This is a genomic window from Luteibacter anthropi, from assembly GCF_023699965.1.
Lineage (GTDB): Bacteria > Pseudomonadota > Gammaproteobacteria > Xanthomonadales > Rhodanobacteraceae > Luteibacter > Luteibacter anthropi.
Map to the genome: position 1 here is coordinate 287,903 of NZ_CP077072.1, position 56,941 is coordinate 344,843.

Consider the following 56,941-nt stretch of genomic DNA (forward strand, 5'->3'; position numbering starts at 1 on the left):
GGGCGATTCCTTGGGCACGGCCTCGATGCCGAGCACGGCGCGATAGGCCTGCCACAGGAAACGACCGGGCAACTGCACATCCACGGCGGCCGCGATACCCAGGCCGCCTTCGTTCACGCCACGCGCCAGAGCCAGTCGGAACCACTGGGCGATGCCGTTGGACTGCACCAGCACGTGCTCGTCTTCCAGCGGCCCCAGGGGCGCACGACGCAGCCACGCCGCCAGCACGTCACGTAGTTCTTCCAGGCGATTGCCGTGCAGGACCATCAGGCCCGGCGCGATGTCGTTGCGCTCAGTCAAAAAGATGCCCCACGGCAGGTCCGGCGCCCATCCTGGCCCCTGTGCGTCTCAAGCCGTGAGACCTCAGAACGGCTTGGCCACGACAAGGAAGATGATCGCCAGCAGGACCAGCACGGGCAGCTCGTTGAAGATGCGCAGCGTCTTGCCGCTGGGCAGCGCGCCACCGGCCATGCTGCGCTTGAGCAGGCGCCCGTTCCAGATGAAATAGGCCAGCATCACGGCCACCAGGGTCAGCTTGGCATGCAGCCAGCCGCCCGTGATGCCGAAATAGAGCCAGAGCACCAGGCCGAACAGGAAGGCCATGCCGAACATGCTGTGGCCGAACTTGTAGAGACGACGCGCCATCAGCTCCAGCCGGGCTCTCACGGCCGGCTCGTCGCCCGCCTCGACCACGTTGACCAGGATGCGCGGCAGGTAGAACACCGTCGCCATCCAGGCGATGACGAACAGGATATGCAGGGACTTGGTCAGCAAATAGGCCACCGTCTGGCGCTCCCTCGTGAAAGGTCGCCAGTGTAGCCGCTGGCACGGCCAACCCGGTGCGGCACAGCGCCCCGGGGGCGGCACGTATCCCGGGCCCCGGCTCTTCTATATAATGCAAATCATTCTTATTAACATTCGTTATTTCTTTCGTTCTCGCCAGCCCAGGATCCACCATGTCCCGCCCCCGCTTCTCCCCCGCCCGCCTTGCGGCTTCGGTCCGTCTCGCCCTCGCGAGCACCCTCATCCTCGCCACCGCCGCCCATGCCGCGGATGCCGACGTCCCCGACAGCCAGCGGAAGGCCAACGAGAACTCCACCACCCTGTCGGGTGTGCAGGTGCAGGCCAACGTCGCCCCGCCCACCGCCGCCTACGCTGGCGGCCAGGTCGCCAGGGGCGGTCGTTTCGGCGTGCTGGGCAACCAGGACACGATCAACGTGCCCTTCAGCATGACCAGCTATACGGATACGCTGATCCGGGCTCAGCAGGCGCGCACCCTGGGTGATGTCGTGGACAACGACCCTGCCGTGCGCACCGGCTTCGGCTATGGCAACTACTCGCAGGTGTTCACCATCCGCGGCTTCCAGTTGGACAGTGACGACATTGGCTTCGACGGTCTCTACGGCCTGCTGCCGCGCCAGCTGCTCGCCCCCGAACTGATCAGCCGCGTGGAAGTGTTCAAGGGTTCCAACGCCTTCCTCAACGGCATGAGCGTCGGCGGCTCAGGCATCGGCGGCGCCATCAACATCGCGCCCAAGCGTGCTGAAAAAGACCCCATCACCCGCGTCGGTGTCGATTACGGCAGCGACAGCCAGATCGGCGAAACGGTAGACATCGGCCGTCGCTTCGGCGCCAATAATGAATTCGGCCTGCGCGTGAATGCCGTGCACCGCGAAGGCGGCACCGCCATCGATGGCGAGAAGCGTCGTGTCACCGCGGCTTCGGTGGCGTTCGACTACCAGGGCGAGCGCCTGCGCATCACCACCGATGTCGGCTACCAGAAGCAGGTGATCGACGGTGGCCGTTCGGTCGTCTTCATCGGCAGCGCCACCAGCGTGCCGCGTGCGCCGTCGGCCAAGACCAACTACTCGCAGGCGTGGTCCGGCTCATCGCTGGAAGACACCTTCGGCGTTGTCCGTGCCGAATACGACTTCACGCCGTGGCTTGCAGGTTACGTCGCTGCCGGTGCGCATCACGGAAACGAGTTCGGCGATTACGTAAGCCCCACGCTGAAGAACAACGTCGGCGATGCGACCGAAGGCCGTTTCACCGTGCCTTACATTGCCGACACCGGCACGGGTGAAGCGGGCTTCAATGCCAACTTCAACACCGGCGATGTGACCCACCGCGTTACCCTTGGTTTCTCGGCGCTCAGCACGAACAAGAAGGCTGCCTACGCGGGCTCCAGCTCGTTTACCACCAACATCTACGACCCCGTGCAGGTCGCATTGCCGAACTACTCTTATAACGTTGGCCCGATCAGCAGCCCGGGTTATACCGGTCGCACGCAGCTGCGCAGCCTCGTGCTGTCCGATACGCTCGGCTTTCTCGACGATCGCCTCCAGGTTACCGTGGGTGCGCGTCGCCAAAAGCTGCACGTGGTCGGTTACGCCTACGCCGTCAACGGCGTGAGCGGTGCGAAGAATTCGGAGTACGAGCAGTACTCCACGAGCCCGGTCGTCGGCGTCAATTTCCGCCTCAGCGACCAGTGGGCGATCTACGCCAACCACATCGAAGCGCTTACGCAGGGCGGCCAGGCGCCGGTCAATTTCAACGGCAAGCCGGTCACCAACAGCGGCCAGGTGTTCGCCCCGTACAAGGCCAAGCAGAACGAAGTCGGCGTGAAGTGGGATGCAGGCAACATCGGCAGCAGCCTCGGCCTGTACCAGATCAAGCAGCCGAGCGCCTATGTCGATGCGAGCAACACCTATGTGGTGGATGGCGAGCAGCGTAACCGTGGCGTCGAATGGAGCTTCTTCGGCGAACCGGTGAAGGGCCTGCGCATCCTGGGTGGTGCCAACTACGTGCAGCCGGAACTGATGAAGACGCAGGGCGACCTCAACAACGGCCACGACGCCATCGGCGTACCGCGCTTCCAGGCCAACGCTGGCGTGGAGTGGACCATTCCGAACACACCGGATCTCACCTTCAGTGCGCGTGCGGTGCGTACGGGCAAGCAGTATCTCGACGCGGCCAATGCACTGCGTGTTCCGGCGTGGACCACCTACGACATCGGCGCTCGCATCACGCCGACGCTGGAAGGCAAGCCGGTCACGTTCAACGTGAGCGTCGAGAACCTGACCAACAAGGGTTACTGGGCATCCGCCACCGGCGGCTACCTGACGCAGGGCATGCCGCGCACGGTGATGGTGTCGGCGATGTTCGATCTTTGATGGGTGATGCGGGGGGGGGGAGCGGCTTTTTCGCTCTCCCGCTTGCACTTCGGGGGCGCGGTTTGTTGCGCTTGGCTTCGTAGGGTGGGCTCGCCTTTCGGCCTCGCGCCCGGCGCTGGAACGTGGCGTGTTGTAGGAGCGCGCCTGCGCGCGACCGGTCATCGCGAACATCATCATCGTTTCGATATCACCAGTCGCGCGCAAGCACGCTCCTACAACGTCACTACCAAAGGGGTGGAAGCCGATCGCATCGGCGATTCGGAGAAGCAGCAACGCCGCGTTTCATCGATGCATCCACCGGATGACACCCTGAACCTTCCACCGCGACAACACCCAGAACGCCACCGCACCCGACCTCGCCAATCCCATCCCAGTCATCGCCAGGCGAAACAACACGAACGTGGTTTCGTCCTTCGGATGTATCCACACCATCGCGACCACGCCTCTCTGTAGGAGCGCGCCTTGCGCGCGACCGGTTGTCGCGAACATCATCAACACCTCGTATTGACCGGTCGCGCGCGAGGCGCGCTCCTACAGGGGTATCGAATCGGTGGGAGGCAGTTGGCCGCGATGGGGCCTGAGGATAGCGGCAAAGAAAAAGGAGCCTCGCGGGCTCCTTATGTCTTTGTCTTCATTCCACTGACCCGATGGAGGGAAAGTGGTGGGCGGTACAAGGATCGAACTTGTGACCCCTACCATGTCAAGGTAGTGCTCTACCGCTGAGCTAACCGCCCGGAAGAGCTGCGCAGTTTACCGGCACCCGACCCCTCGTGCAAGGGGTTCGGTGAAAATTCACCGCAGGGCCCGTTCCCGCAGGCGGTGGATCTCGTCGCGCAGCTTGCCGGCCTCCTCGAATTCGAGGTTCTGGGCGTGTTTGTACATGCGGGCCTCCAGCTTCTTGATCGTGGAGCCCACCTGCTCCGGGCTGAGCGAGGCGTAGTCGGCGGCCTGCTCGGTCACCTTCTTCGCATCCTTGCCCTTCTTGCCCTTGCCGCGCGAGCCCACGTCGGCGCGGGCGCCTTCCATGATGTCGGCGATGCGGCGGACTACGGTCTTCGGGGTGATGCCGTGGGCCGTGTTGTATTCGATCTGCTTCTCGCGGCGACGGGCGGTCTCGTCCATCGCATCCTTCATCGAACGCGTGATCTCGTCCGCATAGAGGATCGCCTTGCCGCGCACGTTTCGCGCCGCACGGCCGATGGTCTGGATCAGCGAGCGGGTGGAACGCAGGAAGCCTTCCTTGTCGGCATCGAGCACCGCCACCAGCGACACCTCGGGCATGTCCAGGCCTTCGCGCAACAGGTTGATGCCCACCAACACGTCGAACTCGCCCAGGCGCAGGTCGCGGATGATTTCCGTGCGTTCCACCGTCTCGATATCCGAGTGCAGGTAGCGCACCTTTACGTCGTGTTCCGCAAGGTAATCGGTGAGGTTTTCCGACATGCGCTTGGTCAGCGTGGTGACCAGCACGCGGTCTCCCATGGCGATACGCAGGCGGATCTCGCCCAGCAGGTCGTCCACCTGAGTGCGTACCGGGCGCACCTCCACTTCCGGATCGATCAGGCCTGTGGGGCGCACCACCAGTTCGACGATATTGTCTTCGGCTTGTTCAAGCTCGTACTTCGCCGGCGTAGCCGAAACATAGATCGCGCGCGGCTTGCGGCGCTCCCATTCCTCGAAGCGCAGCGGTCGGTTGTCCATCGCCGACGGCAGGCGGAAACCGAACTCCACCAGGGTCTCCTTGCGCGAACGGTCGCCCTTGTACATGGCGCCCAGCTGCGGCACGGTGACGTGCGATTCGTCCACCACCATCAGTGCATCGGGCGGCAGGTAATCGAACAGGGTCGGCGGCGGCTCGCCCGGACCGCGGCGGGTCATGTGGCGCGAATAGTTCTCGATGCCCTGGCAGAAACCCACCTCGGCCATCATTTCCAGGTCGAAACGCGTGCGTTGTTCAAGGCGCTGCGCCTCCACGAGCTTATTGTCCCGATACAGCTGCTCCAGGCGCTCCGACAGCTCGACCTTGATCGTCTCCATAGCGTTCAGCACGCTCTGCCGCGTGGTGGCGTAATGGGTCTTCGGATACACGGTGTAGCGCGGTACGCGGCGCAGCGTTTCACCGGTGAGCGGATCGAACAGCGAGAGGTTTTCGACATCGCCGTCGAACAACTCGATGCGCAGGGCCTCGCTCTCGGATTCGGCCGGGAACACGTCGATCACCTCGCCGCGCACGCGATATGTACCGCGGCGCAGTTCCATCTCGTTGCGGATGTACTGCAACTCCGTGAGCTGGCGGATCAGCGCGCGCTGGTCGATATGCTCGCCACGCGAGAGGATCAGGCGGAGGCTCATGTAGTCCTCCGGATCGCCCAGGCCGTAGATGGCGGAGACGGTCGCCACGATCAGTGCATCCTTGCGCGACAGTAATGCCTTCGTGGCCGCCAGGCGCATCTGCTCGATGTGATCGTTGATGCTCGAATCCTTCTCGATGAAGGTATCCGAGGCCACCACGTACGCTTCGGGCTGGTAGTAGTCGTAGTAGCTGACGAAGTACTCCACCGCGTTGTTCGGGAAGAACTCCTTGAACTCGCCGTACAGCTGCGCCGCCAGCGTCTTGTTCGGTGCCAGCACGATGGTCGGCTTCTGCACCTGCTCGATCACGTTGGCGATCGTGAAGGTCTTGCCCGAGCCGGTCACGCCAAGCAGGGTCTGCGCCGCCAGGCCGGCCTCGAAGCCGTCGACGAGCTTGCGGATGGCCTCCGGCTGGTCGCCGGACGGCTTGTAGGGGGAAACGAGCTGGAAGCGATCAGTCATAGATGACGAAATGCGGGTGCGGACCCCGAGTTTAAAGCGCGGGCGCCCACGCGGCGTGACGTAGCCGGCTGGCGGCGAATGACTGCTGACAAACCCAGTATCAGGTGCTCCGCCTGGATATCCGATGCCACACCACCCTTCCCCGGGCTTTACCCTCGCCGAACTGGTCGTGGTGCTTGCCATCGTGGGCCTGCTGGCCGCCCTCGCCGTGCCGGCCTATCGGGAGACCACCATGCGCCGGCAATTGCGTATCGCCGCCGAGGAACTACGGGCCGACCTGGATCGAGCCCGGCTACTCGCCATCACCACTGGCGAGCCGGTGCACGTCATCGCCCACGACGGCACACGGAGCTGGGCCGGGGGCTGGAGTGCCCGGCAACGCGGCGGCATCGTGACTTCCATCGGGCATCCGCCGCTGGATGCCCATTTCCGCACAGGGCGTCGCCAGCCATCCATGATTCAGTTCAAACCCGATGGCACCGTCATCCAGGGCCACACCCTTACATTGTGCGCAAGGAAGCAGCCAGCGACCGCCATGTCCATCGTCATTGCGCTCGCGGGGCGCATACGTACCGACGCCTCCGACCCGGCCGATGCCCGCGATTGCGCGCGATGATACCCAACGAAAAAGCCACGCATTCCTGCGTGGCTTTCGATACGGCGGGACACCTGCGACAAGTGGCGTAAGCACCTTCAGGCGATGGCTCGCCTTGAGCGCACAGCCTCAACCGTGAGCAAGCTTTCGCGCGATGGCCGCACGCACGTGCTGCATGGCCTGCATAGCTACGGCATCCGCCTCGGCCGACGCATCGACGACCGCCGTATGCGCCAGATCGAGCGAGCGGAAAATCTCCCGGCAACGCGACAGATTGTCGTTTGTCTCGAAAAGATTCGGTGCATCGCCACGTGCGCGAATGCGGCTCAGGCCGACGGCCGGAGGCAGGTCGAGAAGGAGCAGGAGGTCGGGGCGCGGTGCGAAGGCATTCGCTTCCATGACCTTGTCGACTGGCAGCCCTGCGGCACCCTGATAAGCCACGTTGGAAGGGAAATACCGGTCGAGGATGACGACTTCACCCCTGGCGAGCGCGGGGCCGATGAGTTCCTCGACGTGCTGCTTGCGGTCCTTGATCAGGAGGTCCAGTTCTTCATCGGGTGTCAGACGGCCTTCCGCAGCGGAATTGCGCATCTTCATGCCCCACGGCCCCGTGGTCGGCTCCTTGCTGAGCGACACGGTGGCGCCGTTACGCGTCAGCTCGTCGCTGAGGGTGCGTGCGAGGGTCGTCTTGCCGGCACCGTCGATGCCTTCGATGGCGATGAGCAGACCGCCGGGAATGGGATGAAGTGCCATAGGGCCGGACTTTACCTGATTTAGCTCGCCAGACTAGCGTCGCTAATTTTTGGACCAATGCTACGAAACGTCCGCGCGGCGTACCCTGCTTAGAGAGCTAGTGACCTGCGTGATCGGCAGCAGCTTCGAAAAAGAAAAGGGCCAGCATTTCTGCTGGCCCTTCTCGAATATGGCGCCCGAAGTTGGACTCGAACCAACGACCCCCTGATTAACAGTCAAGTGCTCTAACCGGCTGAGCTATTCGGGCGGGGAGCTACGTATTTTGTGGATATCGGGGTGGGCTGTCAAGCGTTGTCTTCACATTCCGTTTCATCCGCTCAACTGTCGATCTGGGTGATCGACTGGATGCGCCCGTTGACCACCTCGAACTGCACGGATTTGCCGTCGCGGAAGTATTCCAGGCGATAGCCCCGGAGGCCACCGCGCGAGGTTTCGATGGGCGTTTCGCGATCCGGCTTGCCCATGACTTCGCGCAGGCGGCCTTCGCTGTCCCCACTGCCCAGCACCTTCGAACCGGAGCGATAGGTGTCCGCGGCGGCGCTGCCGATGACGAGCAGCGTGGCGAGACCGATGACGAACATGCGCTTCATGCGACATTCCTTTGGCTGGGTGGACGTAAGCCTAACGGTGGGGGCCATCACGAGGCCAGCCCCGTACTAGGCACGGGAAACGTGGGTATTGCCCGCCACATACCAGCGCCACAGCAGGTCCGTGCCTTCGCGGATGCCGATACGTGCCGAGCCGGGCACGTTTTCCGGCGCAGGCGTGCCGTCGTCGACCACCGTATAGCCGTCCCGCGCGCGCACCAGGTCGATACCGTTCTGTGCGCCGGTGATGCCCAGTGCCTGGGTCAGGCGGGCCGGGCCGCTGCAAAGCTCGCGATCTTTCTTCGCCTTCGGGCGGGCCTCGCGCATGTGCTCGATACCGGCGATCGGTTCCAGTGCCCGGATGAGCACGCCGGAGCCTTCCCCATCCTCACCGCAGACGGTGTTGCAGCACCAGTGCATGCCATAGGTGAAGTACACATACATGTGTCCCGGCGGCCCGAACATCACCGCGTTGCGTGCCGTCTTGCCGCGATAGGTATGGGCGGCCGGATCGATGGCCCCGCAGTACGCCTCGACCTCGACGATGCGCCCTGCCCGGCCATCGGCGCAGGCGAGCACCTTGTTGAGCAGCAGGGGCCCTACGATCCGCGGATCGCGCTGGAAGAACTCACGCGGCAGGATGCGACCCGGCCAGCGCGTGGAAGAACGAGGCATCAATACTCCAGCGGCTCGCCATCGGTGTCGGGATCGGGACCCGGACGCTCCACGGGTTCATGGTCCAGCGGCGGCGGCGATGTGCCGGATGGCAACGGCTCCGCATCAGGAACCGGGCGGAAGGGGCGCGGCATGGCAGGTCCTCCGGCGAATCAGGCGTATTCGTCACCGGCGTGGGCATAGGCCGTGATCGGCGACCGGTACGGTGAAGGATAGTAGCGGAGCTCGACATGCGCCTGCCCGGCCAGGGCGTAACGCGCTTCTTCCTCACTCCCCGACAGCCACGCAGACCATGCATCCGGCGCGATGAATACGGGGTCACGGCGGTCGTTCAGCCCCCTGGCCAGCAGGGAGTACGAGAGCACCCCGTCCCCCGAGCGGTTCCAGAGCCCTGCCATGCACAGCAGGCGGCCCCGGACGGGGCGCGCCAGCAAGGCGTCGTCGTGGTCTTGCGCCACCAGCAGTCCGGTCGCCGGAACGAGGCAGCGGCGACTTCCGAAGGCCTCACGGTAGGCCGGTCGCTCATGGGCGCCATCCGCCTCGACGAAGGCCGTACGGGCCGCCAGCGCCAGCCGGTCGGACCAGCCGGGCAGCATGCCCCAGCGCTTGCCGTGCAGGGAAGGATGCCCATCCACGCAGCAGACCACGGGGGCATAGCTGCCGGGCTCGATACGGGGAAAGACGCCATAGGCACCCAGCGCGGCCCTGGGATCGATGCCCAGGGCGCGCAGCGCGCTCCTTGCGCCACCAGTCACCGCCCAGGGCGGCATGAGTTCGTAGCAGGCGTCCATGGCCTCATGATCGCGCGTTCAACCGGCCCGGACCGTGCGTCCGTCGCATTCCGGCCACGAACGCCGGCATGGTCAGAAGACGCCGAGCAACCAGCAGACGAGGATGATCGCGAGGATCACGCCGATGCCGCCGCTGGGACCGTAACCCCAGCTACGCGAGTAGCCCCAGGTAGGCAGGCCGCCGACCAGGGCAAGAAGCAGGATGACGAGAAGGATGGTAACGAGCATGGGCAACTCCGGCCGTAGGCGCTTGTCAGGTCGCGCATCCTCGCTCGGAGTGCCGTCTAGGCATCGTGATGCCGGGGCCGTGCCCCGGCATCACGTTCAGCGGGCGGAAAGCCGGCTCAGGTGCGAACCACGTAGCAGGGCTCGTACGCGGTGCCGCCGGGGAGCTTCATGCGGTGCTGTTCGACGAAGGCCTTCAGCAGGTCGTCGAGCGCACGCATGATTTCCGGCTCACCGTCGATCACGAACGGGCCGTGATCGGCGATGGCGCGCACGCCCTCTTCCTTCACGTTGCCGGCCACGATGCCCGAGAAGGCACGACGCAGGTCGGCCGCCAGTTCGTGGCGCGGACGGTCGCGGTGCAGCGCGAGACCGGCCATCGCCTCGTGGTTGGGACGGAACGGCTGCTGGAACGGCAGCGGGATGTCGAGCGCCCAGTTGAAGAAGAAGGCGTCCTTGTTGTCCAGGCGGTGGTTACGCACCTTGTCGATGCCCGCCACCATGGCGTGCGCCACGGCCGCCGGGTCGTCGATGATGATGCGGTAGTGCTCCGCCACGCTGTCGCCCAGGCACAGGCGCAGGAAGCGATCGATCTGCTCGAAATACGGCGCCGACGCCTGCGGACCGGAGAAGATCAGCGGGAACGGAATGCCCTTGTTCTGCGGCAGCAACAGGATGCCGAGCATGTAGAGGATTTCTTCCGCCGTGCCCACGCCGCCCGGAAACACGATGATGCCGTGGCCGAGGCGCACGAAGGCTTCGAGACGCTTCTCGATGTCCGGCATGATCACGAGGTTGTTCACGATCGGATTCGGCGACTCGGCCGCGATGATGCCCGGCTCGGTCACGCCGATATAGCGGTTGCCCTTGCGACGCTGCTTGGCATGGGCAATGGTGGCGCCCTTCATGGGGCCCTTCATCGCGCCCGGGCCGCAGCCCGTGCAGATGTCCATGCCACGCAGGCCAAGCTGGTAGCCCACCCGCTTGGTGTATTCGTATTCGTCGCGCGAGATCGAGTGACCGCCCCAGCAGACGACGAGGTTCGGGTCCACCTGCGGGCGCAGGATGCGCGAGTTGCGGAGGATCTCGAACACGGCATGGGTGATGCCCACGGTTTCGTCGAGGTCGAAGCCGCCTGTCTCCAGCTGCGTGGAGATGTAGACGATGTCGCGCACGACGGCGACCAGCAGTTCGTTGATGCCGCGGATGATGCGGCCGTCGACGAAGGCCTGCTCCGGGGCGTTCTTCAGTTCGATCTTGATGCCGCGGTCTTCCTGCAGCACCTGGATGTCGAAATCGGGGTACTGCTCGAAGATGGAGCCCGGCTCGTCGGACAGGTTGCCCGAGGTGAGCACGGCCAGCGCGCAGCGGCGCAGCAGCTGGTGGAGGCCGGACCCGCTGGCGTCGCGCAGGCGGGCGACTTCGTTGCGGGAGAGGATATCGAGACCGCCGGCCGGCGAAACGCGGGCGCTGACCGTCTTGCCGGAGACCGGTTCTCCGAACTGGTTGGCATTCATGGAGTTACATGTCCTTCTGACCGCGAATTAGCGGCGAACTCCGCTCCGGGGTCTGGAGCGGACCTCTTAGGATCACGCGGGGCGCCCACGGGGGTCAAGTCCGCCCAAAGAAAAAGCCAGCCCCTCGCGGGGCTGGCTTTCGTCCTTTGCGACCGGAGCCGGCTTAGAACGTGTAACGCAGGGTCAGCTGGGCCGACCAACGCGAGACCGGGTTGACCTTGGTCGCGCTGTTGTCCGAAGGCGAGTCGTAGATCGTCTTCTGGCCCGGCTGGTAGTTGCCGTTGGCATCGGTCGGCAGGTTGTAGATGTACTTGCCCGACGCATCCACACCACCGAAGGCGGCGAAGTTGCGGGTGTACGGGAAGCCCACGTACGACTGCTGGCCCCACTTCTTGTCGATCAGGTTCAGCACGTTGTAGATGTCGAGACGGATTTCGCCCTTGTTGCCGGCGAAGATGCCCGGGACTTCCTGGCTGAGGCTGAGGTCGATCTGGTTCACCCAGGCCGAACGGGTACCGTTGCGGCGGGCGACTTCACCCTTGTGCTTGCGCAGGTAGTCGTCGCTCTGGATGTACGAGTAGAACTGGTCCTGCAGCTGCTGCGAGGCAGGCGCGGTACCACCGGCGTTACGCAGGATCACGTCGCCCGGGCCCTTCGGGATGTAGACGAGGTCGCGGGCGTAGCTGTCGCCGTTGGCATCGTTCGAGAACACCCAGCTGTACGGCACGCCATCGTGGCCATCGTAGAACGCGCTGACGGTGGTGTTGTAGTCGCCGAAGAACTTGTGCTGCCAGGTGAGCGAGGCGTTGAGGCGACGACCGATGTTGGTGTTCGAGGTCGAGGCGATGTTCTCGTTCGGGTTGACCCAGGCGTTGTTCGAGTAGTTCGAGCTGGCCTGGCTGGACGTGCCCGGGTTGACTTCGGTGGCGTGACCGGCCGTTGCAGCGACGCTCCAGCCCCAGCCGTTCTGCAGGGCCTTGGTGAACGACAGCGTGACGGTATCGGCCGTGCCCTTCTTGGTGTTCGTCAGGTAGGTGACGGCCTGGGCGAAGCGGTTGTCCGAGCGATAACGGTTGGTGTTGTTACCCGTGCCCGAAGCCGCCTGGCCATTCGGCAGGCCGGCACACTTGGCGCCCGTGGCGCCGCCGAGCGCGGTCGCACCACCGATGCAGCCGTAGTACGTGAAGCGACCGTCCGGCAGCTTGCCCGTCGGATCACCGATGTTCAGGTTTTCGTAGAAGATGCCGTTGTTGGTCTCGAGGTGCTGCCACTCGATGCTGCCGATGATGCCGTCCCACGGCAGCTCACGATCGAACGCGATCGACGACTTCCACACGCTCGGCAGCTTGAAGTTCTTGTCGACGGTATCGACGGCCATCTGCGGAATCGTGCCGGCACCGCTGGTGTTCTGCTTGAACGGGTTCGGGCTGAAAGCCGGGCACGGAATCGTCGTCGGACTGTTGCCGAACTTGCAGCTACCGTCCTGCTGGCGGTTGTACGAGTACGTGGCGATGTTGATACCGTTGTTCTGGTACGGGTTAGCCAGCCACACGGTCGGCGGATCCGACTGGAACAGGCCAACGCCACCGCGCAGCTGGGTCTTGTACTCGCTGTCGAAGGTGTAGTTGAACGACAGGCGCGGCTCGACCAGCTTGCTGCCATTGATGGTGTTGGCATTGCTGAAGCCGAACTTCTGCTGGAAGGTCGGGTTGTAGGTCGGCTTGTCGTCGGTCAGGTACTTGTTGACGCGGATGCCGTACTGGACCGAGAGGTTATCCGATGCCTGCCAGGTGTCCTGCAGGAACCAGGTCTGGCGACGCAGTTCCACCTTCGCGGCGATATCGCTGAGCGAATAGCCCGGTGCCGGCTGGTAGAGCGTGTAGTTGCTGTAGGTGCCCGTCGAAAGGTTCTGGTAACCGTCGAACGTGTAGGCACCGAACTCCGTGCGGCCGAACAGGTTGTAGACGCGGCTGCGCTCCCACTCGACGCCACCCTTGATGGTGTGGTCGCCCAGGTACAGGGTGCCGGTCCACAGGCCGTTGAGGGTCTTCACCGATGCCACGTTGTAGTGGCTGTACTGGTCTTCACCCAGGTTGATGGTGGGTGCGGTGGCGTTGCCATTGCCGCCGTTCACGCGCACGCCGACCTGCGGCTGCTGCGTGGACACCGAGCGGTTCAGGCCGTAGTCGCTGTAGCCGATCTTGGTTTCCGACGAGAAGATATCGCTCCAGTCGTCGAAAGACTGCAGGGTGTAGTTCTTGATGTCGGAGTTGACGGTGTACCAGTAGCTCGACAGACCGATGCTGTTGGTGCTGTTGCCCTGCGGGTTGGGCTTGACTTCCTTGGTACGCGAGTACGCAAGGTTCATGCGGTGACCGTCAGTGATGTTCCAGTCGATCTTGGCGATGTAACGCTTGTCGGTCAGCGTGCCAGCGTTGGCGCCGAGCGTACCCGGGTTCAGGCCGACCTTGCCGGCAGCCGCGATCGTCTTGTCGAGATCACCCTGCGAGACCTTGTTCGAGGTGGAGTTGGCGATCGACGGATCGAGGCCGTTGACGGCACCCGAGCTCAGGCCGGTCACTTCTTCCTTTTCGAAGCCGGCGAAGAAGAACAGCTTGTCCTTGATGATCGGGCCACCGATGGTGACACCGCTCTTCCAGTTGCGGTCGAACTCGGTGTAGCCGCGGTTCTGGTTGAGCCAGCCCGCGTCGCCGACCATGCTGCTGGCGTTCTTGAAGCCGTAGTAGACCGAACCGTGGAAGTCGTTGGTACCGGACTTCGTCACCGCGTTGATTTCAGCACCGATCGTGTCGGAGTTGACGTCGTAGTTGGCGGTGGAGATGTTGAACGAATCGATGGTGTCCATCGACACCGGCGAACCGACGGTCGGCATGCCGGTGGAGTTCAGGCCGAACGGGTCGCCCACGCCAAGGCCATCGACCTTGATGCTGTTCATGCGGGTGTTCTGGCCGTTCGCCGAGATGGCGCCCGTGCCGTGATCGACCGTGACGCGCGGATCGAGACGCGCGATGTCGGCGATGTTGCCGCTGGGAGCCGGGGTGTTCTTCAGCTGTTCCTGCGAGATCGAGGTGGACAGGCCCTTGTTTTCCGAAGAGAACTGGCCCGACACGGCGGACACGGTCACGGCGGAGAGCGCCGTCGCGTCGGCGCTGCTGGCGGCGCCGGCACCCACGGTGAGGTTCACGGCCGTGTCGTTACCGACGGCCAGGAAGATGTTGTCCTGACGGGCGGACGGCGCGCCGTCCTTCTTCACCGTCACGTCGAACGGACCGCCCGTGCGCAGGCCCAGGGCGTTGTAGCGACCGGCAGCGTCCGTGGTGACCGTCTTGGTGGTACCCGACGGCTCGTGCACGATGACGACGGTGGCGTTGGCCACCGGCTGGCCGGCGGCATCGAGGATGCGGCCGCTGATCGTGGCGGAGGTTTCCTGCGCGAATGCAGGTGCCGCAAACAGCGATGCGATCGCCAGCGGCAAGAGTTTGGCGCGGATTCGGCTATTCATTTAATGGTCGACCCTGTGGCTTGCAACGAAAAAATGGCCAGACGAAGGGACGCCCGGCAACGTGCCGGGTTGTGCGATTCGTCCTGGTTTGTCCCCAAAGTGCTACGTAGGCTCTACGTGACCGGCGTCACATCCTGCGAACCGGTGGTGACAGTTGTTAAGCCCACTTTAACGGCATTGTATGACAGATTTGTAACTCTTTCACGTAACTTTGATAAATACCACTTTTTCTTAGAGGTAGACCCTTCCCGCCTATCTCATTGAAAAATCAGGCATTCTTTGTCAGGTAGCGTGAACGCTTCGCAGGTTTCAGTGAGGCCAGGTCGAGCATTACGAGGCCGTCGACGCATCCCGAGAAGTCGGGATCCTCACCGAACGCAAGGAACTGCACGCCCGCAGGCTCCACCAGATCGACATACTGGCGATAAAGTACGGGCAAGGTGACACCAAGAGCGTCCAGGCGATGCTTGAGCCGGCCCAGACCTGCTGCCGGATCAAGGCCTTCCAGCTCGGCGCGCACCGAATCGATAGTGGCTTCAGGAATCACGAACGGCTGGCGGGCCGCCGCAAGACCCTGCACGCCGAAGAAGTGCTGGTGCGCGGCCGCGATCCATTCCCGCGCCTCACGCGGCATGCTTACGGACATGCTTACCGGGCCGAACAGGTAGCGCAGGTCGCCGTGGCGCTGCAGATACAGGCCGATGCCCTGCCAGAGCTGGTCGAGGGCGCGCGAGCGCCAGTAGGCGGGCGCAATGAAGCTGCGGCCCAGCTCAAGTCCTTGCGCCAGGCGTGATTCGAGCGCCGGCGAGTAGTCGAACAAACTTGAGGTGTAAAGCGAGTTCATGCCGCGCTCGCCGATGATGCGACCGCCGTGACCGAAGCGATACGCGCCCACGATGCGCAGGGCTTTGGCGTCCCACAGCACCAGGTGCTCGTAGTAGGGATCGTAGGCGTCGAGATCGCGGCGCTTGCCGGTGCCCTCGCCCACGCGGCGGAAGGTCAGTTCGCGCAGGCGGCCGATCTCGCGCAGGGCGGCGCTGTCCGACGAACCCTGCATGAGGATGATCTTCTTGCCATCGGGCAGCTCGGCGAGCAGCTCGGCCTTGTCCAGCTCGGCGGCCACGCGCTCCACCGGCTCGGGATGCGCCAGCGGCGTCTGTCCACCGAAGATCAGGCCACGCTGCGCGCCCACACGGTAGATGTGGCGACGCATGAGCTTCGCCGCCTGCTCCGTGGACCCGCCACTGACCTGCTTGAGTTCGTCGGCATCCACCAGCTTGCCGATGCGGAAGCTCACGCGCTGCTTGCCCGAGGTCGCCTCGCGCGGAAGCATCGCGGTGCTGAGCGGCTTGGCCAGCATGGACAGGCCATAGAAGGCCACGGAATTACGGGCGTTGATGTGCACGGGCAACACGGGCACGCCTGTGCGCATGGCGATGCGGGCGAAGCCGTCCGACCACTTGCCGTCGCGGACGCCACCGGGGCTCATGCGGGACACTTCACCGGCCGGGAAGAGGATCAGCACCTCGCCCGCCTCGATGGAGCGGAAGATGGCGCGCATGCGCGAGCCGGCGCCCTTGCCGAAGACATCCACCGGCAGCAGCAGGTTGCCCAGTTGGGGCACGGCGTTGAGCACGTCGTTACCGAGGATGCGGACGTCGCGGCGCACCGACCCGAGCAACTGGATCAGGGCGATGGCATCGACCATGCCCAGCGGGTGGTTGGCAACGACGAGCAGCGGCCCCTCGACGGGGATGTTTTCGCGCTCGCGCTCGGTGACGCTGCAGCTCACGCGCAGGTAATCGAGCGTTTTCTCGCAGAATTCGAAACCCTTTGCCGTACCCGCGACTTCGAGGGTGCGGTTGAAGCGATCCTCGTGGGCCAGCGTTTCCAGCATGCCCACCAGGGGCTTGCGCAGGCGCGGATGCTGGGCCAGCCAGGGCATGCGCTCAAGCAGGGTCTGATCGATGCTCAGCATGATTTAGGCTCCCTTTGACGTCGAACGGTCGTTGCCGAACGTGGCCGGTGCGGAGTCGTGTTTTCTCATAGTGCCTTCGAACGTCCTATGTGCCCCCACCTCGGGGGCCTCGACCCATGCCCGAGGACGGATACGCTCCGCCCCCGCCCATGCTCGCGGGCAATTATGACAGCTACCCTACCGTCACGTATGTTCCTACGGCAATGTGCCGCTGTAATCAGACGGCGATGTGCAGGTAGGAGGAGATGCCGCCCAGGAACATCTGCACCGACAGGGCGATGAGGAGCATGCCCATCAGGCGCTCCAGCGCCGTCAGGACGCTCTCGCCGAGCCATTTGAACAGGAAGGTGGAGCTCAGCAGGATCACCGCGGTGGCGAACCAGGCCAGGAACAGGGCGATGCCCCATTCGGCCGTGCGACCGGGCTGGGAATTGGTGAGCAGCAGCAGGGCCGCCATCGCCGAGGGGCCGGCCACGCCGGGAATGGCCATGGGCACGATGAACGGCTCGCCCTCCCCCGGCTTGCCGAACACGCCACCCTCCACGGGCGGAAAGACCATGCGGATGCCGATGAGGAACAGCACGATGCCGCCACCGATGCTCACCGACTCCTGGCGCAGCTGCAGCACCTTCAGGATGTACTGGCCGCCCAGCAGGAAGGCCACCAGCACGCCCAGGGCGATCAGCAGCTCACGGATCAGCACCTTGCGGCGCCGCTGCGGGGGCACGTCCTTCAGCAATGCCAGGAACAACGGGATGTTGCCCAGCGGGTCCATGATGAGGAACAGCAGGATGCCCGCCGACAACGTCGTCATCTGCGTTTCCATGGAACGACTCCTTACTCGCCCTGGCCATCAGCGGCCATGCGAACGATCAGTGGGTGTGGCGAATATCGAGCACGGTGCCGCGCGCGTCGGCGCCGGCACCTGAAAGCAGATAGACGATGGCCTCGGCCGATGCGGTGGGCAGCGGACGGTCGAGGGTGTTTTCACCGTAATAGGCGGCGCGACGAAGTGCCGTGCGCATCGGGGCGGGAAGCAGGGCATGCACGCGCATGGCACCCTGGCGGTTTTCCGCGTGGAGCACGGCGGTCATGCGTTCGACCGCCGCCTTGGAGACGCCATAACCGCCCCAGTGCGCACGCGAGAGCAGCTCCGGATCGTCGAGCACGAAGATCACGGCGCTGTCGTCGGCGCGGGTCAGCAACGGCATGCAGGCCTGGGTAAGCGCGAACGGCGCGGACACGTTGACCTGCATCGCACGCAGCCAGTCGTCCGGCTTGTGCATGGCCATGGGAGTCAGCTCATTGAAGTGAGCCGCCGCATGCACGATGCCATCGAGACGACCGAATTCGTTCTCGATGCCTTCGGCCAGCGCGGCGTAATCGGCCGGCGTGGCGCTTTCGAGGTCCAGCGGATGGATCACCGGCTGCTGGCCACCATCGGCCACCAGCTGGTCGTAGAGTTTTTCCAGCGCCCGCACCTTGCGGCCGGTGATGACCACCGTGGCGCCTGCCCGCATGACGGCTCGTGCCGTCTCACCACCCAGCCCACCGGTGGCGCCGGTGACGATGATGACCCGGCCGGCCAGCGAGCCCGGCGTGAAGGACCAGCCTTCGGGAAGTCGTGCGGACGGCAGGGCGCTCATGTCTCGGCCCCGCTCACTTCAACGGCCATGCGCTTGAGTTCACCTGCCGCATGCAGGTCTTCCACGACGTCGCAACCGCCGATGAATTCTCCTAGGACGAACAGCTGCGGAAACGTAGGCCAGTTGGAGTAATGCGGCAGGCCCGCACGTATGCGCGAATCGGCCAGGACATTGATGACGTGGAACGTGGCATCGGCCGCCGAGAGCGCCTTGGCGGCCCGGTCGGAGAACCCGCAGGTGGGATATTCGGGCGTGCCCTTCATGAAGAGCACGATCGGATGAGTCGCCACGGTGGCCTTGATCTCGTCTACGACGTCCATAGCTCGGGTTTCATCATTAGAATGCTGACAGTTGCGTAGTGTAGCAGTGTGGCGCCCGCGCCCCCTGCTCCCCTTTTCCCATCCCCCAGCCACCGCTAAGGAGTCCGCCCATGGCGTTCGAACTTCCCCCGCTCCCCTATGAGAAGAATGCACTTGAGCCGCACATCTCGGCCGAGACGCTCGAGTTCCACTACGGCAAGCACCACCAGGCGTACGTGACGAACCTCAACAACCTCGTCAAGGGCACCGAATTCGAGGGCAAGAGCCTGGAAGACATCGTCAAGTCCTCCTCGGGCGGCATCTTCAACAATGCAGCCCAGATCTGGAACCACACCTTCTACTGGCACTCGATGCGCCCGACCGCGCAGGCCTCGGAGCCGAAGGGCGCCCTGAAGGATGCCATCGACAAGGCCTTCGGCTCGGTCGACAAGTTCAAGGAAGAGTTCAACAAGCAGGCCGCCGGCAACTTCGGTTCGGGCTGGACCTGGTTGGTGCAGCGTCCGGATGGCTCGCTGGCCATCGTGAACACCTCCAACGCCGCCACGCCGATCACCGGCAGCGACAAGCCGCTGTTCACCGCCGACGTGTGGGAACACGCTTACTACATCGACTACCGCAACGCCCGCCCGAAGTACCTCGAGAACTTCTGGCACCTGGTCAACTGGGACTTCGCGGCCAAGAACCTGGCCTGATCCTTCCCAGGGCCCGATAAACGAAGAGGCCGGGTCGCAAGACCTGGCCTCTTCTGTTTGGCGCCGCCTTCTTTTTGTAGGAGCGCGCCTTGCGCGCGACCGGTTTTGGCGATGAGTTGATGAATATCGCCAAACCGGTCGCGCGCAAGGCGCGCTCCTACAGGCATGGTCAGCCCGGGAAAGGGTTCAGGCCAGGGTTTCGATGGCCGGGGCTACCTGCGCCTCACGGCCCAGGCCCTGCCCTGCCTCGGCCAGACGCGTACGCAATGTGCCGGCATCCGGCGCGCATATCGTGGCATGGCCCACCTTGCGGCCCGGACGGGCCTCCTTGCCGTAGTCGTGCCAGTGGCCGTCCACCACCGAAAGCACCGGCGCCGGATCAGGCATGTCGCCGATCCAGTTGAGCATGGCGCTGCAACCGCGCACGCCCGTGTCGCCCAGCGGCATGCCCAGCACGGCACGCACGTGGTTCTCGAACTGGCTGGTGTGGGCGCCTTCGATGGTCCAGTGCCCCGAATTGTGGACACGGGGGGCCATCTCGTTGCCCAGCAGCTCGCCGTCGCGGACGAAGAGCTCCAGGGCGAAGACACCGACGTAGTCCATCTTTTCCGCAATGGTGCGGGCGTGGGCATTGGCCGTACGTTCCAGCTCGTCCGTGGAACCCGGCGCAGGCGCCAGGCTGAGCGACAGCACGCCATCGACGTGCCAGTTGCGAGTAAGCGGCCAGCTGCGGAACGAGCCGTCGCGGCCGCGCACCGCCACCACCGAGACCTCGCGATCGAACGGCACGAAGGCTTCCAGGATCAGGCCGACGCGGGCGGCGGCCTCACCCAGGGCGGCCCAGGCAGCGTCGATATCGGCCGGCTCCTTGAGGCGGAACTGGCCCTTGCCGTCGTAGCCCAGGCGGCGGGTCTTGAGCACGGCCGGCAGGCCGATGCGCTCCACGGCGCGAATCAGGTCATCGCGGGTGTCCACCGGCTCGAACTCGGGCGTATTGAGGCCCGACTCGCGGAACAGGGTCTTCTCGGCCAGGCGGTCCTGGGCGATGGCCAGTGCGCGTGGATTGGGGAAGACATCGACCAGCGCGGCCAGTTTCTCTGCCGTGGCGGCGGGGACATTCTCGAAATCGAAGGTGACCACGTCGACCCGGCGGGCAAACTCCGCCAGGGCCGCCTCGTCGTTCCAGTCGGCCACGACCAGCTCGGCCACCTGGCCGGCACAGGCATCATCGGCGCCATCGACCACGAGCGTGCGCACGCCGAGCGGCGCGGCCGCGATGGCCAGCATGCGGGCCAGCTGGCCGCCTCCAAGGACGCCAAGACAGGGCAGCTTGCGATTCACGCGCGGGGATCCGGGTTATCGAGGACGGTCTGGGTCTGTTCGGCGCGGAAGGCATCGAGCGCCGCGGCCACGGCCGGGTCGTGCAGGGCCAGCACCGAGGCAGCCATGAGGGCGGCATTGGTGGCACCGGCCTTGCCGATCGCCAGGGTGCCCACCGGGATACCGGCCGGCATCTGCGCGATGGACAGCAGGGAATCCATGCCATTCAGGGCCTTGGACTGCACCGGCACACCGAATACGGGCAGCGGGGTCTTGGCGGCGATCATGCCCGGCAGGTGGGCGGCGCCACCGGCACCGGCCACGATGACCTGGATGCCGCGCTCGCGGGCCGTGTTCGCGTAGTCGAACAGCAGGTCGGGCGTGCGGTGGGCGGAAACGACCCGGACCTCGTGCACCACACCCAGGCGCGAGAGCATCGCCGAGGCGTGCTCCATCGTTTCCCAGTCCGAACGAGAGCCCATCACCACGCCGACGCGCGGAGCGGTTGCTTCGTTGCCTACAGTCATGGCCGGAGCTTCCAAAAGCGGCTATTGTACGAGCATTCCCGTTTCTCAGGTTGGCCGCCCGGCCACGTCCCATGGACAAGCGACTCATCGATATCCTCTGCTGCCCCGTCAGCAAGCGCCCCGTGCGCCCGCTCACCTCCAGCGAACGCGACAGCCTCAATGGCGCCATCCGCGCTGGCTCCGTCGACACGGTGGCAGGCGAAAAAGTCAGCGCAACGCTCACCGAGGGCCTGATCACCACCGACGGCAAGCTGGTCTACCGTGTGGAAGACGGCATCCCCGTCATGCTCCCTGAGGCTGGCATCGGCACCACCCAGTTGACCGGTTTCACCCCTGATGCGGGATTCGCGCAAAATCCGTGACAACAGTCACGCTATAAGAACCTGCATCCCGCACAATGCCTTCACGGGCGGGGGCCAGCGGTAATCCAGGAAGCGCGATGAGCAACGCGAGCGAGCCATCCAACGTGATCGATCTGAGCCAGCGGCTCGACCCGCGCAGCGACCGGGTGGGTGCCCTGCTGGTCAGCGTTCGCGGCCTCGCCACGAAGCGCCTGCACGCGCTCGCCAGCAACATGTTCGAGAACATCGACGACGCCCTGTTCGATCTCGCTGAAAAAGCCGAGAACAACGCGGCGCAGACGCAGTTCTTCGATGGCATGCGCGAGGTGCGCAAGAAGCGGGCGATCGTCGAGCGCACCTTCCTGGGCCAGGTGGCCCGCGACCTCGCCGATTTCGCCTCAGGCCGCGGTCGCGCACCCGAAGCCGATGTCAGTGCCCGCCCCCTCGCCAACATCGAGCTCAGCCTCGTGGGCGAGAACGAGCTGGAAGAATCCCTCGCCGTCACCGGCATGGTGAGCAAGAACGAACAACGCCTCGCCCGTGCCCTGTTTGCGGTGAACCAGCGCCTGTCGGTGATCTGTGGCGGCGCCCGCATGGACGACGCCACCAATCCCGTCGGCCCCACCTCGCTGACGGCGGCATTCCGCCAGGCCATGCGCGAGCTGCTGGTCGAGGTGAAGGTCAAGCTGATCATCTACAAGCTCTTCGATCGCTACGTGCTGGCTGGCATCGACGACCTTTACGACGACATCAACAACGAACTGGCTGCCGCCGGCGTACTGCCGCAGCTGCGCCACGAGATTTCCACGAGGCGCAGCGATGCGCCGGTATCGACCGCCACGACGGCCCCGCAGGCTGCCGCCCCACAGGCTGCCGTGGCCAACCCCGCCGTGGTGTCCGATGCCGTCGCCGCCGAGTTCATGCAGACCCTGCATGCACTCTTCAGTGCACGCCGTGGCCCAGACATGGCCGCACCGGTAGCCGTAGGCCCGCTGCCCAGCGCCACGGAACTGCTGGGGGCGCTCACCCTGCTGCAAAGCCAGATATCGAGCCTGCCCATGGCCGGCTCGCCGCTGGCGACGCAGGCGGACGTCACACGTGACGTGGCGCAACTGAAGGCCCAGCTGCTGGCGCAGATCGGCCAGCTCCGCGGTCAGCAGACCACGCATGTGTCGGGCATCGACGAAGACACCATCGATCTGGTCGGCATGCTCTTCGAGTTCATCCTCGAAGACCACAACCTGCCCGCCGAGATGCAGGTGCTGCTCGCACGCCTGCAGATTCCCTATCTCAAGGCCGGCCTCATCGACCGGCGCATGTTCGCGCACAAGACGCATCCGGCGCGCCAGTTGCTGGATGCGCTCGCGGACGCCGCCAAGGGCTGGTCGGTGGAAGGCGACCGCGACGGGCGCCTGTACGACAAGGTCAAGTCCATCGTCGAGCGCCTGCTGCACGACTTCGACGATGACATCGCCATCTTCCAGCGTCTCGCGACCGAGCTTCAGGAATTCCTGGATATCAGCCGCAAGCGTGCCGAGCTGGCGGAACAGCGCGTGGCCGAATCCACGCGTGGTCGCGAAAAGCTCGAACATGCGCGCCGTCGCGCCGCCCAGGAAATCGTGGGCCGCATCGGCGGTGAATCGTTGCCGCCACTCATCTACGGCGTCCTGACCCGCGCATGGGCCAACTACATCGTGCTCACCCTGCTTCGCCAGGGTGAAGAATCGCCTGAGTTCCACGAGTCGCTTCGTTTCATCGACGACTTCGTTGCCAGCACGCATGCGGCACACGATGCCGAGAGTCGGCGCCGGCTGCGCTCACTGCTGCCTGGCATCGAGCGTTCGCTTCGTCGCGGACTGGCCTCGGTGGCTTTTCAGGAGGCCGACACCGAGCAGTTGCTGGTCCAGTTGCATGCCTTCTATCGCCAGCAGCTTGACGAGGCACCTGCTGCCTCGGAGCCGCCGGCCAGCGAGATGCCGCTGCCGCAGGCCATCCAGGCCATCGAGGAGCCCAGCGCACCCGAGCCGGAAGACGAGTCCGAAACCCTTTCCGACGATGCGTTCGACGAGCGCTACCTCTCGCAGGCTCGCGAGCTCAAGGTGGGACAGTGGCTTGAATTCGTCGCCGAGGATGGCACGTCGGATCGCGCGAAGCTGTCATGGATCAGCCCCATCAGCGGCCGCTACCTGTTCGTGAACCGTCGCGGCCTCAAGGTGGCCGACCACAGCCTCGGCGCCCTCGCCCAGGCCTTCGCCAGCGACTCGGCCCGCGTGCTCGACTCCACTCTGCTGTTCGACCGCGCGATGGACGCCATCGTCGAAAAACTCCGCAGCCCCCTGTAGGAGCGCGCCTGCGCGCGACCGCTTTTCGCCATCCCAGGCCTGCTTGCCATACCGGTCGCGCGCAAGGCGCGCTCCTACACGTGCACCTGCGCCTCTCCCTGTAGGAGCGTGCTTGCGCGCGACCGGTCGTACGAGTCAGGTAACGGGATCGCGAAAAGCGGTCGCGCGCAAGGCGCGCTCCTACAGTGGAGCGGGGGGCGCGGGGGGAGTAAGGTAGCGCCCTCTTCCCATGCCGCGCTCCATCGATGACCGCATCCGATTCGCGACACCTCGCCGATGCCCTGCCGTCGGACGACGAGATCCTCGCCGCCGTTGATCGCTCCTTCGCCGAAGACGTCGGCCCCGGCGATGCCACCGCCGACCTGATCGACCCCGCAAAGCGCATCACCGCAACACTCACCTGCCGCGAAGATGCCGTGCTCGCCGGCGCGCCGTGGTTCGAAGCCTGCTTCCGCACGCTCGATCTGGACGTAAGCATCGACTGGGCCTTCCACGATGGCGACCGCATACCTGCCGGCTCCGTGGTGTGCCGCATGGAAGGCCTTGCCCGGGCGCTGGTGACAGCAGAACGCTCGGCGCTCAACTTCCTGCAGATGCTCTCGTCCACCGCGACGGCCACCGCACATTTTGTGGACGCCATCGCCGGTACCCGCACGCGGGTGCTGGATACCCGCAAGACCCTCCCGGGCCTGCGTCGTGCCCAGAAATACGCCGTGCGCTGCGGCGGCGGCACCAACCATCGTATGGGCCTGTTCGATGCGATGATGCTGAAGGAAAACCACATCATCGCCGCGGGCGGCATTCCCCAGGCCATCGCCGCCGCCCGGCGCATCCACCCCGAGCTGCCGCTTATCGTCGAAGTCGAGAACCTCGACGAATTGCAGCAGGCCATCGACGGCGGTGCCGACCGTGCCCTCATCGACAATTTCACCCTGCCCATGATGCGCGATGCCGTCGCGCTTACCGCCGGACGCATCCCGCTGGAGGTTTCCGGCAACGTGGAGCTCGATACCCTGCGCGATATCGCCTCGACCGGGGTGGACTACGTGTCCAGCGGCGCGCTGACCAAGAACGTTCGCGCCATCGACCTGTCGCTGCGCCTGGACCTGTAATCACACGCAAGAACCTCCGGGGACTTGTCCTCGGAGGCTGCCGGCCACACACTCAAGCCATGGCATCGATCACCGACCTGTTCTGGCTTCTGGTCTTGGCCGCCGTTATCGGCGCCTGGTATCGCCTGACCCGTGCCCGCGAGGTCGCCGTGCAGGCGGCTTCGGCGCTGTGTCGGCGCTATGGCCTGCAACTGCTCGACCAGTCGGTGGGCCTGCGCGCCATTCGCCTGCAAGGCGTCAACGGCGCACGCCGGTTTGAACGCTGCTATGCGTTTGAAGTCAGCGAAGATGGCACATCCCGCCAGGCCGCCCGTCTTTGGATGGTCGGCAACGAGGTGGCAAGCTTTTCGCTACCGCTTTCCGGCAATCCGGAGCTGGAAACCGTGGTGGCTACCGACCCGGGCAGCTATGCCGGTAATGTGATTTCGCTGGCGGAACGTCGCAGGCTGCATTGAAAGATGCCCCCTGTAGGAGCGCGCCTTGCGCGCGACCCGTCCGTGTGGTCATCCCGGTCGCGCGCAAGGCGCGCTCCTACAGTATAGATAGGCACCGCTTGGATAAAAAAACCGCCTTCCGGCGGTTTTTTTATTTCACCACACGCAGATGCGGTGCGCCGCGCTTGGGGCGATCATCGTCGCCGCCGACCTCGGGGACCGGCGCCTCCGGCGCATCGTTATCGACCGCTTCCAGACTCGGCGATTCCGCTTCGCTCTCGTCGGCCGGGAACATCATGCCCTGACCGTTCTCTTGCGCGTAAAGCGCAAGGACGGCGCCCACCGGAATCACGATGGACTGGCTCACGCCCGAGAAGCGTGCCTGGAAGGAAATGCGATCGTTGCCAAGGTCGAGATTGGCCACGGCGCGCATCGCCAGGTTAAGAACGACCTGGCCGTTCTTCACCACATGCGACGGCACGCGGACACCCGGCTGGCCGGCGTCGACCAGCACGTAGGGCGTGAGGCCGTTGTCGCTGATCCAGTCGTAGATGGCGCGCAGCAGGTAGGGCCGATTGGAAGTCATGCCCGTGCTTTCGTTGGTATCCATGAAAAGCGTCCTCGTCGTTCCCGCCGGTTGGTCGGGGATCACCAGAGCCCCGGCAGGGCAAGGTCAGGGCACAGTTTACAAGGATACGGGGGACCGGGGACAGCCGGCCCCGCCGCCAGTCTCAGACCCGGCCGAAATCGAAGTCAGGGCGCATGGCCTTTTCTTCCGCCGTGAGGCTGCGCTCGAAGCCCTGGCTGTGAAACAGGCGCTCGCCGTAGTCGACGATGGGCTTACCGGCCGCGCCCAGATCCACGCCCAGCGAGGGCAGGCGCCAGACCACCGGGGCTACCAGGCAGTCGATGAGGCTCATTTCGGGGTTCAGGAAGAACCGGGACGCCTTGAACAGCTCCACCGAGACCAGCAGGTGCTCGCGCAGGCGTTTGCGGGCCGCCGTGGCTTCCTTGCCGCCTTCGCGGATCAGGTCGATCTCGGGCAGCCAGTCGTTCTCGATGCGCCAGGTGGCCAGCCGCAGCCGGGCCCGGGATAGAGGATCGATGGGCATCAACGGCGGATGCGGATAACGCTCGTCGAGGTATTCCACCACCACGAGGGTGTCGTAGACGGTGAGCTCGCGATCCACCAGCGTCGGCAGGGTGCCGTAAGGGTTCAGATCGAGCAGGTCGGCCGTGGGCTGGTCGGGTTTCAGGATGATCCGGTCGTAGGCGACGCCCTTGGCCGCCAGCACGAGTCGCGTGCGGTGGCAGTGGATGTCATCGACGCTGGTGTAGAGCGTGAGCGCCGTGCGCGCGCGTGCATGCTGGACCATCTTTGCTATCTCCCTCCCTGTGCGGCCGGTATACGAACGGGGCGACCAGGTGGCCGCCCCGCAGGGACGCCCTCAGTGACTTTCGTGGACGTCCTTCCAGTACTCATGTTTCAGAAGGTACAGCAGGAAGGTCAGGCCTACCAAGAACAGGATCACCCAGATGCCGATCGACTGGCGTTGAAGGGCGGCCGGCTCGGCGGTGTACTCCAGGAAGGTGGCGATGTCGCGGGCCGCGCCCTTGAATTCCTCGGGGCTCATGCGGCCAGGCTGGGCAATCTCCAGCTTCTCCACCACGGCCTCTTCGCCGGGCTTTGCCTCGCCATGTACCGCGACCTGCAGGCCCTGCAGCTCCCACAACGGGTTGGGCATGGAGGCATTGGGGAACACGGTGTTGTTCCAGCCGACCGGACGGCTCGGGTCGAGATAGAACGACAGCAGGTAGTTGTAGATGAAGTCGGTGCCCTTGGCGCGGGCTTCCAGCGAGAGGTCCGGAGGATCCTTGCCGAACCACTGCTTTGCCGAATCCGCAGGCATGTGCGAGATCACCGGCTCACCGAACTTGGCTCCCGTGAAGTTGAGGTTCTTCATCACCTCGTCTTCGGAGAGGCCCAGGTCGGTGGCCAGGCGCGAATAGCGCACGTACTTCAGCGAGTGGCAGCCGACGCAGTAGTTGAAGAAGAGCTTGGCGCCCCGCTGCAACGAGGCCTGGTCGGCCACGTTGGCGCCGGCGGAGGGCAGGCCCTCCCCTTCGGCGGCAAGGGCGGGAACGGTGGCGGCGGCAAGGCCCAGCGCCAGGGCGAGGGAGGAAAGATAGCGCTTAATCATGCATCGTCACCCGTTCCGGAACCGGCCTGGTCTTCTCGAAACCAAAGCGCGTGTAGATCCATACGAACACGAAGAAGCCAAAGTAGCCGAGCACCATCAGGCGGCCGAAGGCGTTTTCCCATGTGGTGACGTCGGCACCGGGGAACCATTCGGGGATGACCTCCGCCGTGACGCCCGCGCCGACCAGGCCCAGGGCCAGGAAGGAGACCACCAGCACGCCCAGGGCGATGCGGAAGCCGAGCCCGCGGAAGCGTACGGAGCGGACCTGGCCCTTGTCGATCCACGGCAGCAGGGCCAGCAGCAGGATGGCGCCGAACATGCCGATGACGCCCCAGATCGCCGTGCCGAAGAAGGACGGGATCATGCGCAGGATCGCGTAGAACGGAGTGAAGTACCACGACGGCTTGATGTGGCTGGGCGTGACGAGGTTGTTCGCCGGGGTGAAGTTGTCGTGTTCGAGGAACCAGCCACCGAAGGTGGGGGCGAAGAAGATGATGAAGGCGGCCACGGTGATGAAGAAACCGCTGCCGAAGAGATCCTTCACCGTGTAGTACGGATGGAACGGGATGGCGTCCTTCGGCTTGTCCGGGCTCCAGCGATTGCCCTTCGGGCCGTGCTTCACGTCCACGCCGTCGGGGTTGTTGGACCCTACTTCATGCAGTGCGGCCAGATGCAGCACCACCAGCAGCAGGAGCACCAGCGGCAGGGCGATGACATGCAGTGCGAAGAAGCGGTTGAGCGTGGCGTCGGCGGGCAGGAAGTCGCCCATGATCCACTGCACCAGGGTGTCGCCGATGAAGGGGATGGTGCCGAACAGCGAGATGATGACCTTCGCGCCCCAGAACGACATGTTGCCCCAGGGCAGTACGTAGCCCATGAAGGCCTCGGCCATGAGCACGAGGAAGATGAGCATGCCGAGAATCCACACCAGCTCACGTGGCTTCTTGAACGAGCCATACATGATGCCGCGGAACATGTGCAGGAACACCACGACGAAGAACAGCGACGCACCCGTGGAGTGCATGTAGCGGATGAGCCAGCCCCATTCCACGTCGCGCATGATGTACTCGACCGAGTTGAAGGCTTCCGCCGCACTCGTCTTGTAGTTCATGGTGAGGAAGATGCCGGTGACGATCTGGTTGACCAGCACCAGCAGGGCGAGCGAACCGAAGTAGTACCAGAGGTTGAAGTTCTTCGGCGCGTAGTACTCGGTCATGTGCTTCCGGTACGTCGGCGCCAGGTTCGGAGCGCGTTCGTTGACCCAGTCGCCGATGCGGGAGAATACGTTTGCCATCAGCCGGCCTCCTGCGGATCGACGCCAATCTGGATATGGGTGTCGTCGATGAAGTGGTACGGCGGTACGGGCAGGTTCTTCGGCGCGGGAACGCCGCTGAACACGCGCCCGGAAAGGTCGTAGCGCGACTTGTGGCAGGGGCAGTAGAAGCCGCCCTTCCAGTTCGCGTCGAAGGGCTCGGGCTTGATGTCGGGAACGAAGTCGGGAACGCAGCCCAGATGAGTGCACAGGCCGATGACGACCAGCCACTCGGGCTTGATGGAACGTGTTTCGTTGGTGGCGTACTTCGGCTGTTGCGCCGAATCGGACGATAGCGGGTCCAGCAGGCGGGGCTCCAGGCCCTTCAATTGCGCCAGCTGGTCCTTGGTGCGGTTGACCACGAAAACAGGGAGGCTACGCCAGGCGAAGGTGACTTTCTGCCCCGCCTCGATGGCACTTATGTCGACCGTGACTGGCGCCCCCGCCGCCTTGGCCCTCGCACTCGGCTCCCACGACTTGATGAAGGGGACTACTGCCGCTATCACCCCTGCGCCGCCGACAACTGCTGTCGTTACGGTCAGGAAGCGACGGCGACCGTGATCGACGACTTCTTCGTTCGCCATCAGGCTCTCCGGAACTTTGCCATTGAGAATGCGGGCCCCGTTCGCCGGTTTACTTCTGGAAATCGGCTTCCGCAATTTCTGGCAGTGTAACGGCACCATCCGCGACGTACAATAAACTGAACCGTACCCTGTCCAGACTGATGGAGAGGGCTGCCAAGTACCCGCCAGGATGCGGAAAATCGGCTCGGCTCCTTCGTTACGGCGAATGGACCCGCCACAGGCCACCTCGCCCATGGGCAAGGCGACGACGACAGGATCCCCCGTTCTTAGATGAAACATGCCGCCCGCACGCTCGCCTTCGTCGCCCGCTTCGTCGTGCTCGGTCTTGCCGTCGCGTTCGTCATCGGGCTGGTCTGGCCCCGGGCCGGTGCGTTGCTGCGCCAGCGCCTCAACAGCGCCGAGCCACAGGCTTCCATCGGCGAACCGGCCTCTGCGGCACCAGCCTCCTATGCCGATGCCGTCGCCAAGGCGGCGCCATCGGTGGTCAACATCTACGCCAACAAGCTCGTGACAGAGCAACCGCGCGAGCTGTACTCCGATCCGGTCCTGCAGCGCATCTTCAGCGTGCCGTCGGGGCCGGTGCGCACCCGCCGCCAGCAGAACCTGGGCTCCGGCGTGATCGTGAGCGACGATGGCTACGTGCTGACGAACAACCACGTCATCGCCAACGCCGACGACATCCAGCTGTTGCTCTACGACGGTCGCGTGGCCAAGGCGAGGGTGGTGGGCTCGGACGACGAGACCGACCTGGCCGTGCTGAAGGTCGATGCGGGCAACCTGCCCGCCATCCACATGACCGACACCAGCAGCAGGCCCCGTGTCGGCGACGTGGTGCTGGCCATCGGCAACCCGTTCGGCATCGGCCAGACGGTGACCATGGGCATCGTCAGTGCCCTGGGCCGCCAGCTCAACCTGTCGAGCCTGGAGAACTTCATCCAGACGGATGCGGCAATCAATTTCGGTAATTCGGGTGGTGCCCTGGTCAACGCGCACGGCGAGCTGGTGGGCATCAATACCTCGCTGATCGGCCAGGCGGTGGGTGCCGAAGGCATCGGCTTCGCCATTCCCGTGCAGAGCGCACGCGACGTGCTGGAGCAGATCGTGAAGACCGGCCATGTCGTTCGCGGCTGGATCGGTGCCGATTACGGTGCGGTGCCCGTGTCGGCCGATAGCGGCCTGCCATCGGCGGCACGCGGCGTCGTGGTGAACGAGATCTCACCCGGCGGCCCGGCGGCCATCGCGGGGCTGCAACAGCGCGACGTGTTGCTGAAGATCGGCGGCGAGGACATCCTCGATCCGTCGGACCTGCGTCGCCACGAGGCATCGCTGAAGCCCGGCCAGACGGTGACGGTCACCGGCCTTCGCTATGGCGCGCCATTCTCGGTAAGCCTCACCCCAACCCAGCGCCCCCCAAGCTCGACCCTGCAAGCCCTGAAGACCACTCCTTGAAAAACTCCTACAGGAGATTCGACTGACTCGGAGGCAACCCTGCCATGTAGGAGCGCGCCTGCGCGCGACCGTCCGAGGACATGAGCCACCCGCTACCGAACCGGTCGCGCGCAAGGCGCGCTCCTACAGGAGATTCGACTGACTCGGAGGCACCCTGCCATGTAGGAGCGCGCCTGCGCGCGACCATCCGAGGACATGAGCCACCCGCTACCGAACCGGTCGCGCGCAAGGCGCGCTCCTACAGGGCGCGTTCGGCCAGGGGGGTGTAGCGGGTGGCCTGGTGCCGCAGGCTTTCGCCGTAGCGCCTGCGCAGGATGCCCACGCGCTCCACGTAGACCTGGGTTTCGTCGTACGGCGGCACGCCGTTGTAGCGCTCCACGGCCTTCGGTCCGGCGTTGTAGGCCGCGGCGGCAAGCCGTTCGTTGCCGTTGAAGTTGCGCAGCAGCAGCGCGAGATACCTGGCGCCACCACGAATGTTCTGATTGACGTCGAAAGCATCGAGCACACCCATGTCACGGGCCGTGCCGGGGATCAGCTGCATCAGCCCCTGCGCACCAGCAACCGACAGGGCCCTCGGATTGAACGCGCTCTCGGCATGAATCACCGCGCGCAATAAGGCTTCATCCACACCGTACTCGATGCTGGCGGCACGGATCACATCGCCGTAAGCGGCCAGATTGAGCGCCACGTTGTTGAAATCGATCTTCGAATGGACATCGCAGGCCACGCAGGTGGCGATATAGGTAAAGAGCATCTTTACCGTCTGCCCCTTCGGCGCTCCACCCGGCGCGATGTTGGTGTATTCCACCCCACCATCCGCCCGCACGATGCGATAGACCGCACCACGCAACACCCGCGAACCCTTGGCCGCCTCCGGAGCCGGGGCTGCCGTAAGGTCGGTAGACGCCGATTCCTGATACGACCATCCCCGCTTTGTCGGCGCGACAACCGGCGCCTTCTCGCTCCCATCGCCGGGGTAGGCCACAACCGAGGCCGTGACACCGGCCAGCGAAGCGATGGCTGGAGCTGGCGGTTTACCTGGCGCGACGTTCTCAGGGGGCTGATCCGGGGCCCCCGCCAGGCGTTTACCGGGTGCCGGCGCCGAAGCCAGGGACGCGGCCGCGGGCAAGGATGCAAGCGCCGCACCGACCGCCGATGCCGGCGGCAGGGCCGGTGCTGCGGCCGCCGCGGATAGCGGTCGCGAGGCCTTCGCCGGCAAGGCATTGCCGATCTTCTTGCAATTACGGTATCCGGCCGCACTACCTGCAAAGACGGTCTCGCCCGTGGCCCCCGTGCAGCGATACATGGCGCCGGCCCAGGCAGGCCGGGCCACCGGCAGGGCCAGCAAGAGGACGCACGCCAGCGCGACCCTTTGCAGGATCGGGCGAAGGGCACGGAAACGCGGGCCGGCCCGGCCGGCGCATTCCCCTGGCGACACGTCCTCGGTCATGGGCGCCAGTGTGCCCAAAGCCCCCTGCCCCGCCAAGGGCCGGGAACGTGATGCCCTTCACGCAAGTCATTGATAGATGGCGGCCATCTGGCGATGGCCCTATTGGCGGCGTAAACTACGCGGTTCGGTATTCACCCACGAAACACGGTATCCAGCCCCATGAGCGGCAAGCTTTTCATCAAGACCCACGGTTGCCAGATGAACGAGTACGACTCGGCCAAGATGGCCGACGTGCTGCGTGCGTCGCACGGGCTGGAACTGACCCAGGACGAAAACGAGGCCGACGTCATCCTCGTGAACACCTGCTCCATCCGCGAAAAGGCGCAGGAGAAGGTCTTCAGCCAGCTCGGCAAGTGGCGCGAGCACAAGAAAAACGGCAAGCCGGTGCTGATCGGCGTAGGCGGCTGCGTGGCCTCGCAGGAAGGCGATGCCATCCTCAAGCGCGCTCCCTATGTCGACCTGGTGTTCGGCCCGCAGACCCTGCACCGCCTACCCGAGATGATCGAGGCCAAGCGCAGCAGCGGCAAGGCGCAGGTGGACATCAGCTTCCCCGAGATCGAGAAGTTCGACAGCCTGCCCGAGCCCCGCGCCGAAGGCCCCACCGCCTTCGTCTCGATCATGGAAGGCTGCTCGAAGTACTGCTCGTACTGCGTGGTGCCCTACACCCGTGGTGAGGAAATCAGCCGCCCGTTCGACGACGTCATCGTCGAGGTGGCCCAGCTTGCCGAACAAGGCGTGCGCGAGGTCAACCTGCTGGGCCAGAACGTCAACGCCTACCGCGGCCCCATGCACGACGGCGACATCGCCGACCTGGCCGTGCTGATCCACGCCATCGCGCAGATCGACGGCATCGGCCGCATCCGCTTCACCACCTCGCATCCGCTGGAGTTCTCCGACTCCCTGATCGAGGCCTACGCCAACGTACCGCAGCTGGCCAACTACCTGCACCTGCCGGTGCAGGCCGGCTCCGACCGCATCCTCTCGGCGATGAAGCGCGGCTACACGGCCATCGAGTTCAAGCAGAAGATTCGCAAGCTGCGCGCCGTGCGCCCGGATATCTGCATCTCGTCCGACTTCATCGTGGGCTTCCCCGGTGAAACGGACGACGACTTCGAGAAGACGATGAAACTCATTGCCGATGTCGGTTTCGACCAGAGCTTCTCGTTCATCTTCTCGTCGCGCCCCGGCACGCCGGCAGCCAACCTGCCCGACGAGACCACGGCCGAAGCCAAGCACGCGCGCCTGTCGCGTCTGCAGGCGGCCATCAACGAAAACGCCCGCAAGATCAACGAAGCCATGGTCGGCAGCGTGCAGCGCGTGCTGGTCGAGAAGCCCAGCCGCAAGAATCCCAACGAAATGACCGGACGCACCGAAAACATGCGCTACGTGAATTTCCCCGGCCATCCGCGGATGATCGGCCAGTTCGTCGATGTGGTGATCACCGAGGCGATGGCCAACTCCCTGCGCGGACGCGTCCGTCTCGACGAAGAGGTCGCGCTCGCCTCGTGAATGCCATGAGCCAGCTTTCCCAGCACGACTTCGCCCTCGACCCCGAGGACAACACCCGCCTCGCCAACCTCTGCGGACCGCTCGACGAGCATATCCGCCAGATCGAGCTGCGCCTGGGTATCGAGATCGACCATCGTGGCAGCCTGTTCCGCGTGATCGGCGACGAAGCCGCGGCCAAGGCCGGCGAGCGCGTCCTGAAGGCACTGTATGCCGCCACCGAGACGGAAATCCTCAACGGGCAGACCATCAACCTGCACCTGGCCGAGTCGGGCATCGACGCCCTGAACGCCCAGGCCGCCGAGTCGGCGCAGGAAGTGGTGATCAAGGTGAAGCGCGGCGTCATCAAGGGCCGCGGCCCCAACCAGGCCCGTTACCTGCACGCCATCACCACCCACGACATCAACTTCGGCGTGGGCCCGGCCGGCACCGGCAAAACCTATCTCGCCGTCGCCAGCGCCATCGAGGCACTGGAAGCCAACCGCGTGCAGCGCGTGCTGCTAGTGCGCCCGGCCGTGGAAGCCGGCGAGAAACTCGGCTTCCTGCCCGGCGACCTCAGCCAGAAGATCGATCCCTACCTGCGCCCGCTATACGACGCCCTCTACGAGATGGTCGGCTTCGAGAAGGTGGGCAAGCTCATCGAGCGCAACGTGATCGAGATCGCGCCGCTGGCCTATATGCGCGGCCGCACGCTCAACGATTCCTACGTGATCCTCGACGAGGCGCAGAACACCACCGTCGAGCAGATGAAGATGTTCCTCACCCGCATCGGCTTCGGCTCGGTGGCGGTGATCACCGGCGACGTGTCGCAGGTGGACCTGCCCCGCCACATCCGCTCGGGCCTGCGCCACGCCATCGAGGTGCTGCGCGGCGTGGACGGCATCAGCTTCACCTTCTTCACCTCGCGCGACGTGGTGCGCCACCCGCTGGTGGCGAAGATCGTGCGTGCCTACGAGGCCTTCGAGCAGAAGCAGGACGACACCCCGTGAGCAAGGTCGATGTGGCCATCGGCTATGCCGTGGCCTCGCGCAAGGGCATCCCGGCCTCCGCCAGCTTCCGCCGCTGGGTCGAGGCCGCCCTGAAGGGCGCCAGGCGCCGCAAGGCCAGCGAGGTGTCCATCCGCATCGTCGAGGCCGGGGAAGGCCAGGCGCTGAACCTCCAGTACCGCGGGCGCGACTACGCCACCAACGTGCTGTCGTTCCCCGTTGACCTTCCGCCGGGGGTCGACGTCCCCCTGCTGGGCGACCTGGTCATCTGCGCCCCCGTGGTCACCCGCGAGGCCGCCGAACAGGGCAAGAAGGCCACCGACCATTGGGCCCACCTCACCGTCCACGGCACCCTGCACCTGCTGGGCTTCGACCATATCGAAGAGGCCGAGGCCGAGGAAATGGAAGCCCTGGAGACCCGCATCCTGGCGGGGCTGGGCATAGCAGACCCCTACGAAGCGATGTAGGAGCGCGCCTGCGCGCGACCCTTCCGAAGGCCGACGGCCAGAAAACCCGCCATGGCTGCTACGCAGCCGTCGCGCGCAAGGCGCGCTCCTACAGATCCCCCCTTGCCCTGAACCGTCATCAGAATTCCAGTAGACTGCCCCTTCCGCCCATCCGGGCAGAAAACCAAAGAGTGATGAACGAGGACCCTGGTAGTACCAACGGCCCGGCCCACCGATCGTGGTGGGATCGACTGGGCCACCTGTTTTCCGGCGAACCGCGCAACCGCGACGAACTGATCGAGGAGCTGCGCACCGCCCAGGCCAACGGCCTGATGTCCAACGACACCCTGACCATGGTCGAGGGTGCGATCAAGGTCACCGAACTCAGCGTCGACGATGTCATGGTGCCCCGTGCCCAGATCGTCAGCCTCCCCGCCGACGCCCCCCTCGCCGACATCCTTGCCACCGTGGTCGAATCCGGCCATTCGCGCTTCCCCGTGCACGGTGAGGACAAGGACGAAGTGCTCGGCATCCTGCTGGCCAAGGACATCCTGAAGTATTTCGGCCAGAGCGAGGCCTTCGACGTGCGCGCCCTGCTGCGCCCGGCCGTGCTCATCCCCGAATCCATGCGCCTGAACGTGCTGCTGGCGGAATTCCGCCTCACGCGCAACCACATGGCCCTGGTGGTAGATGAATACGGCGGCGTGGCCGGCCTGATCACCATCGAGGACGTCCTGGAGCAGATCGTCGGCGAAATCGACGACGAGCACGACGACGAGGAAGACCCGGTGCTGGTGCAGGCCCTGGCCGAAGGCGGCTTCTCGGTCAGCGCCCTCACCCCCATCGCCGACTTCAACGAAATCGCCGGTTCGCATTTCTCCGACGAGGAATTCGACACGGTCGGCGGCATGGTCACCTCCGAGTTCGGGCACCTGCCGTCGGCAGGCGAAGAAATCTCGGTGGGTGGTTTCGTGTTCCGCGTCACGCAGGCGGATGATCGCCGTGTGCAGGAGTTCCACGTCGCCCGCACCGACGAAGTATCCTGATCCCAGAACAGGCCCTGTAGGAGCGCGCCTCGCGCGCGACCACCTTTCGCGATACAGCGGCAGGGCCTGGCTACGTCTTCGCAAAAACCTGTCGCGCGCAGGCGCGCTCCTACAAGGGATGGCGCACGGCTCATGCATTTTGCCAAGAACCTGTCGCGCGCGAGGCGCGCTCCTACAAGGGATGGCGCACGGGTCATGCGTTTTGCCACGAACCTGTCGCGCGCGAGGCGCGCTCCTACCACGGATGTCGTACGCCCCATGCGTTTTGCACTGATCCTGTTGCTTGCCCTGTGTATCGTGCCGCTCGCTCGCGCGGGCGTGGTCGATGCACCTGCAAGCGATCTCGAAATCTCGCTGATGACCTATGGCCCGGGCGATATCTACTGGGAGCGTTTCGGCCACGATGCGCTGGAAGTGCGCGACACCGTGAGCGGCCAGGCCATCGCCTTCAACTACGGCGTGTTCGACTTCGACCAGGACGGGTTCATCCTGAATTTCGCGCGCGGCATCATGGCCTACCGCATGGATGCCGAGCCCACCGCATCCGACGTGTCGTTCTATTCGGGCGAAGGCCGCTACGTACGCAAGCAGCGCCTTGCACTGAACGATGAACAGAAGGATCGCCTGCGACGGTTCCTCGTCTGGAACGTGCAACCCCAGAACGCCGGCTACAACTACGACTATTACCTGGACAACTGCACCACGCGCGTCCGCAACGCACTGGACGATGCGCTCGATGGCGCCCTCGGCGCGCAGCTGCGCAGCAAGCCTGGCGGTATGACCTACCGCGAACAGACTGCGCGCCTGATGAGCAACCAGCCCTGGCTGATGCTTGGCATGGACCTGGGACTTGGCCCCTTTGCCGATCAGCCCATGAATGCCTGGAAGGAAGCCTTCCTGCCCATGGTGCTGGAAGACGAGATCCGCAGCGTCCGTATCGGCAGCGGCTCCGACGAGCGCGCGCTCGTGGCCGCCGAGGATACGCTCGCCCCGAGTCGCCTCGACGCGCCGCCCGGGGAAGCTCCCGACCTGCGCTGGCCACTGCTGATCGCCGGCCTCGTGCTGGCCGCGCCTCTTTCCCTGCCCGTGTTTTCCCGTACGCGCATCGCGCGTGGCATCTTCGTCGCCTTCGGCTCGCTGTTCACCGTATTCGCGGGGCTGGCCGGCCTGCTCATGATCGGCCTGTGGGCGCTCACGCTGCACCGCTCGGCATGGGGCAACTTCAACCTGCTCGCCTACCAGCCACTGGGCTTCCTGCTCATTCCCGGCATCTGGAAGCTGCGCCGTGCTGGCCGCCCGATGGGGCGCTTCGCGCCGCGCATTGCCGGCATCTCCTTCGCGGCCTGCGTGATCGCGCTGCTGCTGCACCTGTGGCCGGACTTCCCGCAGCGGAACATGCCCTGGTTGCTCTTTGCCCTGCCCTGCTGGACGGCCCTGTTCGCCACGTTCTACCGCCGCCACGACTGACGACCGCTACATTGCCGCGTCACATCCGGCGCGGCATCATGCGGCCATGGCACCCTTACCTCTTCTTCCCGAACCGACGCCCGGCGATACCAAGGGCGGCATGGTGGTCAACTGCGTTGCCTATCGCAACGACGGCAAGCGCATCGGCGACATTGCCCTCGATGCCATCAGCGACGTACTCAAGCAACCGGACACCTTCGTCTGGGTCGGCCTGCACGAGCCCGATGAAACCCTGCTACTGAAGCTCCAGGAAGAATTCGACCTGCACGATCTTGCGATCGAAGACGCCCAGCACGCCCACCAGCGCACAAAGATCGAAGCCTACGGCGACTCGCTGTTCATCGTGGCGCAGACCGCCCAGCTCGTCGGCGGCAACATCGCCTTCGGCGAAACCCAGATCTTCGTAGGTCGGCGCTATTTCGTGACCGTGCGCCACGGCGCTTCGCTCTCCTACGCCCCGGCACGACGCAGCTGCGAGCAGTCGCCGGAGCTGCTGGGCATGGGCCCGAGCTATGCGCTGTATGCCGTGCTCGACTTCATCGTCGATAACTTCCTTCCCATCGTGCGCGACTTCCGCCAGGAGCTGCACGAGCTGGAAAACGACATCTTCGCCGAAACCTACAACCGCAACACCATCAAGCGCCTGTACGACATGCAGCGCGAACTGATGACCCTGCGCCTCGCGGTGGTGCCGTTGCAGGATATCGTCGCGCAACTGGTACGCCTGCATCCGCACCTCATCCACGATGAATTGCGTGCGTACTTCCGCGACATCTACGACCATGTATTCCGTGTAAACGAATCCATCAACGCGATGCGCGAGATGCTTGGCGCCGCAATCAGCGTGAACCTCTCGCTGGTGACGTTCGGGCAGAACGAGGTGATGAAAAAGCTGGCCGGTTGGGCCGCCATGCTTGCGGCACCGACACTCATCACCAGCTGGTACGGCATGAACTTCGCGCACATGCCGGAGCTGGAGAAGCCCTGGGCCTATCCCACGATCATCTGCGTGGTGGCGTGTATCGTGGGTGGCATTTTCATCCTGCTCAAGAAGAATCGCTGGTTTTGAGGCGTTTTTTTGGGTGGGGTGTTTGCTTCGTAGGGTGGGCTCGCCTGTCGGCCTCGCGCTCGGCGCCTGTGGCGTGGTCGCCTGGAGGCGACGGGTGCGGCCCTTGGCGCTCCGGCCTGCGGTGTCCCTCGGGAAAGGAGAGCCGCTGACGCGGCTAATGTCTTATGGCTTCGCCCCTTCGGGCCCGGGGAGCGTGCGGGGTTTCCTGACTCGACATCCTGTCTCGGCAGGAAAGACGGGTCATCCTGACCCGTCCCCTTCGGGCCTTTTCCGCCCGCTCCCCTCACCTCCATCAAGTCGCGCCAAGGGCCGCCCCCGCCGCCTCTACCGATCTCACGGTGATCTTGTAGGAGCGCGCCTGCGCGCGACCGATTGTCGCGAACACCATCATCGTTTCGATACCACCGGTCGCGCGCAAGGCGCGCTCCTACCGGGATACGGTGTCGTCGGGTGCATCGCTTCCTACCGCGACATCCCCCAAAGCCAGACCGCCCCCAGCGACGCGCCCACTAACCCCGCACTCGCCGCGTCAAACACCATCCCCGGCCATTCCTCCCGCGGCAGCAAACATCCATGCGCCGCCATATCCCCCACGGCGAACGACCCGGCGATAAACGCCACAAACGACAACACCGAAAACATCCGCGCCCCCGTCGCCAGCGAACACCTCTGGCCATAACTGCTCATGTAGATAAGCAGGTTCACCACCAGCAACACCAGCGCGACACCCACTTCCCACAGCCCCACGATCATTTCGCCCCTCCCAGCGCACGCACCTCATCCCACATGCGCCGCACGTTCGCATGCTTGGTGCATTGCAGGCCCATGCGATACAGCACGTTGACACCCGACATCGCCCGGGCAACACACCGCTGATTCGGCAATTCGGTTTCAGCCATGTATTCGGTCAGCACCGACTGCATCGCCTCGGCATACGCCTGCCACGCCGTCGCGTCATTCATCAACGTATCCATGCTGGCCTCAACATTCAGGCCAAAGCTCCCCTCGCCGAGGACGCCATCGTCTTTCGGATCACTCATGGTTTGGTTTTTCCCTGGTATGCCGCTTCCGAGCGGGGCACGCCAAGGGCCGTGCCCCTCATCGACTCGGGCGACGAGATCTCACGATTCCCGCACTTTGTCCGGTTTTCTCACAGGCAGGGCGCTACGCGCCGGGTGCGACGGCAGAGCCAGAAACGGTGAGAAATCAGGACGAACGCGGGCGTTAGCCGCGTCCTGACAGGTGTTTAGGACGTCCCTGGACCGTCCGGGACAGACGGTGGGTGTGAGAATGCCTTAAGATTTGGCACAGCCATAATCAACTCCTAAGCGGTTGGTTTGGTCAGCGGGCGGAGGTGTTGGTAGCACCTCCGTTCCGCGTCTTTCTCGATACGTCGAGCGATGGTTGTCTGCCGAGCCCTCAACGAACGAGCAGACAACGCGCACACCGTACCAAATTGCGCACGCGTTTGGATATGGAAGGATTCTGAAAAATCGTCACCACACGCTCGTCGTTCCTGCGCACGCAGGAACCCAGCGCCTCGGTTTGCCAGCAAACACGATGACGTTGCATCGGCTTTGGCGCCAATCGTTTCGATATCCATCCAGCGCCGCGCAATCCCTGTAGGAGCGCGCCTTGCGCGCGACCGGATGCATCGAAACGATGAAGATGTTCGCGATAACCGGTCGCGCGCAGGCGCGCTCCTACACGACAGTAGTTACGTCAGGTTAGTCGTGATGTGGCGCCGGCCGCATCAGCGATCCATCGTGCGACACCGCATACCTGTAGGAGCGTGCTTGCGCGCGACCGGTGGTATCGAAACGATGATGGTGTTCGCGATAACCGGTCGCGCGCAGGCGCGCTCCTACACGACAGTAGTTACGCCAGGTTAGTCGTGAGGAGGCGCCGGTCGCATCGGCGGTCCATCGTGCGACACCGCATCTCTGTAGGAGCGTGCTTGCGCGCGACCGGTGATATCGAAACGATGATGGTGTTCGCGACAACCGGTCGCGCGCAGGCGCGCTCCTACAACAAGCTGCCGCGACGTGGGGAGAGGCGGCGGGGGCGGCCCTTGGCGCGAGGTGATGGAGGTGAGGGGAGTGGGCGGAAAAGGCCGCGTAGCGGGGCCGGCCAGGATGGCCGGCCTTTTTCGCCGAGGCAGGAGCCGAGTCGAAAAACCCCGCCCGCTCCCCGTGCCCGAAGGGGCGAAGCCATAAGACACTGAGCCGCGCAGCGGCTCCTCCTTTCCCGAGGGACACCGCAGGCCGGAGCGACAAGGGCCGCACCCGCCGCCTCCAGGCGACCACGCCACAGGCGCCGAGCGCGACGCCGACAGGCGAGCCCTTCCTACGGAGCGACGCACCACATGGGCTGCTTTACTACGGAGCGGCACCATTCCAACCGGTCGCGCGCGAGGCGCGCTCCTACAGGGGTTGTCGCGGGCCGGTGCCTCATGAAGCGACTTGACGCTAAGCTCAATGCATCCCTCCACCGCGCCCAGGGCGCAAAGGTGTACGGCACCATGAAGAAGCTCATCAACGATCCCCGCCACGTGGTCCGCGACATGCTCGAAGGCACGGTCGCCCGATCTCCCGGACTGGCCCTGCTGGACACGGAGAACGTCGTCGTACGGCGCGATGCCGACGGAAGCCGGCAGGTGGCCGTGCTCTCCGGTGGAGGCAGTGGCCATGAACCCGCCCATGCGGGGTATGTCGGCCATGGCATGCTTACGGCCGCCGTTGCCGGCGATGTCTTCACCTCGCCCAGCGTCGACGCCGTGCTCGCCGGCCTGCGCCGTGTCGCCGGACCGGCCGGTGCCGTGCTGGTCGTCAAGAACTACACGGGGGACCGCCTCAACTTCGGCCTCGCCGCCGAAATGGCGCGAGCCGAAGGCATTCCGGTCGAGGTGGTGACCGTGGCCGATGACGTGGCGCTGCGGGATACCGTGCCGCCGGACCGGCGTCGCGGCATCGCCGGCACCGTGCTGGTGCACAAGATCACGGGCGCGGCAGCGGCCGCCGGCAAACCGCTGGCGGAGGTCGCTACCCTCGCCCGTCGCGCCATTGGCGGACTGGGTTCGATGGGTATCGCGCTGGGCTCGTGTACCGTGCCGGCGGTGGGCCATCCCGGCTTTGAACTGGGTGAAGGCGAGATCGAATACGGACTTGGCATCCACGGCGAACCCGGCGTGCGGCGTGGTGCGATGGCGAGTGCCGAAGCTCTTGTCGATACCATGTTGCAGGCCATCGCCAGCGATCTTTCCCTCTCCGGACACCAACGCATCGCCCTGCTCGTCAACGGACTCGGCGCCACGCCGCCCATGGAACTCGATGTACTGCTGCGTGACGCGCTGCGCTGGCTGGATGCGCGCGGCATCGTCGTGGAGCGTGCGTGGTGTGGAAACTTCCTCACCGCTCTGGATATGCCGGGCTGCTCACTTTCCGTCATGAAGGTGGATGACGAACTGGTGGCCCTGCTTGATGCCACCAGCGATGCGGCTGCATGGCCTGGTGGTGGCAAGCTCAACGAAGTTCGGGTGATAGCCGCACCGCGCATGGCCGAACGTGCAACGTCATCAGCCAGGCCTTCTGCGGCCGGATTGAAGGTGAAATCTGCCGCTCACGCTGCGGCCCATGCCCTGATCGCCGCAGAGGACGAACTGACCGAACTCGATCGCAAGGCAGGTGATGGTGACCTGGGTATCAGCATGCGGCGCGGTGCCGAGGCCGTGCTTGCGTTGCAGGATCATGCATGGGAGTCCCCCGAAGTCGCGCTGCTTGCCATGGCCGATGCGATGCGCCGTGCCATCGGCGGCAGCTCCGGACCGTTCTATGCCACGGCGCTCACGCGCGCCGCCCGCGAACTCGCTGGCATCGATGCACCAGGGCGCCAGGACTGGCACAAGGCATTGGCAGCGGCCACGCAGGCCATTACCGATCTCGGCGGCGCGAAGCCTGGCGACCGGACGATGCTGGATGCACTGCATCCGGCCTCGCTTGCATCCGGCGGTACGCTACAAGCGGTGGCGCAGGCCGCACGTGACGGTGCGGACCAGACGGCCGCCATGCAGGCGCGCGCCGGGCGGGCGAGCTATCTCGGTGATCGGGCCTCAGGCATTCCCGATGGCGGCGCGGTCGCCGTGGCAATCTGGATCGAGGCGATCGTGCAGGCTCACACGGATCACTGAACGGGCCCGGTGAAGCATTCGTTCGTGGTCAACCCGGCCAGATGATGGCCTGCGCTGCGATGACGCACTGTTTCTGCGCATCGTAGGTCACGGCCGGGGAACCACAGAGCACATAGCCCAGTGCAAGCGCTTCTGAAATGCGATGACAGAACGTGGCATCGTCCTTGCCGGTGATCAAGCGATAGACAGGCAGGTTATCGGGAGGTGCGGAAGCCATGGGTATGCCGCCAGCCGGGAGAGGTGCCCATCCTAGCAACAGTTTCCGATGCGTCCCATAAAAAACGGCGGCCCTTGGGCCGCCGCTTTTCTTTACGCCTGAGGACAGATCACTTGCCCTGCGGCGCCGTCCATTCCTTCAGCCATGCATTGACCGTCTCATGCCACTGCACGCTGTTCTGCGGCTTCAGCACCCAATGATTTTCATCCGGGAAGTGCAGCAGCTTGCTCGGTATGCCACGACGCTGCAGCGCGGTGAAGGCACCCATGCCCTGCGTATCCGGAATGCGGAAGTCCTTGCCGCTGTGGATGATGAGCATCGGCACGCGCCAGTCCTTGACGTGGTTGACCGGGTTGAAGCGCTCGTAGTTTTCCGGATGGTCGAACTGCGTGCCGCCGTTCTCCTTTTCTTCGAACCACAGCTCTTCGGTTTCGTAGTACATCGAGCGCGCATCGAACACGCCGTCGTGATCGACCAGGCACTTCCACGGCTGGTTCCAGTTGCCGGCGATCCAGTAGACCATGTAGCCGCCGTAGCTGGCGCCCAGCGCGCAGGCGCGGTCGCCGTCGAGGAACTTGTACTTCGACAGCGCCGAGCTCCAGCCCAGCTTCAGGTCTTCCAGCGGCTTGCCGCCCCAGTCGCCCGAGATGGCGTCGGTGAAGGCCTGGCCGTAGCCCGTGGAGCCGTGGAAGTTGACCGTGACCACGGCGAAGCCCTGGCCCGCATACGTCTGCGCGTTCCAGCGGTAGCTCCAGCTGTTGGTCATGGCACCCTGCGGGCCGCCGTGGATGATGAAGGCCACCGGATAGGTCTGGCCCTTCTTGTAACCCACCGGCTTCACCACGTAGCCCTGCACGCTTTCGTTGTTCCAGCCCTTGAAGGTGAAGAACTCGAAATCGCCAACCTGTGCATTCTTCAGGCGCTTCGCGTTGAAGTGCGTGATCTGCTTCAGGCCCTTGCCCTTCACGTCGGCCGTGTAGATGTCGGCGGGGCGCTTGAGGTCGTCACGGGTAAGCAGGATCTTCGACTTGCCCACCGAGTAGCCGGCCACCGAACCATCGGTCACCAGCGTGGTGACCTTGCCCGTCGCCACGTCCACGGCGAACAGCGGGTGCTGGCCGTTGTCGTCGGCGGTGGTGTAAAGCGTCTTGCCATCGGCGGAAATCTGCAGTGCGCCAGCAGTGCGATCCCACGACGGGGCCACTTCGCGCTTCGTGCCCGAGGCAAGGTCGAGTGCCATGATGCCGAAGCGGTCGGCTTCCGAGCCGGGCTCCTTCATCGCGGTGTAGAACAGGGTCTTGCCGTCCGGCGACACCAGCGGATTGGCGTCCCAGGCGGGGTTGTCGGCGGTGAGGTTCGCCGGCGCGGCGGAGCCATCGGCCGGCACGCTGTACACGTCGAAATTGGTCGACCACGGTTCGGTCTTGCCGGCAATGCGCACGTCGAAGAACACCGTCTTGCCATCGGGCGAGAACGAGAATTCGTCGTCGCCGCCGAACGGCTTGCTGGGCACGTCGCCGTCGATGCCACGGCTCAGCAGCACCGGCTGCGACGCCGTACGGGCGTCGGCGATGTAGAGCTGCGAGCGGCGACCATCGGCCCAGGTATCCCAGTGGCGGACGAACAGCTTGTCGTAGACCGTGCCGGTGGCCTTGTCCTTCTCGCGGCCGTCCAGGCGCTCCTTCGTGCAGGCGAGGTCCGGGCAGTCGGTGAAGACGTCATAGCTGAGCAGCAGTTTCGCGCCATCCGGCGAGAGCTTGAACGCGTTGACGTCGAGCGGGGCGTCGGTGACGGCATCGCCGTTACGCAACGCCAGGGCGAGGCCCTTGCCGCCATTGCCTGCATCGAAGGTGCGATGGAAAACCTGCGCGGTGCCGTCCTTCGGCGCCACGTAATAGATGGAGTGACCGTCCGGCGCCCAGCGCGGCGACGAGCCCTTCTCCACCACCTTCACCGGCTGCGGCGGCTTGTCGAGGTCGACCAGGTAGATCGCCGTGGAGCCCTTGTTCGCGGCGTAGTCGGTGCTGCGCAGGGTGAACAGGGCATAGCGGCCATCGGGCGAGAGCTGGGGATCGCCGACGCGATCCATCATCACCAGGTCGCGGATGGAGAATGGATGCGGCGAGGTATCGACCGCGTCGGCATCGGCGGCCAGGACCGGGCCGGACGCCAGCGCGAGGGCCAGCGCAGCGAGCAGGGGCTTCATCGGTGGGGGACTCCCTTTACGGAACTAGCCCGGCACGGTACGGGGCGGGGGCGTCGGGTGCAAGTTCGGGAACTGGCGCAAGGTACCTGCCGGAGCCTTCGGCTAGACTCCGGCGTTTGGTCAGGGGAAGACTTTCATGGGTATCTCCGCGCGACGCCGATGGCAGGTCGGGCACCTCGTTCTCATCCTGATCGCGCTGGGAGCCCTGGCGCTGCGCGTGCATTACGTGCACGCCACCATGGTGGAACAGGCAATACGCGGCGATGCCGTGCAGTATTACGCCTATGCCTGGAACCTCGTTCATCATGGCGTCTTTTCCAGTGCATCGCCCAAGGCAGCCCAGGTAGTCGCCGACAGTTTTCGCGACCCGGGATACCCGGCCTTCCTTGCCCTGTTGTCCGGCAGCGGGGCCATGGAAAACGAGTTCGTGCAGCGCGTGCTCATGGCACAGGCAGCACTGTCCGCCGCCACCGTATGGATATTCGCGATCCTCGCGTATCGCTGGGCAGGTTTCGTGTCGGCCTGTGCCGTTGGTGTGCTGATGGCATTCTGGCCGCACCTGATGACCCTTGCGGACTGCGTGCTGAGCGAGACCCTGCTCGGCTTCCTGGTGGCCGTGGCCCTGCTGCTCACCGATAACATGCTCCGCAATCCCCACCCCATACGCGCGGCTGCGGCAGGCATCGTGTTTGCCGTTGCCGGGCTAACCAATGCCGTGGTGGCGCCATTTGCCCCCTTGCTGGCCCTTGCCATGGCATGGCGGGACCGCTCGAACCGGCGGCTGTGGATCGTCTTCCTGGCCGCCGCACTGCTTCCCTTGGCCGCATGGTCGCTTCGCGGCGCCCTGTTGCCACATGGCGGGGATTCTTCCTCGGACCGCGCCGTAATGAATTTCGTGCAGGGCTCCTGGCCTGATTATCACTCGGCCTATCAGGCCAGCATCGACGGCGCTCCGCAGGCAAAAGCGCTCATGAAGCAGATCGATAGCGAATACCAGTTGCTCCGGCATGAACCGGGTGCCGGGTTCCGGACCATGGCCGCTCGCATAAGCGAGGCACCAGGGCACTACGCGGGGTGGTATCTCAGCAAGCCGGCAGAGTTGTGGGGCTGGGTCATCGGCATCGGATATGGCGATATCTATGTGTTCCCCGCGTATGGATCTCCGTTGCTCATGCAACCGACACTCAGCGCCATCACCGGCTACCTGTTCTTCCTGTCGCCATTCATCATGCTGCTCGCCCTGGTCGGCGCATGCCTATCCCTCATCCCCCGGCTGCAGGCTGCCCCCGGGCTCTGCATCGCCACGGCCCTTGGCATCTGGGTCACCCTGGTCTATGGAATACTGCAATCGGATGCCCGGTACTCCACGCCGTTCCGCGGCATCGAGGTCCTGCTGGCCGTGTTCGCCGTGGCGTTGACGGTTTCCACCCTACGCAAACGACGAAACAGCCAAGTTGCGAATGGACGCGTTACGTCATAGTGTGACGCCAGGGGTCAGAATACGGTGTCCTGCTGTGATCCGTTCTGCAATTGTGGATTGTCACAGCTTGTCAATTCTCCCCCCCTATGCAAAATCAGCTCGCCCACCGTGTGGGCTGGCCGCCCTGAAAAGGCTGGCATAGTCCATGCTTCGAGGGATAATGAGCGTCCTGGTCAGTCCTCGTACTCGTGATGAGGGGGCCGGATCAGCCAGTAGGGAAAGATCCGGCACTACAGCTCAGGGGCATCACAAACTTGCGGTTAGCCAACCAAAATTACCGAGGAAGTTCCATGAAGACCATCCAGAAGGGCTTTACGCTCATCGAACTGATGATCGTCGTCGCGATCATCGCGATCCTGGCGGCCATCGCCATCCCGCAGTACCAGAACTACACCAAGCGCGCCAAGGTGTCCGAAGGCATCGTGCTGGCCGACGCGGCTAAGCTTGCCGTAGCCGAAACGTTCCAGTCGCAGGGCACCGTACCCATCACGAACGCTGCTGCCGGCTATACCACCGTGGCCACGACCTATGTGAAGTCGATCGTCGTCGGCGCTGCCGGCGCCATTACCGTCACCTACCAGGGCATCGGTGCAGGCGTCGACGACCAGACCCTCACCCTTACGCCGACCACCACCACGGGCGCCATCACCTGGAAGTGCACGAGCTCGCTGCTGGCGCAGTACGCCCCGGCCAGCTGCCGCAAGTAACCGACGCATCACGAGAAGCCCCGCCGCATGGCGGGGCTTTTCTTTTCCACCCCGCGGAACCGCCTGATGATTGACTTGTTCGAGCGCAGCCGCGCAACGCGAGGTGTGATACTTCTTGCCATAATTGCGCTGACGGCTCTCGTCTACGCAAGCGGATTGCAGGGCCCTTACCTGATCGACGACGCGCCGAACCTGGATACAATCCAGCGTTGGGTGGACGGCAGACTCGACTGGCGTTCGGCCATCGACAATCACTCGGGCCCCCTCGGGCGCCCGGTCTCCATGCTGACGTTCCTGATGGACGCTGCGCGCAGCGGCGCCATGTACCCGGAGCCGCTCAAGACCACCAATCTAGTCATCCACATTCTGTGTGGCGTGCTGGTTTATACGCTTTGTCGCCAGTTGCTGCGCCGCGCAGAGGTTACGCGCGCCATCGCCTCCACGGCCGCCCTATTCCTGGCAGCATGGTGGCTACTTCTTCCGCTGCACGTCAGCACAGTGCTTTACATCATTCAGCGCATGGCGCAGCTGGGCGCGCTGTTCAGCCTGCTGTCGCTCACACTGTATGTGTATTTTCGACAGGGAGTCGAGCGCAAACCGAGGCCTTTACTCTATCTCGGCCTGTGGATCATCTTTCCGCTCGTCGTAGGGATCGGCGCCTTGGCCAAGGAAAACGCGGTGCTCGCGATTCCGCTTGCCATGCTCGTCGAGGCGGTGTTCTTTCCCGCCACGAAAGCAAATCCACGGCCCCGCCTCGTCACTGTCTTTTTCTTCCTCACTGTGATTCTGCCCGGCGTACTCATCGCCGGCTGGCTCGTTTTTCATCCCGAACTGATCGTCGGTGGCTATCAGGGCCGGCCTTTTACGCTTGGCGAGCGACTACTCACGGAGCCGCGCGTACTGTGGTCTTATGTAAAGACCATGCTCATGCCTGCCGGTCAGGACATGGGTCTGTTCCACGACAACTATGTGCTTTCGACCAGCTGGTTCGCGCCGTGGACTACGGCGATCGCAATCCTGGCGTGGCTACTGGCTGTCATCGTGGCAATCACAACGCGGCGGAAGCATCCCCTGGTGTCATTCGGCATCGGCTTTTTCCTGATCGGTCACCTGCTCGAATCGACGATCGTTCCGCTCGAAATCTACTTCGAACACCGCAACTACCTGCCCGACCTCGGCATCCTTATGGCCCTGGTAGGCATCGGTCGCGCACTCTGGTTACGCCATCCCCACCCTACGATCGTCTTCCGGCGCACGGTCATGCTATGCCCGGTACTTATCGTGGCCCTCTACGCAACGGCCACCTGGGTGCAGGTCGGTAGCTGGAGCAACGTCGATACGCTGTTCGAGATGCAGGCGGCTTACAACCCCACGTCGCCCCGCTTGCAGGCAACACTGGCGGCACAATCCGTCGAGCGCGGCGACACACGGACCGCATTGGCCCATATCGCTCTGGAGGAACGCTTCAGGCCGCCTTCGGAAGGCATGAACGCTACGATCTGGCGCATCATCGCCTATAGCGCGGCCAAGGCCCCCGTTCCGGAAACCCTTTACGAAGAGTTCGAGCAGCGAACAAACCTGCCAATCACCATGAACTCGATGCGGTACTGGGAGCGGCTTGCGGAGCTTGCCGAAATGGGGCGACTGAATGCGAAACGACTGGCTGAGGCCGGCCGACGCTGGATCGATCACGATGCCTCGCCTGCTACCTCACAGCTTGTCTGGCGTTCTCGATACAACCTTGCCCGCATGTACGGGATGAGCGGTAATCTGGTGCAGGCCGAGTCGCAGGCCCACCGTGCCTGGATCGACAGCGACTACAACACAGGCATCGGCGTGCTGCTTTTCCAGCTCAACGCCAGCCTGGGTCGAAGCGATGCCTGCGAGGCCATCCTGGACCGCCTGCGTCTCCGAGCGAATACGGGCGATGCCGATCTGGTCGAGGCGATCAAGGTATTCTCCAAGGCCCTAGCCGACGGGACGATTCGGGCCTCCTCCGCGTCGCACTGAGGGGGAGGGGCCCACTGCGTCCCGGCATTGATGCTAGGATGCGTGGCGGAAACCCCGCCCGTGAGGCCTCTTTTGATTTCCAGCGAAACGCCGCCTTCCGGCACCGGGCGGACGGATGCCCGCTTCACGGAACGCCTTTTCACCCCCCAGCGTTTCGTGACCCTGGCAGCCATGCTCGGCCTCGCCATCGTCACATGGCTTGTCTACGCTCCCGGCCTGGGCGGCGGATTCGTGTTCGATGATTACCCAAACATCGTCGACAATCCGCTAGTGCAGCCGTCGCATGCCTCGCTCCCGGAACTGACGGCCGCCGCGCTGTCGTCCCCATCCAGCGAACTGAAGCGCCCCCTGGCCTCGCTGAGTTTCGCGGCCAACGTTCTGGCAACCGGCCTCGATCCGTCTGCTATGAAGGCGACCAATATCCTCTTACACATCTTGAATGGCTGGCTCGCGTTCTTTTTGTGTCGGGCCCTGTTCCGCAGGGTGTATCCGGATGACCCGACCGGCCGGGGAAACGCGCTCGCTTTGGGCGTAGCTCTGGCCTGGGTAGTGGCACCGATCAACTTCTCGGCGGTGTTGTATATCGTGCAGCGCATGGAGAGTCTCGCCAATCTCTTCGTGCTCGTGGGCCTCATCGGCTACGCGCGATTGCGCGCGCGCGAGCCGTTCCATATACGTGATGCGCTGTACTGTGCACTATGGCTCGTGTTGCTGACAGGACTGGGCTTGCTTGCCAAGGAAACCGCTGTACTGCTCCCGCTTTATGCGCTATGCATCGAAGCCGTGGTGTTCCGGTTCGGCCCCCCACGATCTCACGCCCGCAGGGCAATGACCGCCATGTATGCCGTCATCCTTGCAGTGCCGTTCATCGTGGGCATGGCCTGGATCACACCCAGCCTTCTGGCTTCCAGCACATGGGCAGCACGCGATTTCACGCTCGCCACGCGCCTCATGAGCGAGCCGCGTATTGTCCTCGACTACCTCGCCTGGACCCTCGTACCGACACCCGGCGGGCTGTCGTTCTATCACGACGATTTTGTCGCCAGCGGGGGGCTGCTGGCACCATGGACCACTCTGGTGTCCATGCTGGTACTGGCCACCCTGCTGGCCGTGGCCTGGGTGATGCGCACGCGCCTGCCACTTCTTTCGCTGGGCGTAGTTCTGTTCCTTGCGGCACAGTCGCTGACGGGCACAGTGATTCCGCTGGAGCTGGTGTACGAACACCGCAACTACTTTGCCAGCATGGGCATCATGCTGGCGCTGGCCGATGCTTATCGATACATCGTCCGGAGGGTCTCCTCGTCTGCATGGCGTATCGTCAGTGCTTTGCCGCCGCTGGCCTTGATCGCCTGGTCGATAGCGCTCACGTTCGCCACGGCCAGCGCATGGGGAACACCCCTGTCGCTCGCCGAGGAGCTCGGGCGGCGCGGTCCTCACTCGCATCGTGCACAGTATGAGCTGGGACGGGCTTACATCATCGCGTCGCACTATGATCGCAACTCACCCTACATCATCAAATCGGTACCTCCCCTTGAAGCCGCAGCAGCCATGCCAGGCGCGTCGGTGCTTGGGGAACAGGCATTGATCTTCGTGCATGCCAGGGCGGGACTTCCGGTACGCGAGGCATGGTGGATATCCATGCGTGAAAAACTGCATGCACGCCCTGCCACAGTACAAGACGAAAGCTCTCTCGGCGCACTTTCCCAGTGCCTCTATCAGGGTGGTTGCCAGTTCGAAGCAGATGAATTGCATCGGGCCTTCGATGCGGCGATGGATCATCCCAACCCGTCAGCCCGTCTCTGCTCTCTCTATGCGGATTTTGCGATCAATACGCTTCACGACAACGTGCTCGCGCTGCGCATGAGCAACATGGCGGTGGCAAAGGCTCCTTCCGAACCAGTCTATCGCGTGAAGCTCGCACAGAGGGCGCTGGCTGCCAACGACGCAACCCTCGCACGCAAACAGATCGATGCGTTGCGTGCCATAAATTTCGCCGGACGACTTGATGGGGATATTGCTTCGCTCGAACGAGCCACCGCTCGCTCCGTGACTCGCGATACTCGATGAACATAGGGCTGCGCAGCCTCCGTGGGCGCCTGGCTCTCAACACGAGTCTGTCGCTCATCTGGCAACTGACGCGAGTCGGAGCGCAGGCCCTTTGGTTGCTGGCCATCGCTCGAAAGCTTGGTCCCCACGGGTACGGTACGTTCGCTGGCGTAGCCGGACTGGCCACGTTCCTCGGCTCATTCAGCGGTCTGGGCCTTGGCTTGCTGATGCTTCGCGCCGTGTCTCGCGACGCCTCGCGACTGGGCGCTTACTGGCACAAGGGTGTGCGCTGGACGCTCGGCAGCGGCGCGGTCATCGCCGCTGCCTTCCTGATGCTCTCCCTGGCGGCACCGGAAACCCACACAGGCATCTTCACCCTGGTCGTCATCGGGGTTTCTGAGGCCGTGCTCTTTCCGCTCGTGTCCTTCTGTGCATTCGCGTTCAATGCCCATGAGCGCTCGGGATTCGCCGCAGGCCTTCCCGCATTGACCGCCAGCATCCGATTTGCCGGCGCGGTGATCTTCCTGTTCTCGCCACTTCCGGCAACGATTGCCACCTACGGTGCGGTGCATATGGTCGCCACACTGGTCGCGTCGGTGGCCGCCATGACGATTACCCGGACCGCGTTGCGACCGGGGCCGGCGCAGGAACGCCTCACTCGCCGCGAATTACTCGATGGACTGGGATACTCGTCCGTCTGGGCGGTCACCAACGCACTTACCTCGCTGGACAAGACCCTGGTGCTGCAACTGGCTGGTGGAACGATAGCCGGACTTTACGGTTCAGCGTATCGCCTGACGATGATCTTCACCCTGCCCGTGGATGCCCTCGCGATGGCAGTGTTGCCGCGGGTGTTCCGCCATGGGGCCTCGCAGGAAGCGGGGCGCCGCCTCATCGGCCTGATGTTCCTGTGCAGCATTGTGTTCAGCGTCGTGGCAGGCGCCCTGCTCTATCTAGCATCGGGCATCCTCCCCTGGCTGCTCGGCCCGGCCTTCGGCGATGCCGCTCTAGCGGCAAAACTGCTTGTATGGCTGCTCCCTGCTTACTCGCTGCGACTGCTGGGCGGAAATATCCTGCTGGGACTCGATGGCCAGTGGCTGCGGTTGTCGATCGAGGCATGCGGCCTGGTACTTCTCTATGCCTTCGCCTGGCACTTCGTACCGGGCGGTGGCCTGGAAGGTGCCGCCCGGATGATCGTGTCAACGGAATGCTGCCTGGCTACGATCACCTGGTGCGTGGTCGGCTGGCGCGTGCGCCGACGCCCCGTCATCAACCACTGAATCCCGGGCGCTTATGCTGGCGGACGGCAGAGCGTCCGAGTTGCCATCCGTCTACCAGGCCACGCAGCGGAGTTACCGAACGATGACGGACAGCCCGACCACCGGCCCTCAGCGACAGGAAGATCGCCCGGCCTATCAGGTATATCGCGCGCCTTGCCCGCGATTCGGCAAGGCGGTGCGCGAGAATCACGTGGGCGGCCACCATATGTGTTTCATAGAACAATGTGGTTACCCCGGAACCTGCCGAGCCTTCGTGCACGACATGGGCGTTGGCCGCATGCACGACAGTGCGCCCCTCACGCGACAACCGTGCGGATAGCTCCACATCTTCGCCGTACATGAAGAACGTCTCGTCGAAGAGGCCTTCCCTCACCTGATCGCTGGCCAGGAGAACACAGCAACCACTGACATAGGGAATGCCCGTGGCCGAGTATGCATGAGAGAGCCGCCCTGTCCACGGATGGTAGTACGTCAGTGTGAGCGCCCGCCCCGCGTGCTCGATCGTCGGATACGCCATCGCCGCCAGGGGATGGGCATCCAGCGTACGATCCAGTGCATCCACGGCATCCGGCAGCACCTCCGCGTCATTGTTCACCAGGAGGACCCGGCCGGCCCAGCCTTCCGTTCGCAAGATCCCAAGTGCCCGGTTCACTCCCGCCGCGAAGCCCAGGTTCGAGCCGCTGCTTTGAATGAGGATGCGCGTATCGCCATCGAGCGCGGCGCTCAAGGTGCCCAGGCTGGCGCCGTCGTCATCCGAGTTATCGAGCACGAGGACGCGAGACACGCCAGACGCGAGTAGGGAGCCCACGCAGGACAGCGTCCGCGCAGGGCATCGGTATTCGAGGATCACCGCCGCGATGCCTCGGATCATTGTGGCGCTCCGGATCGCAGCTGCGAGGCGTCGTTCAACAGGGAAGTTCTCGCTATGATGGCATGAAAAATGCGGTGATTCGCGAACAGGCCAGCGGCCGAAACATACGCGACGGAACGCCCCACTTCGCTTGCCGCAGTCTAGCAAGCCCAGCCTGAGCCATCATGCAGACGATTTCCGCCATCATTCCCGTTTTTCGCTCACCCGCCCCAGCGTTGCGGACAATCCGCAACCTGCGTGCATGCCGCCTTCCGGGTTGCACACTGGAAATCGTCGTCGTCGACGACGGCTCGGGCGACGATACGGCGGATACCCTGCAGGCCGCCGTCGGGCTGGATATCGTCCTTGTCCGTCATGCCACGAACCAGGGCCGTGTCGCTGCCCGCAACGCCGGCATGGCCGTCGCCCGGGGCGACGCCCTGCTATTCATCGATGCCGACTGCCTGCCAGTACGGCCGGATTTCCTCGCAGAACATCTCCGCACGCTGACCGCGGACACCTGTTCCGTTGGCGCCGTGGCCAGCGAGGGCAAAGGCTTCTGGAGTCGCTACCAGCAGGCAGGAGCCTCGCGGCGCCAACACCAGGGAGGCGTGGCAACGTTTAGCAGCGCCAACTTCATGATCTGTCGCGAGGCCATGCTGCGTATCGGCGGCTTCGACCCGGCGTTCAGGGGTTACGGTTTCGAGGATCGCGATCTCGCCCTGCGCCTGGAAGCCGTGGGTATTCACTTACGCAACAATCCAGGCGCGCTCGTGCGCCACGACGATGAACTGGAACTTGCCGATGTCTGCAGAAAAATGGTGCAAGCCGGCGCGGGAAACGCCTCGTTGTTTGCACGCCGACATCCGGAGAACTACAGAGCCCTAGGCTATGCCGCCATCGACGCGAGATGTCATCGCGCGCTGCGGCTACTGCATGCGATGACGGAACCATGTCGCCCCTGGCTCATACGGATCCTGTCGTCGCGACTGGACCGCCTGACGCTACCATTTACGGTACGGGCAGGCATCGTCAAGCTGCTGGTCGCATGCAGCTACCTTCACGGTACGGTGACCGCCGGGGACCAGGCACCTTTAGCGTAAGGATTGCACCGTTTCGGTACGCACTGCCTCGAGCATGTCGCCATAGTGCAAGGCCACCTGATCCCAGTCGAATCGCCCACGCAGCAGCGCTAGCCCATCATCCACGGCAGCCGCCAGGCGCTCGTCATCCAGCATCGAAAGAATGCCTTCGGCCAGTGCCGAAGCATCATCGGATGCGACGCGCCCCATACCGGGCATGGCTTCCAACACGTCGGACACCGCATCGATATCCGTGGTGATCACCGGGCATCCGCACCCCAGCGCCTCGACCAGCACCAGGCCAAGACCTTCCTGATCTCCCGACCGGGCCTGGCGAAACGGTGCCACAAAAAGCGAAGCGCGACGATACCAGGCAGGCAATGCCGCGGAAGGTACCGGCCCCACGAAGCGCACGACATCCGCAATACCCAGGCGTGCGGCCATCTCTTGCAGTGATGCAGCCAGTGGGCCATGGCCCACGATGGAAAGTATCGTTCCTGGTCTCTTCGAAAGCACAGCTGGCATGGCGGCCAGCAGAACGTCTACCCCTTTTTTTTCTACGAGGCGGCCGACGAAGAGCAAATGGTTGCTCTCACGGGTCACAGACGGATCGGGGATGAACCGCGACGTGAGGTCGACACCCATGGGGGCTACACAGGGAAGAAGATCGCTGCGCAACTCCCCTGCAGGCGCCAGCATCGCACGACTGACGACGGTGGTCGCGGTTGCTCCTGCGAGCACCCAGCGCTTGATACGGGCGGCAAGCCGGCCACGCAAGGCGAACAGGTCGGCCCCGTGCGACGTCACCAAGTAACGACGTCCAAGCAGGCGGGCGACGATGCCGGGCAGGATGATCCAGTGAGCATGAACCACCGTATACGGCGTGACGAAGCGCCTGGCGCACCACCACTGCATCGCGAAGAACGTGGGTACCAGCGACCACTTCCACGGCGATCTTTTCAGATGAGTGGTGATCCCGCCATCCTGAACCAGGGTTTCCCAACGCAACGGAGCATAGCGGTAGCGAACTACCCAAACGCCGTCGAGATTTTCCCGCGTCTGCGCACCCTGTGCGTGTGGCGCGATCACCACGACATCGAAGCGTCCGGTCAGCCGACGCGCCAGTTCGTGCACGAAGCCTGGTTCGTGATCGTCGCGCCAGCGCGGATAGGTCGTGGCGAGTACGAGCAAGCGAGGACGCGCTACGATGTCAGTCATCGCGCCGGTAGGTAAGTGCGGTGATCTGTTCCGATACCAGGCCAATCAGGAACACGACGACGGCGGCGATCCACAGCAGGGTACTGCCATTAGTCAACCGCCCCATGCTCAGGAACGTCCAGGCGTAGTTGACCACACCCAGCAGGAAGAACACGGCGCTCACCGGGAAGAATAATTTCAGCGGTGAATAGAGCGTGGCGATCTTGAAAATGATGAGCAGAAAGCGAATACCGTCTTTCAACGGCTTGATATGGCTTTTGCCTACCCGCTGGGCCGCCTTGATCGGCTCATACGCCACGCCATAGGCGCTACGGAAGAAGGCCATGGTGCTGGTGGTCGGGTACGAGAAACCGTTGGGCAACAGGTGCAGGAACTCGCGGAAGCGACTGGCGCGAGCCACGCGGAATCCTGAAGTGAGATCGGCCACGATTTGGCCCGTCATGCGGCTGGCAAGCCAGTTGTAGAGCGTGTTCGCGAGCCCGCGCCCCACGCCGGCCTGACTTTCCCAGTCGCGGGCCCCCACCACCATGTCGTAGCCCTGGGCCAAGCGCGCCACCATGCGGTCGATGTCGGCGGGATCGTGCTGGCCGTCGCCATCCATGAATACCAGTATCTCGCCACTAGCCGCCCTGGTGCCGCGCTTGATGGCGGCGCCGTTGCCCATGGAATAAGGCGATGACAGGCAAGTGACGCCGAGACCGGCGCAGAGCGCTGCCGTTTCGTCCGTGGAGCCGTCATCGACCACGAGGATCTCGGCACCTGGCTGGGCGGTCTTCAG

Annotated in this window: 51 protein-coding genes and 2 tRNA genes (2 of these 53 cut by a window edge); 21 read left to right on the forward strand and 32 right to left on the reverse strand. The window is 64.4% G+C overall.

Annotated features, from left to right (window positions below; genetic code table 11):
* Nucleotides 1-300, reverse strand: the 5' end (the start) of a protein-coding gene (gene recC, locus KR767_RS01300; RefSeq protein ID WP_250877866.1) for an exodeoxyribonuclease V subunit gamma. It extends 3,126 nt beyond the left edge of the window; 300 of the gene's 3,426 nt are visible here — the first part of the coding sequence; it begins with the start codon at nt 298-300; the stop codon falls past the left edge of the window.
* Nucleotides 301-363: 63 nt separating this feature from the next.
* A complete protein-coding gene (locus KR767_RS01305) occupies nt 364-732 on the reverse strand; it encodes a CopD family protein (RefSeq protein WP_243853361.1) in 369 nt (122 codons plus the stop codon).
* 224 nt (nt 733-956) lie between these two features.
* Between KR767_RS01305 and KR767_RS01310 the strand changes: the two genes are divergently transcribed.
* Complete coding sequence (locus KR767_RS01310) at nt 957-3,173, forward strand: TonB-dependent receptor (RefSeq protein WP_250877867.1); 2,217 nt, start codon at nt 957-959, stop codon at nt 3,171-3,173.
* Between the two features lie 659 nt (nt 3,174-3,832).
* On the opposite strand, the gene KR767_RS01315 is transcribed toward KR767_RS01310, so the two are convergent.
* Both KR767_RS01315 and uvrB read right to left on the reverse strand, forming a co-directional pair.
* A tRNA-Val gene (locus KR767_RS01315) sits at nt 3,833-3,907 on the reverse strand.
* Between the two features lie 58 nt (nt 3,908-3,965).
* Nucleotides 3,966-5,987, reverse strand: coding sequence for an excinuclease ABC subunit UvrB (uvrB, locus tag KR767_RS01320; RefSeq protein ID WP_250877868.1), 2,022 nt, complete (start codon nt 5,985-5,987; stop codon nt 3,966-3,968).
* Between the two features lie 124 nt (nt 5,988-6,111).
* On the opposite strand from uvrB, the gene KR767_RS01330 reads away from it, so the two are divergent.
* Nucleotides 6,112-6,603, forward strand: coding sequence for a GspH/FimT family pseudopilin (locus KR767_RS01330; protein WP_284732863.1), 492 nt, complete (start codon nt 6,112-6,114; stop codon nt 6,601-6,603).
* A gap of 108 nt (nt 6,604-6,711) precedes the next feature.
* Here KR767_RS01330 and tmk read toward each other — a convergent pair whose 3' ends face one another.
* The 13 genes from tmk to grxD form a co-directional block, all read right to left on the reverse strand.
* Entirely contained in the window at nt 6,712-7,335 is a 624-nt protein-coding gene (gene tmk, locus KR767_RS01335; protein ID WP_250877869.1) for a dTMP kinase, read from the reverse strand.
* Between the two features lie 170 nt (nt 7,336-7,505).
* Nucleotides 7,506-7,582, reverse strand: a tRNA-Asn gene (locus KR767_RS01340).
* A gap of 70 nt (nt 7,583-7,652) precedes the next feature.
* Complete coding sequence (locus KR767_RS01345) at nt 7,653-7,925, reverse strand: hypothetical protein (protein WP_166952540.1); 273 nt, start codon at nt 7,923-7,925, stop codon at nt 7,653-7,655.
* Between the two features lie 66 nt (nt 7,926-7,991).
* Nucleotides 7,992-8,597, reverse strand: coding sequence for a DNA-3-methyladenine glycosylase (locus KR767_RS01350; protein ID WP_166952543.1), 606 nt, complete (start codon nt 8,595-8,597; stop codon nt 7,992-7,994).
* Nucleotides 8,597-8,731 (reverse strand): hypothetical protein, encoded by a 135-nt coding sequence (locus KR767_RS21300; RefSeq protein WP_284732864.1) that lies wholly within the window; start codon nt 8,729-8,731, stop codon nt 8,597-8,599. Before KR767_RS21300 ends, KR767_RS01350 begins: the two co-directional genes overlap by 1 nt.
* Nucleotides 8,732-8,749: 18 nt before the next feature.
* Entirely contained in the window at nt 8,750-9,388 is a 639-nt protein-coding gene (locus KR767_RS01355) for an SOS response-associated peptidase family protein (RefSeq protein ID WP_250877870.1), read from the reverse strand.
* 72 nt (nt 9,389-9,460) lie between these two features.
* Nucleotides 9,461-9,616, reverse strand: coding sequence for a DUF3309 family protein (locus tag KR767_RS01360; protein ID WP_166952549.1), 156 nt, complete (start codon nt 9,614-9,616; stop codon nt 9,461-9,463).
* 116 nt (nt 9,617-9,732) lie between these two features.
* The gene (gene ppnN, locus KR767_RS01365) at nt 9,733-11,130 is read right to left on the reverse strand and encodes a nucleotide 5'-monophosphate nucleosidase PpnN (RefSeq protein WP_166952552.1); all 1,398 of its coding nucleotides are present in this window, start codon (nt 11,128-11,130) and stop codon (nt 9,733-9,735) included.
* A gap of 163 nt (nt 11,131-11,293) precedes the next feature.
* Nucleotides 11,294-14,653, reverse strand: a complete 3,360-nt coding sequence (locus tag KR767_RS01370; protein ID WP_250877871.1) for a TonB-dependent receptor — start codon at nt 14,651-14,653, stop codon at nt 11,294-11,296.
* A 268-nt stretch (nt 14,654-14,921) separates the two neighbouring features.
* Complete coding sequence (gene olsF, locus KR767_RS01375) at nt 14,922-16,631, reverse strand: bifunctional ornithine lipid synthase OlsF (protein ID WP_250877872.1); 1,710 nt, start codon at nt 16,629-16,631, stop codon at nt 14,922-14,924.
* 217 nt (nt 16,632-16,848) lie between these two features.
* A complete protein-coding gene (locus KR767_RS01380; protein WP_166952614.1) occupies nt 16,849-17,445 on the reverse strand; it encodes a YhgN family NAAT transporter in 597 nt (198 codons plus the stop codon).
* 58 nt (nt 17,446-17,503) lie between these two features.
* Entirely contained in the window at nt 17,504-18,277 is a 774-nt protein-coding gene (locus KR767_RS01385) for an SDR family NAD(P)-dependent oxidoreductase (protein ID WP_166952559.1), read from the reverse strand.
* Nucleotides 18,274-18,597, reverse strand: a complete 324-nt coding sequence (grxD, locus tag KR767_RS01390; RefSeq protein WP_166952560.1) for a Grx4 family monothiol glutaredoxin — start codon at nt 18,595-18,597, stop codon at nt 18,274-18,276. Before grxD ends, KR767_RS01385 begins: the two co-directional genes overlap by 4 nt.
* A gap of 110 nt (nt 18,598-18,707) precedes the next feature.
* On the opposite strand from grxD, the gene KR767_RS01395 reads away from it, so the two are divergent.
* On the forward strand, nt 18,708-19,289 hold the full coding sequence (locus KR767_RS01395) for a Fe-Mn family superoxide dismutase (RefSeq protein ID WP_166952561.1): 582 nt from the start codon (nt 18,708-18,710) through the stop codon (nt 19,287-19,289).
* 186 nt (nt 19,290-19,475) lie between these two features.
* On the opposite strand, the gene KR767_RS01400 is transcribed toward KR767_RS01395, so the two are convergent.
* Together KR767_RS01400 and purE are read right to left on the reverse strand one after the other, a co-directional pair.
* Complete coding sequence (locus KR767_RS01400) at nt 19,476-20,576, reverse strand: 5-(carboxyamino)imidazole ribonucleotide synthase (protein ID WP_250879207.1); 1,101 nt, start codon at nt 20,574-20,576, stop codon at nt 19,476-19,478.
* A 50-nt stretch (nt 20,577-20,626) separates the two neighbouring features.
* A complete protein-coding gene (purE, locus tag KR767_RS01405) occupies nt 20,627-21,136 on the reverse strand; it encodes a 5-(carboxyamino)imidazole ribonucleotide mutase (protein ID WP_166952563.1) in 510 nt (169 codons plus the stop codon).
* 71 nt (nt 21,137-21,207) lie between these two features.
* Between purE and KR767_RS01410 the strand changes: the two genes are divergently transcribed.
* From KR767_RS01410 to KR767_RS01425, 4 genes are all read left to right on the forward strand, one after another.
* Nucleotides 21,208-21,498 carry a Trm112 family protein gene (locus KR767_RS01410; RefSeq protein WP_166952564.1) on the forward strand — a complete coding sequence of 97 codons (291 nt, stop codon included), beginning with the start codon at nt 21,208-21,210 and terminating at the stop codon, nt 21,496-21,498.
* 77 nt (nt 21,499-21,575) lie between these two features.
* The gene (locus KR767_RS01415; protein WP_250877873.1) at nt 21,576-23,819 is read left to right on the forward strand and encodes a DUF1631 domain-containing protein; all 2,244 of its coding nucleotides are present in this window, start codon (nt 21,576-21,578) and stop codon (nt 23,817-23,819) included.
* 245 nt (nt 23,820-24,064) lie between these two features.
* Nucleotides 24,065-24,931, forward strand: coding sequence for a carboxylating nicotinate-nucleotide diphosphorylase (gene nadC, locus KR767_RS01420; RefSeq protein ID WP_250877874.1), 867 nt, complete (start codon nt 24,065-24,067; stop codon nt 24,929-24,931).
* Between the two features lie 59 nt (nt 24,932-24,990).
* Nucleotides 24,991-25,386, forward strand: coding sequence for a DUF3301 domain-containing protein (locus tag KR767_RS01425; RefSeq protein WP_166952569.1), 396 nt, complete (start codon nt 24,991-24,993; stop codon nt 25,384-25,386).
* A 130-nt stretch (nt 25,387-25,516) separates the two neighbouring features.
* Here the strand turns inward: KR767_RS01425 and KR767_RS01430 are convergent, their stop codons facing one another.
* The 5 genes from KR767_RS01430 to petA form a co-directional block, all read right to left on the reverse strand.
* The gene (locus KR767_RS01430) at nt 25,517-25,951 is read right to left on the reverse strand and encodes a ClpXP protease specificity-enhancing factor (protein WP_425602761.1); all 435 of its coding nucleotides are present in this window, start codon (nt 25,949-25,951) and stop codon (nt 25,517-25,519) included.
* Nucleotides 25,952-26,096: 145 nt separating this feature from the next.
* The gene (locus KR767_RS01435; protein ID WP_250877876.1) at nt 26,097-26,741 is read right to left on the reverse strand and encodes a glutathione S-transferase N-terminal domain-containing protein; all 645 of its coding nucleotides are present in this window, start codon (nt 26,739-26,741) and stop codon (nt 26,097-26,099) included.
* A gap of 72 nt (nt 26,742-26,813) precedes the next feature.
* On the reverse strand, nt 26,814-27,566 hold the full coding sequence (locus KR767_RS01440; RefSeq protein WP_208392712.1) for a cytochrome c1: 753 nt from the start codon (nt 27,564-27,566) through the stop codon (nt 26,814-26,816).
* Nucleotides 27,559-28,860: a cytochrome b gene (locus KR767_RS01445; RefSeq protein ID WP_166952574.1), complete on the reverse strand. Its 1,302-nt coding sequence runs from the start codon at nt 28,858-28,860 to the stop codon at nt 27,559-27,561. The genes KR767_RS01440 and KR767_RS01445 overlap by 8 nt, the downstream gene beginning before the upstream one ends.
* Nucleotides 28,860-29,462: a ubiquinol-cytochrome c reductase iron-sulfur subunit gene (petA, locus tag KR767_RS01450; protein WP_166952576.1), complete on the reverse strand. Its 603-nt coding sequence runs from the start codon at nt 29,460-29,462 to the stop codon at nt 28,860-28,862. The genes KR767_RS01445 and petA overlap by 1 nt, the downstream gene beginning before the upstream one ends.
* A gap of 270 nt (nt 29,463-29,732) precedes the next feature.
* Here petA and KR767_RS01455 point away from each other — a divergent pair, with 270 nt between their 5' ends.
* Nucleotides 29,733-30,911: a S1C family serine protease gene (locus tag KR767_RS01455; RefSeq protein ID WP_166952579.1), complete on the forward strand. Its 1,179-nt coding sequence runs from the start codon at nt 29,733-29,735 to the stop codon at nt 30,909-30,911.
* Between the two features lie 238 nt (nt 30,912-31,149).
* On the opposite strand, the gene KR767_RS21305 is transcribed toward KR767_RS01455, so the two are convergent.
* The gene (locus tag KR767_RS21305) at nt 31,150-32,361 is read right to left on the reverse strand and encodes a lytic transglycosylase domain-containing protein (protein WP_284732865.1); all 1,212 of its coding nucleotides are present in this window, start codon (nt 32,359-32,361) and stop codon (nt 31,150-31,152) included.
* A 159-nt stretch (nt 32,362-32,520) separates the two neighbouring features.
* Between KR767_RS21305 and miaB the strand changes: the two genes are divergently transcribed.
* The 6 genes from miaB to KR767_RS01490 all read left to right on the forward strand — a co-directional run bounded on the left by miaB (nt 32,521) and on the right by KR767_RS01490 (nt 38,881).
* Nucleotides 32,521-33,870 (forward strand): tRNA (N6-isopentenyl adenosine(37)-C2)-methylthiotransferase MiaB, encoded by a 1,350-nt coding sequence (miaB, locus tag KR767_RS01465; RefSeq protein WP_166952581.1) that lies wholly within the window; start codon nt 32,521-32,523, stop codon nt 33,868-33,870.
* Between the two features lie 5 nt (nt 33,871-33,875).
* Nucleotides 33,876-34,856, forward strand: a complete 981-nt coding sequence (locus tag KR767_RS01470; RefSeq protein WP_250877877.1) for a PhoH family protein — start codon at nt 33,876-33,878, stop codon at nt 34,854-34,856.
* Nucleotides 34,853-35,320 (forward strand): rRNA maturation RNase YbeY, encoded by a 468-nt coding sequence (gene ybeY / locus KR767_RS01475; protein ID WP_250877878.1) that lies wholly within the window; start codon nt 34,853-34,855, stop codon nt 35,318-35,320. The genes KR767_RS01470 and ybeY overlap by 4 nt, the downstream gene beginning before the upstream one ends.
* Before the next feature lie 173 nt (nt 35,321-35,493).
* On the forward strand, nt 35,494-36,345 hold the full coding sequence (locus KR767_RS01480; RefSeq protein WP_166952586.1) for a CorC family transporter: 852 nt from the start codon (nt 35,494-35,496) through the stop codon (nt 36,343-36,345).
* A 258-nt stretch (nt 36,346-36,603) separates the two neighbouring features.
* Nucleotides 36,604-37,812 (forward strand): lipoprotein N-acyltransferase Lnb domain-containing protein, encoded by a 1,209-nt coding sequence (locus tag KR767_RS01485; RefSeq protein WP_250877879.1) that lies wholly within the window; start codon nt 36,604-36,606, stop codon nt 37,810-37,812.
* A 46-nt stretch (nt 37,813-37,858) separates the two neighbouring features.
* A complete protein-coding gene (locus tag KR767_RS01490; RefSeq protein WP_250877880.1) occupies nt 37,859-38,881 on the forward strand; it encodes a magnesium and cobalt transport protein CorA in 1,023 nt (340 codons plus the stop codon).
* A 462-nt stretch (nt 38,882-39,343) separates the two neighbouring features.
* Here the strand turns inward: KR767_RS01490 and KR767_RS01495 are convergent, their stop codons facing one another.
* Together KR767_RS01495 and KR767_RS01500 are read right to left on the reverse strand one after the other, a co-directional pair.
* Nucleotides 39,344-39,634, reverse strand: a complete 291-nt coding sequence (locus KR767_RS01495) for a hypothetical protein (RefSeq protein WP_250877881.1) — start codon at nt 39,632-39,634, stop codon at nt 39,344-39,346.
* Nucleotides 39,631-39,921, reverse strand: a complete 291-nt coding sequence (locus tag KR767_RS01500) for a hypothetical protein (protein WP_250877882.1) — start codon at nt 39,919-39,921, stop codon at nt 39,631-39,633. Before KR767_RS01500 ends, KR767_RS01495 begins: the two co-directional genes overlap by 4 nt.
* A 1,481-nt stretch (nt 39,922-41,402) precedes the next feature.
* On the opposite strand from KR767_RS01500, the gene KR767_RS01505 reads away from it, so the two are divergent.
* On the forward strand, nt 41,403-43,067 hold the full coding sequence (locus tag KR767_RS01505) for a dihydroxyacetone kinase family protein (RefSeq protein ID WP_250877883.1): 1,665 nt from the start codon (nt 41,403-41,405) through the stop codon (nt 43,065-43,067).
* A 28-nt stretch (nt 43,068-43,095) separates the two neighbouring features.
* On the opposite strand, the gene KR767_RS01510 is transcribed toward KR767_RS01505, so the two are convergent.
* Both KR767_RS01510 and KR767_RS01515 read right to left on the reverse strand, forming a co-directional pair.
* Entirely contained in the window at nt 43,096-43,284 is a 189-nt protein-coding gene (locus KR767_RS01510) for a DUF1737 domain-containing protein (RefSeq protein WP_250877884.1), read from the reverse strand.
* 109 nt (nt 43,285-43,393) lie between these two features.
* Entirely contained in the window at nt 43,394-45,490 is a 2,097-nt protein-coding gene (locus tag KR767_RS01515) for a S9 family peptidase (protein ID WP_250877885.1), read from the reverse strand.
* 136 nt (nt 45,491-45,626) lie between these two features.
* Here KR767_RS01515 and KR767_RS01520 point away from each other — a divergent pair, with 136 nt between their 5' ends.
* The 5 genes from KR767_RS01520 (at nt 45,627) to KR767_RS01540 (ending at nt 53,013) form a co-directional block, all read left to right on the forward strand.
* Nucleotides 45,627-46,970 (forward strand): hypothetical protein, encoded by a 1,344-nt coding sequence (locus KR767_RS01520; protein WP_250877886.1) that lies wholly within the window; start codon nt 45,627-45,629, stop codon nt 46,968-46,970.
* A gap of 290 nt (nt 46,971-47,260) precedes the next feature.
* Nucleotides 47,261-47,677: a pilin gene (locus tag KR767_RS01525; protein ID WP_250877887.1), complete on the forward strand. Its 417-nt coding sequence runs from the start codon at nt 47,261-47,263 to the stop codon at nt 47,675-47,677.
* A gap of 66 nt (nt 47,678-47,743) precedes the next feature.
* A complete protein-coding gene (locus KR767_RS01530; protein WP_250877888.1) occupies nt 47,744-49,687 on the forward strand; it encodes a hypothetical protein in 1,944 nt (647 codons plus the stop codon).
* Between the two features lie 42 nt (nt 49,688-49,729).
* Nucleotides 49,730-51,754: a hypothetical protein gene (locus KR767_RS01535; protein ID WP_345779889.1), complete on the forward strand. Its 2,025-nt coding sequence runs from the start codon at nt 49,730-49,732 to the stop codon at nt 51,752-51,754.
* A complete protein-coding gene (locus tag KR767_RS01540; protein ID WP_250877889.1) occupies nt 51,751-53,013 on the forward strand; it encodes an oligosaccharide flippase family protein in 1,263 nt (420 codons plus the stop codon). Before KR767_RS01535 ends, KR767_RS01540 begins: the two co-directional genes overlap by 4 nt.
* Here KR767_RS01540 and KR767_RS01545 read toward each other — a convergent pair.
* Complete coding sequence (locus tag KR767_RS01545) at nt 53,003-53,884, reverse strand: glycosyltransferase family protein (protein ID WP_250877890.1); 882 nt, start codon at nt 53,882-53,884, stop codon at nt 53,003-53,005. The two genes, KR767_RS01540 and KR767_RS01545, sit on opposite strands and share 11 nt — an antisense overlap.
* Before the next feature lie 164 nt (nt 53,885-54,048).
* On the opposite strand from KR767_RS01545, the gene KR767_RS01550 reads away from it, so the two are divergent.
* Nucleotides 54,049-54,966, forward strand: coding sequence for a glycosyltransferase family 2 protein (locus KR767_RS01550; RefSeq protein WP_250877891.1), 918 nt, complete (start codon nt 54,049-54,051; stop codon nt 54,964-54,966).
* Here KR767_RS01550 and KR767_RS01555 read toward each other — a convergent pair.
* Nucleotides 54,958-56,163 (reverse strand): glycosyltransferase, encoded by a 1,206-nt coding sequence (locus KR767_RS01555; RefSeq protein WP_250877892.1) that lies wholly within the window; start codon nt 56,161-56,163, stop codon nt 54,958-54,960. The genes KR767_RS01550 and KR767_RS01555 overlap by 9 nt on opposite strands.
* Nucleotides 56,156-56,941, reverse strand: partial view of a glycosyltransferase family 2 protein gene (locus tag KR767_RS01560; RefSeq protein ID WP_250877893.1) — the 3' portion only. The gene runs 69 nt beyond the window's last position; 786 of the gene's 855 nt are visible here — the last part of the coding sequence; its start codon lies beyond the right edge, outside the window; it ends in the stop codon at nt 56,156-56,158. The genes KR767_RS01555 and KR767_RS01560 overlap by 8 nt, the downstream gene beginning before the upstream one ends.

Coding starts and splice junctions, on each gene's coding strand:
- KR767_RS01470 (WP_250877877.1), top strand. CDS start 33,876: ATGAGCCAGCTTTCCCAGCACGACTTCGCCCTCGACCCCGAGGACAAC.
- KR767_RS01530 (WP_250877888.1), top strand. CDS start 47,744: ATGATTGACTTGTTCGAGCGCAGCCGCGCAACGCGAGGTGTGATACTT.
- KR767_RS01435 (WP_250877876.1), bottom strand. CDS start 26,741: ATGGTCCAGCATGCACGCGCGCGCACGGCGCTCACGCTCTACACCAGC.
- nadC (WP_250877874.1), top strand. CDS start 24,065: ATGACCGCATCCGATTCGCGACACCTCGCCGATGCCCTGCCGTCGGAC.
- petA (WP_166952576.1), bottom strand. CDS start 29,462: ATGGCGAACGAAGAAGTCGTCGATCACGGTCGCCGTCGCTTCCTGACC.
- KR767_RS01395 (WP_166952561.1), top strand. CDS start 18,708: ATGGCGTTCGAACTTCCCCCGCTCCCCTATGAGAAGAATGCACTTGAG.
- KR767_RS01370 (WP_250877871.1), bottom strand. CDS start 14,653: ATGAATAGCCGAATCCGCGCCAAACTCTTGCCGCTGGCGATCGCATCG.
- grxD (WP_166952560.1), bottom strand. CDS start 18,597: ATGGACGTCGTAGACGAGATCAAGGCCACCGTGGCGACTCATCCGATC.
- KR767_RS01410 (WP_166952564.1), top strand. CDS start 21,208: ATGGACAAGCGACTCATCGATATCCTCTGCTGCCCCGTCAGCAAGCGC.
- KR767_RS01415 (WP_250877873.1), top strand. CDS start 21,576: ATGAGCAACGCGAGCGAGCCATCCAACGTGATCGATCTGAGCCAGCGG.
- tmk (WP_250877869.1), bottom strand. CDS start 7,335: ATGGCACTTCATCCCATTCCCGGCGGTCTGCTCATCGCCATCGAAGGC.
- KR767_RS01360 (WP_166952549.1), bottom strand. CDS start 9,616: ATGCTCGTTACCATCCTTCTCGTCATCCTGCTTCTTGCCCTGGTCGGC.
- KR767_RS01430 (WP_425602761.1), bottom strand. CDS start 25,951: ATGACTTCCAATCGGCCCTACCTGCTGCGCGCCATCTACGACTGGATC.
- KR767_RS01305 (WP_243853361.1), bottom strand. CDS start 732: ATGGCGACGGTGTTCTACCTGCCGCGCATCCTGGTCAACGTGGTCGAG.
- KR767_RS01380 (WP_166952614.1), bottom strand. CDS start 17,445: ATGACGACGTTGTCGGCGGGCATCCTGCTGTTCCTCATCATGGACCCG.
- KR767_RS01355 (WP_250877870.1), bottom strand. CDS start 9,388: ATGGACGCCTGCTACGAACTCATGCCGCCCTGGGCGGTGACTGGTGGC.
- KR767_RS01440 (WP_208392712.1), bottom strand. CDS start 27,566: ATGATTAAGCGCTATCTTTCCTCCCTCGCCCTGGCGCTGGGCCTTGCC.
- KR767_RS01455 (WP_166952579.1), top strand. CDS start 29,733: ATGAAACATGCCGCCCGCACGCTCGCCTTCGTCGCCCGCTTCGTCGTG.
- KR767_RS01310 (WP_250877867.1), top strand. CDS start 957: ATGTCCCGCCCCCGCTTCTCCCCCGCCCGCCTTGCGGCTTCGGTCCGT.
- KR767_RS01550 (WP_250877891.1), top strand. CDS start 54,049: ATGCAGACGATTTCCGCCATCATTCCCGTTTTTCGCTCACCCGCCCCA.
- KR767_RS01510 (WP_250877884.1), bottom strand. CDS start 43,284: ATGGCTTCCGCACCTCCCGATAACCTGCCTGTCTATCGCTTGATCACC.
- purE (WP_166952563.1), bottom strand. CDS start 21,136: ATGACTGTAGGCAACGAAGCAACCGCTCCGCGCGTCGGCGTGGTGATG.
- uvrB (WP_250877868.1), bottom strand. CDS start 5,987: ATGACTGATCGCTTCCAGCTCGTTTCCCCCTACAAGCCGTCCGGCGAC.
- KR767_RS01490 (WP_250877880.1), top strand. CDS start 37,859: ATGGCACCCTTACCTCTTCTTCCCGAACCGACGCCCGGCGATACCAAG.
- KR767_RS01500 (WP_250877882.1), bottom strand. CDS start 39,921: ATGAGTGATCCGAAAGACGATGGCGTCCTCGGCGAGGGGAGCTTTGGC.
- KR767_RS01525 (WP_250877887.1), top strand. CDS start 47,261: ATGAAGACCATCCAGAAGGGCTTTACGCTCATCGAACTGATGATCGTC.
- KR767_RS01545 (WP_250877890.1), bottom strand. CDS start 53,884: ATGATCCGAGGCATCGCGGCGGTGATCCTCGAATACCGATGCCCTGCG.
- miaB (WP_166952581.1), top strand. CDS start 32,521: ATGAGCGGCAAGCTTTTCATCAAGACCCACGGTTGCCAGATGAACGAG.
- KR767_RS01425 (WP_166952569.1), top strand. CDS start 24,991: ATGGCATCGATCACCGACCTGTTCTGGCTTCTGGTCTTGGCCGCCGTT.
- KR767_RS01495 (WP_250877881.1), bottom strand. CDS start 39,634: ATGATCGTGGGGCTGTGGGAAGTGGGTGTCGCGCTGGTGTTGCTGGTG.
- KR767_RS01555 (WP_250877892.1), bottom strand. CDS start 56,163: ATGACTGACATCGTAGCGCGTCCTCGCTTGCTCGTACTCGCCACGACC.
- KR767_RS01515 (WP_250877885.1), bottom strand. CDS start 45,490: ATGAAGCCCCTGCTCGCTGCGCTGGCCCTCGCGCTGGCGTCCGGCCCG.
- KR767_RS01345 (WP_166952540.1), bottom strand. CDS start 7,925: ATGAAGCGCATGTTCGTCATCGGTCTCGCCACGCTGCTCGTCATCGGC.
- KR767_RS01330 (WP_284732863.1), top strand. CDS start 6,112: ATGCCACACCACCCTTCCCCGGGCTTTACCCTCGCCGAACTGGTCGTG.
- KR767_RS01480 (WP_166952586.1), top strand. CDS start 35,494: ATGAACGAGGACCCTGGTAGTACCAACGGCCCGGCCCACCGATCGTGG.
- KR767_RS01400 (WP_250879207.1), bottom strand. CDS start 20,576: ATGCTGGCCATCGCGGCCGCGCCGCTCGGCGTGCGCACGCTCGTGGTC.
- olsF (WP_250877872.1), bottom strand. CDS start 16,631: ATGCTGAGCATCGATCAGACCCTGCTTGAGCGCATGCCCTGGCTGGCC.
- KR767_RS21305 (WP_284732865.1), bottom strand. CDS start 32,361: ATGACCGAGGACGTGTCGCCAGGGGAATGCGCCGGCCGGGCCGGCCCG.
- KR767_RS01520 (WP_250877886.1), top strand. CDS start 45,627: ATGGGTATCTCCGCGCGACGCCGATGGCAGGTCGGGCACCTCGTTCTC.
- KR767_RS01485 (WP_250877879.1), top strand. CDS start 36,604: ATGCGTTTTGCACTGATCCTGTTGCTTGCCCTGTGTATCGTGCCGCTC.
- KR767_RS01445 (WP_166952574.1), bottom strand. CDS start 28,860: ATGGCAAACGTATTCTCCCGCATCGGCGACTGGGTCAACGAACGCGCT.
- ppnN (WP_166952552.1), bottom strand. CDS start 11,130: ATGAATGCCAACCAGTTCGGAGAACCGGTCTCCGGCAAGACGGTCAGC.
- KR767_RS01540 (WP_250877889.1), top strand. CDS start 51,751: ATGAACATAGGGCTGCGCAGCCTCCGTGGGCGCCTGGCTCTCAACACG.
- KR767_RS21300 (WP_284732864.1), bottom strand. CDS start 8,731: ATGCCGCGCCCCTTCCGCCCGGTTCCTGATGCGGAGCCGTTGCCATCC.
- KR767_RS01505 (WP_250877883.1), top strand. CDS start 41,403: ATGAAGAAGCTCATCAACGATCCCCGCCACGTGGTCCGCGACATGCTC.
- KR767_RS01385 (WP_166952559.1), bottom strand. CDS start 18,277: ATGAGCGCCCTGCCGTCCGCACGACTTCCCGAAGGCTGGTCCTTCACG.
- KR767_RS01350 (WP_166952543.1), bottom strand. CDS start 8,597: ATGCCTCGTTCTTCCACGCGCTGGCCGGGTCGCATCCTGCCGCGTGAG.